Genomic DNA, 41536 nt, shown 5'->3' with positions numbered 1-41536 from the left:
CCGTGCTCAATTTCGCTTCCTTCATCCAGGTCGGCGAATCGGTGCAGCATCCTTCCGCTTATTACCTGAACAATGTCGGCAACACGCTGGTTTTGCTCGACGCGATGGTGCGCCACGACGTGAAGAAGCTGGTGTTCTCGTCCAGCGCAGCCATCTTCGGCAACCCCGAATACTCACCGATCGACGAAGCGCATCCCAAGGCGCCGATCAATCCCTACGGCCGCAGCAAATGGATCGTGGAGCAGATGCTGCAGGATTACGATGCGGCGTACGGACTGCACAGCGTCTGCCTGCGTTACTTCAATGCTGCCGGCGCGGATCCGGAAGCGTTGCTCGGCGAGCGGCACGAGCCGGAGACGCATCTGGTTCCGCTGGTGTTGCAGGCTGCGTCCGGCCGGCGTGAGCACATCACGGTATTCGGCACCGATTATCCGACCGAAGACGGAACCTGCGTCCGCGACTACATCCACGTGGAAGATCTCGCGCAGGCGCACTGGCAGGCACTGCGTTATCTCGATGCGCATCGTCGCAGCGCGGCATTCAATCTCGGCAACGGCAATGGTTATTCGATCCGTCAGGTGATCGATACCGTGCGCAGCGTGACGGGACGCGATTTCCGCGTCGAGTTCGGCCCGCGCCGCGCAGGCGATCCCTCGGTCCTGGTGGCCGACAGCCAGCTGGCGCGCGAGGAACTCGGCTGGACGCCGCAATACGGCGCGCTGGAAGACATCGTGCGGCACGCATGGGCGTGGGAGCGCAAGCACTGGCAGTGATGCCGGACTGTGCAGGGACAAAAACAACAACCATAAGGCGTGACGATTTTGCGCAAGATTCGAGTGCTCTTCCATGTAACGCACCTGCGGCGCGGGGGCGGTATCGAAACCTCGCTGATGAGCTGGCTGCGCATCCTGGACCGGACTCGCTTCTCGGTCGGTTTGTCGATTGCCTATCCGACCGAGGACATGGAAAGCGTTTTCCGGTCGCGGATTCCCGAAGACGTCGCGGTGCATGTCCTCGGACCGGAGCCCTGGCTGTCGCATTGCAGGAATCTGAAAATCAAGGGCGAGCTGCGCTGGCCCGGCCGCGTGTATGAAGAGGTGTTGCTGCCGCAGGTGCGCAAGTGCGTGTTCCGCGAGCGCATCGAACGCATCGCGCACCAGTACGATGTCGTGATCGACTACGATCTGTCGCTCGCGCGCTTCGCCCATGACTTCGGCAAGCCGCTCATCGGCATCAGCCATTTCAGCTTTTCCCAGCGGCTCTCCACCAATCGCCGCAAGTACCGCACGGCCGCGCGCTATTACCAGCGCTACGACGCCATCGTGACGATTTGCGATGCCATGCGCGACGAAGGCAGGAAGCTGTTCCCGATGCTGGCCGACCGTTTCACCACGCTCTATCCGGGCTTCGACATGGAAGAGATCGATCGGCGTGCGAACGAGCCTGCCGACTCGATTCCGGACCAGCCCTACATCGTCTCGGTCACGCGCCTGGAAGAGACGCAAAAGGATGTCGCGACCCTCATCAAGGCTTTCGCCTATCTGGTGAAGCAACAAGCGATCGAGGAAACGATGCTGATCGTCGGCGAAGGGCGGCATCGTGCCGAACTGGAAAGCCTCGCCGCCGAGCTGGGTGTCAGCGACAGGATCAAGTTCTTCGGCTTCACCACCAATCCGCTGCCTTACATCAGGAACGCCAGGCTGAAGGTGCTGAGTTCCAAATTCGAAGGACTGCCGACCGTTCTCATCGAGGGCCTGATCGTCGGCCAGATCCTGGTCAGCTCGGACTGCCCGACGGGCCCGCGAGAAATCCTGAACGACGGCAAGGCAGGACTGCTCGCGCCCGTCGGCGATGTGGAAGCACTGGCCAAGGCGATGCTGCTCGGATTGCAGGATGGCGAACTGCGAAATGCCTTGACCGCGCAGGCGGCGCAGCATGCGACTACCTTTGGCGTGAGCGCGTTCGGCAATCGGTTTGAGCAACTGGTGCAGCGGATGTTTGCGAAAGCGGCTTGAGGCGCACTAAGGGAGATTCAGGACATCCGTAGGGCACTGGATTAATTGCAGCTGACGACACATGTCTGCAACTGCGTGCCACAGCTAGTGCGACTTCCCTACCAAGATTGACGCGAGATGTAGAAAAGTAGAAGGGCTAGCGGTAGATCGCTGGCCCTTTTTCCGCTGAGCGCTTGAGAGTGTATGGGCTAGGGGAGGCTGCTTGTTGCCATCAACCGGCTACGTTGACGAATCATTTGCACTTCTGCAGCCGGCCAGGAGCAGACGTAAACCAAGCTGCTTTAACTTGCATCCATACTAATGCCGAAATGTAAGCGCGATGTTATTTGACTAGTCTCAACGGGCGTAGATTTGCGTTTAAATAGTCACCGCAATATCCGGCATACCATGTGAATCAGCCAACTTCTTCGAAAGAGGAACATCATGAGCCGATTCAGTACGCTTACTCGGATTACTATGGCATTGCTGTTTGCAGGCGCTGTACTGCCATGGTGCGAGGCGGTCGGTCAGCAAAAATCGCTAAAAGAGCAACTCGTCGGAGCCTGGACTTATGTCTCGGTCGACACGATCCGTCCGGACGGAAGTCGAGTACCGATATATGGGCCCAACCCGCAGGGTCTTGTAATCTTCGATGGCAATAATCACTATGCCTTGGTGAACGCGCGCTCCGACCTGCCCAGATTTGCCTCCAATAATCGAACGTCGGGAACCCCAGAGGAGAACAAGGGCATCGTGCAAGGATCGATTGCTCACTTCGGCCGGTACACTGTCAACGAAGCAGATAAAACCATAACGTTTCATATTGAAACAAGCACATTCCCAAACTGGAACGGCGTCGAGCAAAAACGGCCGTTCACCCTCGTCGGAGACCAACTGAGGTGGGCTACTCCTGGCGCGTCCAGTGGCGGTACGGCCGAAGTAGTCTTGAAGCGTGCCAAATAAGGGTCGTGTACAAAGCGACCACGCATGCGGCATGAATGCAAGCCTGCAACGGAAGAACGCACGCTACGCGCTGGTCGCCTTGCCTCGATGCGCAACCGCTATCGGGATGCAGTGAAGGAACGCTTTCGGGTCGACTGGCGCGGTTTGTCGGTAAAAGGTGAAGGACCGGAACCCGGGCGAAAGCTGCCTGTAGTGCCGTGATCGCGTCAGCCGGGTTCGGCCAGAAGCAGTCAGTGACGGCCAGCCCAAAGCGCTCGATACCGTACCACATGGCAATTCTCTGGCAAATTCATCAAGCTAAGAATGAAGTGCTAGCGCCGATTGTCGTCGACACGCCCAACCAGCAGGAGCAGGCCTATTTCCGTTACGAGCAGATTATGCAGTTTCTCGGCAAGTTCATCCCAGCTGGCGCCCAGTTCATTCTCTGTGCGATGAATCGGGACGAAATTGCGAGTTATAAAAGCCTGTTTGAAAACTCGGTAAAGCGGCAGTAAGTTGGCAATCTGAAGCGCGAAAGAGCGCGGGAAGGATTGCCATGTGGACAGAGCAGCAACGAGCCAGACAGGCCCGGCAAGGCCGTAAGACCAGGCGCTACCCGAGTGATTTGACAGATAAGGAATGGTAGGCCATCGAGCCCCTGCTACCGCGTTCTGCGCGGACCGGTCGGCGCCGGGTAACGGACTTGCGTGAAGTCCTCAATGCGATCCGCTGTCGGACGGCCACCACCATATTGGCCTCATTATCGACGAACAGGACGCGGCGTTCATCCCGCAGGCGCGTCAGCTTGCCGATCTCGAGCGACTTGCCGTCTCGCATTAGGCGCGCGCAAGTTGCCGCATCCACGGGCTTGCTGAACAGGTAACCTTGCATCTCGTCGCAGCCGTTTTCGACCAGCAGTGCCAGTTGCCCTTCGGTCTCGACGCCTTCCGCAATGATCCGCAAGCGAAGGCTGTGCGCCATCGCAATCACCGCACGCGATATCGAGAGGTCGTCGGGGTCCGATGTCAGTTCGCGGACAAAGGATTGATCGAGCTTGAGCTTGTCGACCGGGAAACGTTTCAAGTAATTTAAATTGGAGTAGCCGGTGCCGAAGTCGTCAATCGCCAACTGCACACCCATTTCCTTGAGCGCATGCAGGATGTCGCATGTGCTTTCCGGATCTTCCATCGACAAGCTCTCCGTCAGTTCAAACTCCAGGAACGCAGGGTCGAGCCCCGTTTCAGCGAGAATCCCTCGCACTGTCGCGGGGATATTCTGCGAGAACTGCCTTGGCGACAGGTTAACCGCCACCGGCAGCTTCGGCAGACCGCCATCCTGCCAGGCTCGGCTCTGTTGGCATGCGTTACGCAAGACCCATTCGCCGATCGGCAGTATCAAATCGGTTTCCTCCGCCAGTCCAATAAAACGCCCGGGCGAGATCAGGCCGAGTTCCGGGGGCTGCCAGCGCAGCAGTGCTTCAAGCCCGATGATTCTCCCTGTTCTCAGATCGACCTGAGGCTGGTAATGCAGAACGAACTCATTCCGGGCCAATGCACGGCGCAGGCCGCTTTCGAGCTTGAACCGCTCATGCGCCCCCTGATTCAGCTCCGGCCGGTAGAATTCGAAGCGCTCCTTCTTGCCCAGCATCGCGCGGCGCATAGCGACTTCCGCGCGCTGCATTAGGGAGAAGTAGTCATCACCATCGTTGGGGAAAATGGTGATCCCGATGCTTGCCTCAATGTGCAAATCCTGTTGCTCGAACTCGAACGGCTCGGCCATGCGTGCCAGGATCTGTCGCGCCGCTACAGACAAGTCTTCAGGGTTTGCCCGCACTGCTATCGCAGCAAAACTCTTGTCTCCGAGACGCGCCACGCTGTCACTGTCACCGTGGGCCGCCCAATCCTTGAGTCTCTCCGTGATTTGCAGAAGCACGGCGTGTTCCGCCCAAGGGCCCAGGCTTTCCAATATCAGCGGCAGGCGCAGAAAGTGGATCAGCAGGAAACCCATCAGCTTGTTGCTGCCGGCAATTCTTTCCTGCGTCAGCTTCACACGGTCCCTGAGCAGAATGCGATTCTGCAAGCCGATCGTGACATCGAAATTATTCAGGTATTGCACCTTCTCTTCCGCACGGCGCAGTTCAGTGACATCGATCCCAGTGCCGAGGAAATATTCGATTTCCTCGTTCGCCTTTCTCAGGATGCTTGTGGTCCAGATCAAATGGTGCGTGCTGCCATCGCGGGCCATCCACTCAGTCCGAAGCTGCGGCCGCAGCCTGGAAACGTCCCGTTCTTCGAACATTTCCCTGGCCCGGTCGAGATACCCCGGCGGCAGAAACAAATCCCAGTAATATCGGCCCATCACTTCCTCCGCCTTCCATCCCAGCGCCTGCTCGCAGGCGGGATTGAATAGGACAACTCGACCGCTCGCATCGACCAGCAGTACCAGCGCCCCAGCGGTTTTCACCACTGCGGACAACAGGTTGCGTTCCGCTTCCAGCGCATCGGTCCGTTCCTTGACCAGGGCCTCCATCTTGGCATAAAGGGTGGCTTGCTCCAGCGCGATCGCAATCTGGTTGCCTGCTGTTTCAAGAACCTGCAGGTCCTCATCGACGAAATCCATGTCGGGTATGCCGATCAAATTCATCACGCCCAGCGTGCGTTCTCCCACGGCCAGCGGAATACTGAGATGGTCGCGATGGGCGACCGTGTGCCGCCCCTGCAGCAGCACGCTGCAATTGCGAGTCATCTCCGGCTTGCGCAAGTCCCCGGCCAGAAGTTCTTGCGGCAAGTGCATTCCGGACAAGAAGCGGCGATTTCCGCCGGTACGAAGTTCCGCATGACGACGTCGCGGAATTTTCCGCCTGAATCGAGCAAGCGTATGCATCCCCCTAACACGTCGGGAAAGTCCGAAATGCGTTCGAGAGCCATTTCCGCAACGTCGGTCTCGGTAATGGAGGGATTAAGGCACTCCGCAATCTTGTACAAGCCCTGCAACGACTGGTAGGCATGCGCGATCTGGCTTTGCTGCAGCCGCAGGGTCTCGGTCATCCGTATCGCCTCCTCATACGTCGAAATGAGGAGGTCGAAAATCTGCTGCCGCTCGGCGGTAATGAAATGCGTCTGCCCGCCCAGGCTGATCTGCATGCCTGAAGGCTAGGTCACGTTTTCACACAGTCTCGGCCGGTTGCAACTGGCCGATATCCTGAACGCCCACCGTTGTGATCATTTTGTTAAACGCTCTAAGTCCCTAAAAGGAATATTCCAAATGAATTGAATAAAACATCGAAATCGATATAATCGATTTGAATATATTCGGTTACGATGTATTCGCGGACGATCGAATCGTCAGGTGCACCTAATGTGCATCGTTACTCAAGTCGATAATAAATAGGAGACCCAACCAATGACCCGTCGTCTTATTGCTGCAACCTGCGCAGTCACAGCCCTGATCAGCCTTCCCGCATTTTCCCAGTCCAACGTTTCGGTTTACGGCGTGTTGGATACGGCGCTCGACTTTTCCAACCAGGGTGACGGCACGTTGTCTCGCCTGCAATCCGGCGGCGCCTACGGCTCACGCCTCGGCTTCCGGGGCTCGGAGGACTTGGGCGGCGGGCTGAAAGCCATCTTCACCATGGAAGCCGGCATCGGCCATGACACCGGCACATTGCAGCAGGGCGGTCGTCTGTTCGGCCGCCAGTCGTTCGTGGGTATGGGAACTCCGTATGGCACGCTGACCATGGGGCGTCAGTATTCCCCTCAGTTCTATGTGTTTTCCGATTCCGACGCCTTTGGTCTCGGTCATGCGCCGGGCTTGATGATGATCACCCGCACCAACGCGACCGGTGGAACTGGCTTCATCCTCAACAGTATCGCCAACACCAGCCGCCTGGACAACACGATCATCTATGAGTCACCTACTATTAACGGCTTCAAGGGGCGCGCGCTGTACGGTACAAAAGAGGGCACGCTCGGTCACGCTAGCGGCGCAAGCGGGCATTACGCCAACGGGCCGCTCATCGCAGGGGTAGGCTACACGCAGCTGAAGGATGGCGACGGCGTCGGCAAATGGAAGGCGCTGACCGTGGGCGGCTCCTACCTGATCGGCAACACGAAAGTCTTTGCCGGCTACACCCGCGACACCGATGACAGCTCCAGAACTCCTGCTGGCGGCGGCGCGAGCCTGCGTTTTGACCTGACCAATATCGGTATCCAGTATACCGTGAGCGCCGCACTCCAGTTGCTAGCGCAAGTCACTAATGTCCAGGACAAGTCCAGTAATGAGGTGGGCGACCGCGATTCGATGGTGTTCGGCGTCGGTGCCAAGTACACGCTGAGCAAGCGTACTACCCTGTATACCTCGTTCGGCACCATTGATAACAACAACGGCTCCGCTTATTCACTGGGCGGCGGTCTCTACACCGGCGGCCCGGTATCCGGCGACGCGCGTGCAAAAACCCTGGCGGTCGGCATGGTGCATTTCTTCTGACCAGTCCTTATCGACATCGAGGCTTAAAAAAGAGGAAGATTCATGACTGGTATTGCTACGGCAAGGGTGATTGACGTCCATGCGCACATCGTGTTGCAGGAGACGTTGGATACGGCAGGCGCGTTCGGGCCGACTATCGGGCATTACGAAAGCGGCATGCCGTATTTCGAGGTCGGGAAGAATTATCGCCTCGACGGCGTTCGGTACGTCGGCAGTCCTTTCATGGATCTCGACGTGCGCATTGCGCGCATGAACGAGCGTGGCATCGATTTCCAGGTGTTGTCGCCGAACCCGCTTACTTATCTTCATTACATTCTGGCAGCCGATGCGATCCGATTCTGCCAGGTTCACAACGATGCGGTCGCGGCGCAGGTCAAGCGCCACCCGGACCGCGTGGCTGCATTTGCCGCCTTGCCGATGCAGGACCCGCTTGCCGCCAAGGAGGAGTTCGAGCGCGCGGTCACGGAGCTGGGTTTGCTGGGTGCCTGTTTCGGCACCGACATGCCGTACTCGCTGCATGATGCGAAGCTCGACCCGCTTTACGAGACGGCGGTGCGCCTAGATGTGCCGCTCTTTATCCATCCCGCGCCAGCGGGCATTGATGGCCCGCCCGGCGATCCGGCACTGAAACGGTTCGACCTGGATGTCGTGGCCGGGTTTGCCGCTCAGGAAACCCTGGCCGTCGCCACGCTGATCTTCGGCGAAGTTCTGGACCGGCATCCGAAACTCGACATCTGCATCAGCCATGGCGGCGGCAACATGGCCCTGTTGAAAGGGCGCATGGCAAAAGCGGCGCGCAAGCGGCCGTGGTCGCCCGCCCACTTGCGGGCCGACGGCGCCTTCGAGGAGCGTCTGGCCCGGCTCTGGTTCGACACGCATCTGGACCACCCGCTGGCGGAAATGATGCTGGCGGACCTGGTCGGCCGCGACCACCTGGTGTACGGCACCAACTTCGCCGGCTGGGACGCCCCGGACGGGGGCGATCATGGCGAGGCTGCCTCCTACCTTGCCGACAACGCTCGGCGTCTGTTGCGCGCGGATCGAAAAGTGCGCGCCTAAGCGACTACTGGAAAAACAGAGATGAGTAACCTGATTCTGATTGAGAATGGTTCGGTAATTGACGGCACGGGGCGTGCGCCGTTTGCCGCATCGGTCCTGGTCCACGGAGACGTGATCGTTGCCGTTGGCCCGCAAGCGAATGAGCGGGCCGCGCAGGCCGCAGATGTCACGCACGTCGATGCGACCGGCATGACCGTGATGCCCGGCCTGATCGATGCGCATTGCCACCTGTCCTTCGACGATGCCGAGTCGAACCCGGAAATATTCCACCAGCGGCGCAACGCGTTGTCGGCGCTGGTAGCCTCGTATAACGCCAAGAAATTGTTGCGCGCCGGCGTAACCGGCATCCTCGACCCGGATTCCGTCCATGAGAATACCGTCGACCTGCGTGACGCCATCGAAGCCGGTGTCGTGGACGGCCCGCGCATTGCCTGCGGCTGCTATGCGCTGATCACCGGCGTCGGCGGCACCGGCGGTCGGCTGATCGCTGATGAAGGCGTGACTGGTTACTACAAGGTGGTGCAGGGCAAGGACCAGATCGTGGCGGAAGTTCGTCGCCAGATCAAGGTCGGCGCTGACTGGATCAAGGTGCATGTCTCCGGCGTGGTGCCGCGCTATGCATACCGTGGCGAACAGTGCAGCTGGATGCAGGAAGAGCTGGACCTGATTTGCCAGGTTGCACACGACATGGGCGTGCCGGTCATGGGGCATTGCCGCGGGGCGGAGCCGATCTACCGAGCGGCAAAGGCGGGCATGGACTTGATCGTCCATGGGACCGACATGGACGAACGCGGCATGGAGCTGCTCCTCGACCGCAAGATCCCCGTCTGCCCGGCGTTCACCTTCCAGGCGAACATGGTGGATTTCGGTCACCGGCTCGGCACGGATCCCGGCCTGCTCAAGCTGTTCGAGCGGCAAATCATCAATTCGGCCGAATCGATGCGCAAGCTGCACGCAGCCGGCGTACCGCTCCTGACGGGAAGCGAGGCCGGCTTCTCGATAGTGCCATACGGGCTGTGGCATTACCGGGAGATGGAGGTGTTCACCCGTTACTATGGCATGACCAACCTGCAGGCAATACAATGCGCGACCCAGCATGGGGCCATTGCCCTGAAGATGGAAGGGAAAGTGGGCACCATCAGCGCCGGCATGAAAGCGGACATCCTCTGCATCGACGGCGATCCCTCCACGCAAATTGAAGTCCTCGGCGAGCCGGACCGCCTCAAGCACGTGTTCCTGGGCGGCCGAGCCATCGACCTGTCTCCGCTGCCGGAACGCAAACCCATCTCCGGATGGAAGTACCCAACCATCGGGCGTCGGCTGAGCAGGGAAGTGATGCAAGGTCGCGCGTCATGAACCGATTTTCCAGAGCAAGGTAGTCCAGCGGTAACCAGGGTTGCCGGAACATCGGCACGCCATGGATATCCTCAGTATCTAAATACTATTTCAACGGTAGGAGACAACATGAAAGCATCCAAACTGTTCGCATTTTCCGCAATTGCGCTCGCCTGTGCCATGCAGGGAGCCCATGCGCAAACGCCGCTCAAGACCATCAAGATCGGCATATTGACCGACATGAGCGGCCCGCTGGCCGATGCCTATGGCCCCGGTTCGGTGCGGGCCGCCGAAATGGCAATCGAGGAAGCCAAAAGCCAGTTCCCGGGCGTGAACATCGAGCTGGTTTCTGCCAACCATCAGAACAAGGTGGATGTGGCAACGACCATTGCCCGCAAGTGGTATGACGTCGAGAAGGTCGATGCCATTTTCGACCTGGTCAACACCTCCGTCGCGATCGCGGTGCAGGGCGTGGCGCGGGAACGCAAGAAGATCGACGTGCCGATCACCGGCGCAAGCTCGCTGACCGGCCAGCACTGCTCCCCATGGGCAATCCACTGGTCCACCGACACGCATATCCAGACCGGCGGCGTGACCAGCGGCGTGATGGCGACCGGCGGCGACAGCTGGTTCTTCATTACCGCCGACTATTCCGGCACCCGCGAAATGGCCGACCAGGCGAAGGCGATCGTCAAGAAGGGGGGCGGCAAGGTGACTGGCGAAGTACTGTTCCCGATGGGCAGCACCGACTTTGCTTCCGCTGTCGTGGCAGCGCAAGGCTCCAATGCGAAAGTGATCAACCTGGCTAGCGGCGGGCAGGATACCGTCAACGCGATCAAGCAATTGGCAGAATTCGGCCTGGTCGCGCAGGGCAAGCGCATCGTCGCGCCTTCGATCTTCCTGACCGACATCCATTCGCTCGGCCTCAAAGCCGCACAGGGCGTGGTCTTTGTCGATTCCACCTACTGGGACCTGACGCCGGAAACCCGCACCTGGTCGAAGCGCTTCGCGGAAACCATGAAGCGCCCGCCAACGCCGCAGCAAATGAACGTCTATGGCGCAGTCCAGCACTACCTGAAGGCGGTGAAGACGGCAGGCACGACCGACTCCGACGCGGTGATGAAGCAGGTGCGTGCGACGCCGATCAACTTCTTCAATACGAAGAATGGCGTGGTGCGCGAGAACGGCAGCGTGGTGCGCAAGCGCTACGTGTTCCAGGCCAAGTCGCCGGCCGAAAGCAAGTATGCGTGGGATTACCTGAAGGTCGCCAAGGAACTGAGCCTGGAAGAAGGTGCGCCGGTACCGGTTGCCGAGAGCGGCTGCAATTTCACAAGCAAGTAAAAGAGGAACTGGTATGGTGGGTGCGAAGCAGGACGAGTATGTCGTCCAGGTGCAGAACGTTACCAAAGAGTTCAGCGGTTTTACGGCAGTTAAGAATCTGAATCTGAATATTCGCCGGGGAACTATCCATGCGTTGATTGGCCCGAACGGGGCCGGCAAGTCGACGGTCTTCAATCTGATCACGAAGTTCCTGCCGCCGACGTCCGGCCGCATCCTCTATAACGGGCGCGACATCACCTCACTCGAGCCGGATCAGGTAGCCCGGCTCGGGATGGTGCGCTCGTTCCAGATTTCGGCAGTCTTCCCCAGCCTGACGGTGCGCGACAACGTGCGCATCGCGCTCCAGCAGCACACCGGGCGTTCCTACCATTTCTGGCGTCCGGAGTCCACGCTCGAGTCATTGCGCGTCCGCTCCATCGAACTTCTCGACATGGTAGGCCTGGCGAACCTTGCCGATCTCACCGCGGCAGAACTGTCGTACGGGCGCAAGCGCGCGCTGGAAATCGCCACGACGATCGCGCTCGAACCGGAAGTGCTGTTGCTGGACGAGCCGATGGCAGGGCTGGGCACGGAAGACATTGCGAGGATCGCGAACCTGATCAAGATGGTGGCGAAGGAACGTACGGTGCTGATGGTCGAACACAACCTTTCCGTGGTCCAGGATTTGTCCGATGTCATCACCGTGCTGGCGCGCGGCGAAGTGCTGGTCGAGGGTAATTATTCCACTGTCTCAAAGAACCCGGACGTGATCGCCGCATATATGGGAGCAAGAAATGCATGACGCTAACGTAACCGCGTCTCCGCTGCTCAAGGTGGACAGGTTGAATGCCTGGTATGGCGAAAGCCACGTGTTGCACGGAATGAATTTCGAAGTACGGCCCGGCGAAGTCGTGACGCTACTTGGCCGCAACGGCGCAGGCAAGAGCACGACCCTGCGCTCGATCATGGGTACGCTTTCCAAACGCACCGGCAAGGTGACGTTTGCCGGGCGCGACTTGGCCGGCCTGCGGCCGGACTTGATCGCCCGCGAGGGGATCGGCTATTGCCCGGAAGAACGGGGCATCTTCGCCAGCCTGAACGTCGAAGAAAACCTCGAGATGCCGCCGGTGGTGAAAAAAGGTGGCATGACGATCGAGGAGATTTACCAACTCTTTCCGAACCTGCTGGAGCGGCGCAAGAGTCCTGGCACCAAGCTGTCGGGCGGCGAGCAGCAGATGCTGGCGATCGCCCGCATCCTGCGCACCGGCGCCGCGCTGTTGTTGCTGGATGAGCCTACTGAAGGGCTCGCGCCGGTGATCGTGCAAAAGATTGAAGAGGCGGTCAAGATCCTCAAGCAGCGCGGCTTCACCATCCTGCTGGTCGAGCAGAACCTTCAGTTCGCCACAGCGCTGGCAGACCGGCACTATGTCGTCGAAGGTGGTCGCGTGATCGACTCGATGGACAACCGGGACGTGCAGCACAGCATGGACAAGATTCAATCGTATCTCGGCGTATAGGGACGGCACATGTTTGAAATATCACTTTTTGGCAGTACCTATAATTCCTACTCGATTTTCGGGCAATTGCTGGTCGGCCTGATCAACGGGTCGTTCTACGCAATGCTCAGCCTTGGCGTGGCGATCATTTTCGGCATGCTGCGCATTGCCAACTTCGTGCATGGCGCCCAGTACATGGTCGGCGCGTTCGTCGCATGGGCGCTGCTGAACCTGCCGGAACTATTTCCCGACCTCGGCTTGCCGGCGATCGGCTACTGGTGGGCGCTGCTGCTCGTGCCGCTTGTGCTCTGCCTGTTTGGCATGGTCACGGAAAAGCTGTTCATCAAGCCGGTCTACAAGATGGACCATGCGTACAGCTTCCTGCTGACGATCGGCCTGGCGATGGTCATCGAGGGGCTCACCCAGGTCCAGTTCGGCACCGCTGGCCTGCCCTACAGCATCCCGGAGCAACTGCAGGGTGTGCAGAATCTCGGCTTCATGATTCTTCCCAACTATCGCGGCTGGGTGGTGCTCGCGGCGATTCTGATTTGTTTTTGCACCTGGTTCGTGATCGAGCGCACCAAGCTCGGCGTCTACCTGCGGGCTGCGACCGAAAACCCGGTGCTGGTACAGGCGCTCGGGATCAACGTGCCCCGCATGCTGATGCTGACCTATGGCGGCGGCGTCGCGCTGGCCGGGCTGGCGGGCGTGATGGCGGCACCGATCTACCAGGTCAGCCCGCTGATGGGGCAGAACATGATCATCATCATCTTCGCGGTCGTGGTGATCGGCGGTATGGGGTCCATTTTCGGCGCCATCGTCAGCGGCTTTGGCCTCGGTGTCATCGAAGGCATGACCAAGATCTTTTACCCGGCGGGATCGACCACCGTCATTTTCGTAGTGATGGCAATCGTGCTCCTGGTGCGCCAGCAAGGACTGTTCGGCAAGGAAATGGGCACTGCCGCGCAGGCAACCGAATCGACCGATGTGCGGGTTACCCAGTGGGCGGCGAGCGAAATGCATTACCTCATCGGCTTGCTGGCGGTGGGGCTGGTCGCCCCGCTGTTCCTGTACCCGATGTTCGTAATGAAGATCCTGTGCTTCGCACTGTTCGCGGTAGCTTATAACCTGATTTTCGGCTACGGCGGGTTGCTGGCATTCGGCCATGCCGCGTTTTTCGGCGCGTCGGCGTACGTGTCGGCGCATCTGGCCACCGAACTCGGATGGAATCCGGAATTCGCCATTCTCGCCGGCACGGCCGCCGCGACGCTGCTCGGAGCGTTGATCGGCTGGCTCGCGATCCGGCGGCAGGGCCTCTATTTCGCGATGATCACGCTGGCCATGGCGCAGATCGTGTACTTCTATGCGATCCAGGCAGGGTGGACCAAGGGCGAGGATGGCATCCAGACCGGCCCGCGCGGACAGCTGTTCGGGCTTATCGACCTGAACCAGCCGATGGCGATGTATTACGTCACGCTGGCGATCTTCCTGTTCGGCTTTGCGGTAGCCCTGCGCACGATCCGCTCGCCTTTCGGGCAGACGCTGAAGGCGATCCGCGAGAACGAGCCGCGCGCCATATCACTCGGCTACAACGCCAAGCGCTTCAAGCTGCTCGCGTTCACGATCTCGGCCGCGCTGGCGGGTCTGGCCGGCAGCACCAAGGCGATCGTGTTCCAGCTCGCATCGCTCGCCGATATCCATTTCATGACCTCCGGCGAAGTGCTGCTGATGGCGCTGATCGGCGGCATCGGCACCGTGATGGGACCGATTGTCGGCGCGATCGTGATGGTCTCCATGCTGAATTACCTGGCTGGCTTCGGCGCCTGGGTGCAAGTCATCCAGGGCTGCATGTTCGTCGCTTGTGTGCTGTTTCTGCGCAAAGGCGTGGTCGGCACCCTGTGGCCCTACGTGTACCGACTGAAGTTGCCGTTCGTGCGAGGGGACGGTGCGATACCGCTGAATCCTTCGCTGGCAAATAACTCCAAGGAGAAATAAATATGGACCGTATTGAAGAGATTTCCCGTCGTTTGGACCGCGTCGAGTCGCGGTTCGAGATTTCCGAGCTGGTCAGCTCCTATGCGCTTGCATGCGACGAACACGACTTGCCGCGTTTAACCAGCCTGTTTACCGAGGATGCGGAGTTCGACTCTTCCAACGGGATGATGATTGCCAAAGGCCGGGGCGAAATCGTCGACATGTTCATCCGGATGCTGAAGGTGCGTGGTCCTGGTTACCACTGGACCCATGACCACTTCGTCCGATTTGACGGCGCCAATCCCGACCGCGCCACCGGCCTCGTGCTCTCGCATGCCGAAACCTGCCCGCAGAACGAGGTGAGTCTGGCGGCGATGCGCTACGAAGACGAGTACGCGCGCGAAAACGGCAAGTGGAAATTCCGCAAGCGCAAGATCAGCTTCCTGTATTACGTGCCGGCCAGGGATTTCCCAACAGCCTTGTCCTCGACCAACCGTTTCAAGGTGAATGGACAGGACAAGCCGGCCGACTATCCCGAATCACTCGCCTGCTGGCAGGAATTCAAGCGCCAGCACGTGGATGCGTAACACGTTTTCCCGAAAATAACTCGACCGGAGACATCGGATGAACCATACCGAAGAAATGAAATCACTGGTGCGCCGCGCATTGGTACACCTGAAGAACAAGACCACCGACCAGGCGGACGGCACGATGGTGCTGCCAGTGGACGCTTACCTGGATCCCGTGCGCTACAGAAAGGAAGTCGACTATATCTTCAAGCGCTTGCCGCAGGCGCTCGCGCTTTCCATCGAACTGCCGCAGCCGAAAAACTACCGCACCATGACGGTGATGGGCGTGCCGGTGTTGATGATCCGGGGCGAAGACAACAAGGTGCGCGCCTTCATCAATGCGTGCCGCCATCGCGGTTCGCCCGTATGCGAGAAAAAAAGCGGCACTGCGCAGCGCCTGGTTTGCCCGTACCACGCGTGGCAGTATGACATCCAGGGCAAGCTGATAGGCTTGTATGGCGAAGCCACGTTTGGCCCGGTCTCGCCTGAAACCCACTCGCTGACCCCGCTGCATTGCGAAGAACGCCAGGGCCTGATCTGGGTGGCGCTCACGCCCGGGGTGGCCTTCGATATCGACGAGTGGCTGGGCGACTTCGCCGGGCAGCTCGCGACCCTGCGCCTGGATAACTGGTACCTGTACGAGCAGCGTGAGATCGAGGGACCGGGATGGAAGGCCGCTTGGGATGGCTACTTGGAAGCGTATCACCACAACAGCCTGCATGCGAATACTGTCGGCAAGTACACCATCGGCAACCTGCTGGTGCACGATACCTACGGCCCCCACCAGCGCCTGACGTTTGCGCGGCGCTCTCTCGGCGAGCTGGAGGGCAAGCCGGAGGAGGAGTGGGACCTGGATTCCCATATCCGGCTGATCCATTCGGCCTTTCCGAACCTGACGATCTCCGGCGTGATGGGCGACCACTGCGTGATGAGCCAGGTCTATCCCGGCCCCACCCCGGACCGCACGATTACTCGCCAGACCGTGCTGGCAGCCCGTGAGCCGGTGACGCCTGAACAGAAGGAAGCGACCGAGCTATTCAGCCAGATGGTGTTGCAGGCGGTACGGGATGAGGACTACCGCATCGGCTTGCAGATCCAGGATGGCTTGGCGGCGGGCGGCAACACCGCCTTTACCCTAGGGCGCAATGAACCCGGACTGCAGCATTACCATTCCTGGGTCGCCAAATTCGCTGCCCAGGCGTAAACACCTGTTGGTCGTTCAAATACGAATAAAAGGGTAAAGCATGCGTGAATTCGATGTGGTTGTGTTGGGGACCGGTGCGACGGGCTTGCTCGCCGCGCTGACAGCGCACGAAGCCGGCGCGCGCGTCGGCTTGTTTGAAAAGAATGACTTGGTAGGCGGGACGACCGCCATGTCCGGCGGCGTGGCCTGGCTGCCGAACAATCCGCAGGCGGCTGCCGCAGGGATCCAGGATTCGCCGGAAGAAGCGCTGCGTTATCTGGAATCCCTGTCGCATGGGATGACCGACAGCACGCTGCTGGAGACGCTGGTCAAGACCGGGCCGGAAATGATTGACTGGATCGAAAAGCATACGGCGATGCGCTTTTGGCCTTGCAAGATTCCCGACTACCATCCGGAGCATCCGGGCGGCAAGCCGGAAGGCGGGCGTTCGCTTGAACCGAGCCTGTTTTCCTTCCTGGAGTTGGGCGAATGGGCTGACCGGGTCGCGACCGGGCAGTATTCGGATCCCGAGACTGGCGACGTCTACCTGTCGACCGGCGAGTCGCCCCGGGCGGGAGGCAGCGGTTTCATTCTGCCCGAGGTGATGGCGGAGCGGCGCACCAAGCGCATCAATGGGCGCGGCCGCGCCTTAGCCGGCCACCTGCTCAAGGCCTGTCTTGACCGTGGTATCGAGCCCGTGACCGGCTCCCGGGCGCGCGAGCTGGTGATGGATAACGGTCGTGTGACCGGTGTCATCTTCGAGAAGCAGGGGGAGAAGTTCGCCGTCCGCGCCAGCAAGGGCGTGGTGATCGCCACTGGCGGCTTTGAATTCGACAAGGACTTGGTCAAGGCTTTCCTGCGCGGGCCGATGCATCATCCGGCCTCGCTTCCCAGCAACACCGGCGATGGGCTGCGGATGGCGATGCGCGCCGGCGCCATGCTCGGCAATATGCGCGAGGCATGGTGGGTGCCGGTGCTGGCGGTCCCGGGTGAAACGCGTCACGGGGTGCAGCGCACCAGCCTGGTATTGCGGGAGCGCTCCCTTCCCGGCGCGATCCTGGTCAATCAGGATGGCGTTCGGTTCTGTAATGAAGCGGCCAACTACAATGCGCTGGGCGGCGCATTCCACCAGTTCGACCCGGTCAAGTTCGGGTTCAAGAACCTGCCCTGCTGGCTGGTGTTCGACCAGGCGTACCTGCGCAAGTACGGTTTCTGGGAAGTGCCGCCCGGCGGCGAACTGCCGGAATGGGTGGCGCGCGACCCGTCCCTGGCTGGCCTGGCCGGCAAGATCGGTATCGATGCCGACAATTTCAAACAAACCGTTGCTCGCTGGAATGCCAACGTCAGCCAGGGCCGCGACCCTGATTTCCAGCGCGGCGACAGCGCGTATGACGGCTGGAACGGCGACAATGCGCTGTATCCGGACCGAACATCGACGCTGGGCCCGGTGATCGAAGGTCCGTTCTATGCTGTGCAGCTGCACAGCAGTACGCTCGGGACCAAGGGTGGCCCGCAGACGGATGCCAGGGGTGCAGTCCTGGATGTGTTCGGCAAGGCGATTCCCGGCTTGTATGCGGCAGGGAATGCGATGGCGGGCGTGACCGGGATGGTCTACGGCGGCGCGGGCGGCACGCTCGGCCCCGCCATGACGTTCGGCTACCTGGCCGGGCGTGCTGCCGCCACGGCCCCTACAGTGGCATAAGCGTCCGCGTCAAGTCCTGCGTGTGCGCCGTATGGGCGCCATGCAGGGCCGCCCGGGCGATATCCATTCCCCTTTTTTATTGTCTCGCGAAATCTGAACCATGCTTGTCGAACAAAGAACCTATGCTTTCCAGGTCGGCGCCGTGCCCAAGTTTCTTGAGCTATACGAGCGCCACGGCATGGCATTGCAGAAAAAAATCCTGGGGAACCTGATCGGCTACTTCACCACCGAGATCGGCGGCCTGAACCAGGTTGTGCACCTGTGGGGCTACGAGAGCCTCGACGACCGTGACCGGCGCAGGGCAGAATTGTTGGCCAACAAGGAATGGCAAGCGTTTTTCATGATGGTGGTACCGCTTCTGGTCACTCAGGAAAACAAGATTTTAAAACCAACGACGTTCTCGCCGATTCAATAATGCAGGAAGTGGTTATTGATGCTTGACGTTTTTCAATTTGCAATAAAAGATGTTGAATCCCGCATTTATATTGAGAGTGGAAATTGCCTAAAAATACGATGCCTTTGCCGCTGACCGAAAGACTCACCTTTGTCATTCACCGGATCAGCGCGCGCCTGGCCTTGATCGGCGCCCACCATTTTGAGGAACTGGGATTAAATCCTTATTCCGCGCGGATCCTGGTGATGGTCCGGGAGCTTGGGGAAGTGCGAGCCGGCGCGTTGTCCGAACTGATGGTCCAGCCGCAATCGACTATCTCGACCCAGCTGCAGACGCTGCAAAAACGCAAGCTGATCCGCCGCCGCCGCTCGCCGCAGGATAACCGCGCCGTGATCGTGACGCTCACCGAAGAAGGCAAGAGAGTCGCCGACGACTGCGACGAGCTGAGCGCGCGCGTGCAGTCGGAACTGGTTAATGGCATGTCCGCGGACGAAGTGCAGGCAGGCTATTCATTCCTCAATAAATTCGACCATATCCTGAACGACCTGGAAACCCGGGAAATCTTCCCGTTCGGGAAGCCTTCAAGGAAGGCAGTCGCCTAGCGGCTGTCTCTCCTGTCATCAATCAAATCAATTTAATTGCTATGGATTTCGGTATTGCTGGAAAGTGGGCGCTCGTCTGTGGCGCCAGTAAAGGGCTCGGATTTGGCTGCGCACATGCCCTGGTGCGCGAGGGAGTCAACGTGGTGCTGGTGGCGCGCACGGCTGGCCCGCTGGAAGCGGCGGCCGAGCAGCTGCGCGCAGAGGCGGCAGTGGCCGGCAACCCCCAGGTGCTCTGCGTTGCCGCAGACATCACCACCGAGGAGGGGCGCGCGACGGTATTTGCATCGCCGCAGGGACCCGGCGTCGACTACGACATCTGCGTGACGAATGCGGCCGGGCCGCCGCCGGGAAATTTCCGCGACTGGGATCGCCAGGCATGGCTCAACGCGCTGGACGGCAATATGCTGACGCCGATCGCGCTGATCCGCGCGATGGCCGACGGCATGGCCAAACGGGGTTTTGGACGCATCGTGAATATCACTTCGGTCGCGGTCAAGGCGCCGATCGGCAACCTGGGCCTCAGCAACGGGGCGCGCAGCGGCCTGACCGGTTTCGTCGCCGGTGTCGCGCGCAGCGACCTGGCTGCGCGCAACGTCACGATCAACAACCTGTTGCCTGGGTATTTCAGCACCGAACGGCTGAGGGCGACCATTGAGCACGCCGGTAGCGGGACCGGCGAAACGCTGGATACGCTGCTGGAACGGCAATGCGCGACGATTCCCGCGCGCCGCCTCGGCGATCCGCAGGAATTCGGCGAGATCTGTGCCTTCCTGTGCAGCCGTCAGGCCAGCTACATCACCGGCCAGAACATCCTCGCCGACGGGGGCGCCTACCCGGGCACCTTTTAAGGGAGCGAACCATGAAATCCTATATCTGCGTCGTATGCGGCTACATCTATGACGAAGCGGCCGGCATGCCCGACCATGGCATTGCCCCGGGAACGGCTTGGGCGGATGTGCCGGAAAACTGGATGTGCCCGGATTGCGGGGTGTCAAAACTGGACTTCGAGATGGTGGAAATATGAATGACAGAACGATAGTCATTATCGGGAGCGGTTTGGCCGGCTACACGCTTGCCCGTGAAATCCGCAAGCTCGACCGCGACACCGCGATCACGATGGTCAGCCAAGACCATGGGGCAGTTTACTCCAAGCCAAAGCTGTCGACCGCGCTGGCCGATAAGAAGACTCCGGAGGCGCTGGTGATGAAGGCCGCCAGCCAGATGGCCGATGAACTTGGCATGCGCGTCCTGCCGAATTGGGCTGTGACGGGGATTGACCGGGAAAGCAAGTCAATACTGCTGGAGGGCGGCGAGCGCCTGGCGTATCGGGACTTGGTGCTTGCCCTCGGCGCAGATCCGATCAGGTTGCACATGGCGGGCAATGCGGTGTCTCAGGTGTTGTCAGTGAACGATCTGGATGACTACCGGCACTTCCGGCAGCGCCTGGAGCGATCTTCTTCCGTCGTCATCCTCGGCGCCGGACTGATCGGGTGTGAATTCGCCAATGACATGGCGGCGCAGGGCATCCAGGTAACGGTGATCGACCCGCAAGGGTGGCCGATGGCCCGCCTGTTGCCGGAACAACCGGGTTGTTTCCTGCAGGCGCGCCTCGAAGCGGCGGGCGTGCGCTTTTTCCTGGATAACTCAGTTGAATGCATCGACCAGGTCAGCGGCAAACCGTCGCAGCTGACCCTGAAGAATGGCGACGTGATGGCGGCCGATGTAGTGCTCAGTGCAGTCGGCCTGCGTCCGCGCACGCAACTCGCCGAGGACGCAGGGTTACGGGTGAACCGCGGCATCGTCGTCGATCGCTACCTGGCTACATCCGACCCGCACGTGTATGGCCTGGGCGACTGCATCCAGCTGGCGGATTTCTGCCTTCCCTACGTAATGCCGATCATGCGCCAGGCGAGAGCATTGGCGGCGACTCTGTGCGGAACGGCCACTCAGGTCGTTTATCCGGCGATGCCAATCGTCGTAAAGACGCCTGCCTGTCCGACGGTAGTCTGCCCCGCGCCGGCGAGCGAGAATGGCGAATGGGCCACAACGCTGTCGGAGCAGGGGTGCGAAAGCCTGTTGCAGGATGCGCAGGGCCGGACGATCGGATTCGCGTTGCTGGGACAGGAAACCTCGCGCTGGCAAAAGTTGGCCGCTACGCTGCCCGACTGGTTAGCCTAGAGCAGTTTGCGCATCGATGAACGGGGGGTAGCGTCAAACTCGAATTTTGTAGGGGAGCTAGAGCGAAGCGAAACCCACCGCGGTCTGCGCAATCACATCTGCCGCGGGTTTCGCTTCGCTCTAGCCACGCTACGGGCAATCAGCCCATTTACCAAATCGCAGACTGCTCTAGAGCGGATTTCCCCCAAATGTAAGGGACCCTTACATTTGGGGGGAAATCCGCTCTAAGCAGTCTCGGGAAAACCGGGAGCGCTTTGTGACGGGGGAATGCAATGGATAGTATCCAGGGAATGGGTGTGCTGGTGACCGGTGGCGGATCCGGCATTGGCGCCGGGATCGCGCGCTATTTTGCCGATCGCGGTGCGCTGGTCACGATTTGCGGTCGGCGCGAGGACACATTGCGGCAGACCGCGCAGGAGATCGGTGCGAGCTGCGCATGGGCGGCGGGTGACATCACCCGCGGCGCAGACCGCACCCGCATCCTGGAACGGGCTGTCAGCCACGCCGGGCGATTGGACCTGCTGGTCAACAATGCCGCAAACATGCTGCGTGCTCCGATCACGGAACTGGACGAGCAGGCGGTTCTGGAGGTGTTCAACACGAATGTGGTGGCAGCGATGATGCTGACGGGCCTTGCGGTACCGCACCTGGAGCAGACACAGGGCACGGTGATTTTCCTGGGCTCCGTGCATACCCGCCGCGCGTATCCGGGCGCCGCGGCCTATGCTGCAACCAAGGGGGCAGTGGAGGCGCTGACGCGGGTGCTGGCAGCGGAGCTGGGAGACAAACAGGTGCGCGTCAGCTGCGTGGTGCCGGGAGCCGTTTCCACGGAACTGAATATTCGCGCCGGCATCTGCACCGAAGACGAGCATGCACAGCGGATGAACGCCATTGCCTCCTCGCATGTGCTGGGGCGCATCGGCACTGAAGATGAGATTGCGCAAGCGATTGCATACCTTGCTTGTGCACGGTGGACGACTGGCGCTTCGCTGGTGGTGGACGGCGGCTTGTCGCTGGGACTCTCACGCGTTTGACCCGATGGAAAGCCGCTGCCTGTCATGCTCAGGGAAAACGGTACTTCGGATCCGGTGAAACGTAGGCAATGACCCGACGGTTCAGGAGATTCGTTGGCGCGACCTCGTTGAGGTCAAAATGATTAACGGTAGGGGGCGTCGTAAAGCCCCAGCCGAATTCCTTGCCGTCCACGACGAACCGGACCGCTTCCCCGCTCTCGACATTCACATAGTGCGTCGATGGTGTGATATGCACGGTACGCATTGCCGGATTGGCGGGGACCGCTTGGCCGTACAGGTCGGCCGCAGGCCGCGACGCGCATCCGGTGGCCGCAAAAACAGCCACCATCAGGACCATGATGGATGGAAATATTCCCTGCCGAGTCATTGCATCCTCCGTTAAGTTCAGATACCTATTCGTACGAAAGGGGAAACCGCTATCCCAACCGCAGGATACCGCTGGGTTCAATATAATTGATTCGGAGGAAAAGGAAAGGGAGCGTGCTCTCCTGCGGAAGCTCGCAAAAATCGGTGAAGTGCGTGCGTCATGGGGAGGCTGCTTGACAACATGCGCAAAGGCACGATGGGGAGGCGAAGCGCGATAGGGAAGGGAACTGTTCTTAGTGAAGCCGTGCTATCCCCTTTGTTTTGCCGCCATCGCATTGCCAGCCCGGCTGGCCGCCTTCCTGCCGAGGTGTTGCGAGATGAACTGTCCGGCATCGACCACCGCATCCAGGTCGATGTCGGTGTCGATATCCAACCCGTTCATCATGTACAACACGTCTCCGGTCGATACATTGCCGGTCGCGGGCGCTTCTTCCAGCACCTTCTGGTGGCGGCGCTGCACCGAACAGTCGCGCTCGAACAGGTGAGATTTCTTCCATCGCGACGATATGCGCAAGATAGCCCATCGCGGTGCCGCCGTATTCCTCTTCGACCGTAATGCCGAGCAAGCCGAGCGCGTCCATCTTTTGCCACAGGCCCATTGGGAACTGGTCGCTGCGGTCGATTTCCGCCGCGCGCGGCGCGATTTCCGTCTGTGCGAATTGCTGCGCGGTGTCGCGCAGCGCGGCGATGTCTTCACCATGGTCAAAGATCAGTCCGGGCAAATGGAGCATGTCTTCCTCATTCAGTTGGTCTTAAAGCCCACCGTCGCCAGGGAGCTGACGCGGTGGTGTGCGTTATTGAAAATCGGGGTTGCAGTGTTTCTGTATCTGAGAGCGAACCAGGTTTCCGGGCTAGGCCACATCCCTGGTCGTTACGGACCGGTATGCAGCTAGCAGCGCTTCGCGTTGTGTCAGCACCTGTGCCATATTCCGTTCCTTCACATGGCCAAATCCGCGAATCTGGTCCGGCAGGCTCGCCAGTTTCAGCGCCATATCGAAATTGTGCTCGGTCAGCGTCGTCGCCAGTTCCTCAACCAGCGCGAAGTACTGCGCGATCAACTGGCGTTCCGCTTTTCTTTCCTGCGTATATCCAAAGATATCCAGCGGTGTTCCCCGCAGCGGCCGCAGTTTCGACAGCAGCCGGAACATCGGCAGCATCCATGAGCCAAACGGCCGCTTGATCAAATGTCCATCCTCGTCGCGCCGCGACAGCAGTGGCGGCGCGAGATGGAATGTGAGGCGGTAATCCTTGCCAGGCTCGCCGTCGAATTGCGCCCGCAGTTTATCGAGGAACGCCGGCTCGCAGTACAGGCGCGCAACCTCGTATTCGTCCTTGTACGCCATCAGTTTGGCGAGGTTGGTGGCGACCGCCTTGGTCAATGGCAACTGCCTGGATTTGATGCTCAGGGATCGTTCTGCAGCCTTGATGGTTTCGACCGCGTTCCGGTAGCGGTTCGCATAGGCTTCGTCCTGATAGGCGGCGAGCAACGCACTCCGGTGCGACACCACCTTGTCCAGCGATTCCGGCATATGCAGGACCACCGGCACGGTGTTCGTTGCGCCGCCGGCCGGGTCCAGCGCATTTGCGCCATGCTCGGCCAGGTAGCGGCCATAGCCGAAGGCCAATTGGTTTTTCTCGACCGATACAGCGTTCAGTTCCATCGCTTGCAGGATCGATGCTTCGCCGATCGGGAGCCAGCCCTTCTGCCATGCGAATCCGAGCAGCAACGGGTTGGTGTAGATCGCATCGCCCAGCAACGCGACCGCCTTCGCGTTGGCATCAATGAATTCGCATTGGCTGCCAATATTGTCGCGCACGGCCTGTTCGGTCTGCGCGCCAGGGAACGCCCACATCGGGTTCTTCATGAATTCCGCAGTCGGGGTGTTCGCGCTGTTGATCACGGCCCGGGTCACATCGTACTGCACCCTCGACAAGACTTCGTCGGAGGCGGACACGATCGAATCGCAGCCAATCACCAGCGCGGCGGACCCGGTTGCCACCCGGGTTGCATAGACGACCCCGGGACGGTTGGCAAATTGCACGTGACTCAGCACCGCACCACCTTTTTGCGCGAGGCCGGTGATGTCCAGGACTGTCACCTGTTTGCCTTCGATATGCGCGGCCATGCCGAGCAGGGCGCCGATCGTGACCACGCCGGTGCCGCCGATGCCTGTCACGATGACCCGGTAGCCGTTATCCAGGTCGGGCAGCGATGGCTGCGGCAAGCCGGTAAAGTCGGGCAATGCCGACTTGCCGGCTGCCGACGCCGGGCGCTTGACTACGGCGCCCTCGGCGGTCACGAAGCTCGGGCAGAAACCTTTCACGCAGGAGAAATCCTTGTTGCAGGACGACTGGTTGATCTTGCGCTTGGTGCCAACCGGCGTCGAGAGCGGTTCCACCGACACGCAGTTCGACTGTACCGTGCAGTCGCCGCATCCTTCGCACACCGCGTCGTTGATGAAGGCGCGCCGTGCCGGGTCGGGATAGGTACCGCGCTTGCGGCGGCGTCTTTTCTCGGTGGCGCAGGTCTGGTCATAAACCAGGACCGTCGTGCCCGTCGTGCCGCGCAGTTGCAACTGGATGCGGTCGAGTTCATCACGATGGTGAATCGTCACGCCGGACGGCAAGCCGGTGACGGAGCGGTACTTCTGCGGCTCGTCGGTGACGATGACGAGCTTGGCGACACCTTCAGCAACAAGTTGCTGTGCGATTTGCGGCACGGTCAGCACGCCATCAACCGGTTGCCCGCCGGTCATCGCGACCGCATCGTTGAACAGGATCTTGTAGGTTACATTGGCGCGGGCCGCGACCGCTGCCCGAATGGCAAGTTGCCCCGAATGGAAAAAGGTGCCGTCCCCTAGGTTGACGAACAAGTGCTGGTCGTTCGAGAAGTGCATCTGCCCCAGCCATGACACGCCTTCGCCGCCCATCTGAGTGAAAGTTTCGGTGCGGCGATCCATCCACATCGCCATGTAATGGCAGCCAATCCCGGCTGCGGCGCGCGATCCATCGGGCACCCGGGTGGAGGTGTTATGCGGGCAGCCGGAACAGAACCACGGCTTGCGCTCGGTGACCGTGGCGGGCGTGCCGGTAGCGCGCTCGTGGGCTTCGATCACCGCGATGCGCGCAGCAATTTTCACCCGCACGTCATCCGGCAGATCGGCTTGCGCCAGTCGCAGCGCCAGCGCCTTGGCTATGATGGAAGGTGAAAGTTCGCCACGCGCTGGCAGCAGCCATTTTCCTTTCGGCATCGACCATTCGCCCCCCTGGTCGCCGCGTTCGTCAAACTTCCCGTAGACCTTGGGGCGCACGTCTTCGCGCCAGTTGTAAAGTTGTTCCTTGAGCGCATACTCCAGTATCTGGCGTTTTTCCTCAACCACCAGGATCTCGTCCAGGCCCATCGCGAATGCCCGCGCATCCTGCGCATCGAGCGGCCAAACGCAACCGACTTTCATTACCCGGATACCGACGCGGGCGCAGGTATTGTCGTCCAGGCCGAGGTCCTCGAGTGCCTGGCGCACATCGAGATATGCTTTGCCAGCGGCCATGATTCCGAAGCGCGCGGTCGGAGAATCGACCACAATCCGGTTGAGCTTGTTGGCGCGCACATAGGCGAGTGCAGCGTACCACTTATAGTCGACCAGCCGGGCCTCCTGCGCCAGCGGCGGATCGGGCCAACGAATTCCAAGGCCACCTTCGGGCATATCGAAATCATCCGGGGTGACCACGGTCAGCCGGTCGGTATCCACTTCGATCGAAGCGCTGGACTCGACGACGTCTGTCACGCATTTCATGCCGACCCACAGGCCGGAGTAGCGGCTCATTGCCCACGCATGCAAGCCGTAGTCGATATATTCCTGAATAGTGGATGGATACAATACCGGGATGCCGGCAGCGATCAGCGCATGCTCGGATTGATGCGCTACGGAAGATGACTTGGCTCCATGGTCGTCGCCGGCCAGTGCCAGCACGCCGCCTAAAGGCATGGTGCCGGCGGAATTGGCATGCTTGAGCACATCGCCAGACCGGTCGACGCCCGGCCCCTTGCCGTACCACATGCCGAATACGCCGTCGTGCTTGCCCGTGTTCCAGAGGTTCGTCTGTTGCGTGCCCCAAATGGCGGTGGCCGCGAGTTCCTCGTTGACTCCTGGCTGGAACACGATGTTGCGTGCGTCCAGATGTTTTTTGGCTTTCCAGAGCGCCAGGTCGAGTCCGCCCAACGGTGAGCCGCGGTAGCCGGAGATATAGCCTGCGGTATCGCGCCCGTGGCGGCGGTCCATCTCTTGCTGGAGAAGGGGCAAGCGAACCAGTGCTTGGGTACCGGTGAGGTAGATCCGGCCTTTGTCGAGCGCGTACTTGTCGTCGATTGATACGGGCGGCAGGGTTGCCTGCATTGTTGTTGTCGACGGCGTGTTCATCCGGTGTCTCCGTGAAACTATTGACAGGAAGTATATGGATGGTCGTGGATACCGTAAAATCACAAATTTGCAACTCAGGTATTAGAAAAACGCATGGCCCATAACATCACCCTCCGACAATTACGCTATTTTGTCGCAGCCGCCAATTCCGGCCGGTTTTCCGTGGCGGCGACGAACGAGCACGTTTCGCAGTCAGCGATTACGAATGGAGTGCTGGCGCTGGAAAGCGAATTAGGCGTGGAGCTGTTCAAGCGCCTGCCCCAGGGCGTGGCGCTAACTGCGGATGGAGAGGAGTTTCTTCGCCACGCACGACAGATCCTCGACTCTGTGCATGATGCAGTTCGGCTTCCAAGGCTGAGGGAAAAGGGACTGCGCGGTACGGTACGTGTGGCAGCCACCTACACCCTGCTGGGATACTTTCTGCCGGAACTGCTGGCCCGGTTTCGCGCCACTTATCCCGATGTGGAAATAGACTTGCGCGACATGGACCGCGCCACCATTGAAAAGGCAGTGTCGGCGGGTGATATCGACTTGGGCGTCGTCATCCTTTCCAATATCCAAAGGTTGCAGCGTTTTGGGCATGCGGTACTGGTCCGCTCGCGACGCCAGTTGTGGGTGGCGCCTACTCATCCGTTGGCGGAGCAGGCGTCGCCATCGTTGAGGGATATCGCGCAGTACCCCTACCTCTTGCTGACGGCGGATGAAGGCGAGAGGTCCGCCCTGCAATACTGGAAAGTGAAGCGTATCGCGCCTCAAATTGCGTTCAGAACGTCCTCAATTGAAGCGCTGCGGGGCTTGGTTGCACATAACTTCGGCGTGACAATCCTCTCCGATATGGTATTTCGTCCGTGGTCTCTGGAAGGCAAGCGCATCGAGGCTCGTCCTATCGTCGATACTGTTCCCCATATGGACGCGGGGATGATCTGGCATCCGAAAAAAACGTTGCCCAAGCCGGCCGAAGTGTTCCAGCAGTTCCTGCTCCATGCGTACGGCAGCTAGGGCGAAATCAGCCTGAAGTGCTGTCCTATTTTGGCACGCACCGGCATGGCAGTTTCCGTACACGGATGGATGAGGATACCTGTTCGCGGTGATGGACTGGGCCAGTCGGCGGGTGCTGTCATGGCGTCTGTCGAATACGCTGACGACGGATTTCTGTATCGAGGCGGTACAGGACGCCATCCACGCGAAATTCGCTCAGATCGAGATAGCGATCGCTCGCTCTCAGCAGATGATCCTGTGGGACAAACTCTTCAAGATTAATGATTTCGGTGCGTTCTCTTGGAACAAGTTTCCGCCCCATCATGATGGCCTCCATCAACGTGTGCCATCCCGTCACAATAGGCCGCCGCAAACGAAGTTCAAGATGACTTCTTCAACAGAATCTACCGAAAGCGGCCCGTCGCCAAGACATTGTGGCCTGCAACATTCGGCCAATTGCTGCCGGTCACTGTTATATCTGAATGCAGACATTTCCAGATCCCATATCCGCGGGGTGCCGTGAGTCACGGAAATAGATGTACCATTTTGCGCAACTGGGTAAAGTTGGTTTCGGACCCCGCGGTATAGTATTTGTGCGGAATGCAAACACACAGCTGGCCATCAGCCTCGGAGGTTTTTCGGTAGCGACAGAAATGACGCCGTCATTCATGGATATTTATCGCTGTCCGGATGTGCTGGTGCCATGTGCAAGCCAGGCACCATAACGCTTAGGGCGATCAAACGAAAGTGCATAACGGACGTCGACTGTCCTTTTAAATACAGTTAGGATTTACAAACCGCCATGGAGTCCTCCATCTTTGCTGTTAACGACGAGCCATACTGCCTCTGGGAGGTAGACCTTGCAGCGCGTACTCGGACATTCCTTGATGGCATAGATACGGATTACTTTGACTATGTCCTGCAAGCCCATACAAACACCGAGGACGAGAAGCGCGCGCTGGTGGCAATTAGGTTATCTCTGCACCATGCAACCGAGGCGATGTTTTCTCTCTTGGGAGCATTCGTTCAAGCTCCCGACTGTCCATATGCGTGGATAGCCAAGTGCTCAAATACAGAACTTCGGGAGTTCACCGCACGCGTCAGCAAAGAGGATGCATCTCTGATCACAAAGCTGAATATCCCCTCCATAAGCTGGACTACGATAGCGAGTGCTATATTCTCAACTTACCAGCCTGGCACTGATCGTCAGAAAGATACGATTAGATGCTTTGCGCGCCTTTGGGGCGCTCTCGCCGGAGAACTCCTGAACCAAGTCCATATTGATGAGTACAATGCGCTGAAGCACGGATTTCGTGCCCGTCCCGGCGGCTTCGCACTGGCCGTTGGAATCGAGCCGACATATGGCGTATCGCCACCAGACTCAGAAATGAAGACACTTGGTCAATCTGATTTCGGCGCAACATTCTTGAAGATCGAGCCGCTCGGCTCTGCCAAAGGTAGTAGGCATATCCGCTCACGGCAAACCTCGGTGAATTGGTCACTCGAACGAGTCGTCTTACTTCAGCAACTTGTATACATGTCGATCAACAATGTTGTGTCCGCGTTGAAGGTTGTGAATGACTATGCGCCAAGCACTTGCCGCTTCCTGCGCCCAGAGAACGATTCTGACTTTGATCAGCCTTGGACTTACAGCACTGGCGTGACAAGTATCAACGTCGATCACGTTCTCGACGAAAGTTTTCTTCCCGCGTTGACGACAGCTGACTTGCTTTCCAAACTCAGGAACAATGAAGGCTAATTCCACGTTAGACCGCAAAGCACGCATGGCTACGAGCCAAGATTTCATCGAGTATGTCGCCGGACAGATCGGTCTCGGCAGCCAGCTGACCTTCAAGAAGATGTTCGGCGAGTATGCGATCTACGTGGATGGCAAGGTGGTCGCTTTTGCATGCGACAACAGCCTATTCATTAAGCCGTCGTCGGCTGCCGTCTCTCTCGCTCCGGGCCTCCCGCAGTGGCCACCGTACCCGGGTGCCAAAGATTATCCTGTGGCGGACGAGCTGCTGGACGACACTGACGCGCTCCGTCGACTTATTACAGAGACCGCCGCGCTCATGCCAGCGACAAAGCCCACCAAAGCTCGGAAAGCAAAGGTGGATGGGCAGAGTGGCAAGCCCGCGGTCTAATACATCTTCCAAGCTGATGGCGCAACGTGGCGCGGCCAAACTCAGGCGTTGAACGGCAGCTTTCCGGAAATCGCTACGTCGCCTTTGGGTCGACAACAGGCTCTCACGATAATCTCCGACCGGCCGGTAAGCGGCTAATAGCCAACGTAAAAAAGCGCTTCATCGCATGGATGCACAACGGCGGGCACAGAGGCGCGTCAACGCACCATTCGCAAATTCTGAAGCGCGAAATAGACCGAATGCAATTACCCCGGCGGGACAACGCCAGCTCTGCGGCGGCAATATCGCTGGCCTGTTGATTCTCAGAGTGCGCCAGTCGCAAAGAGCATGACGCTCTACGACCTCTGCCGACGGCACTCATCAAGTCCGCTTTCCGCGCGCGTTTCCCGGCTCTCCACCCGGCGCAGAACCTTCTGCCGGTTGGGGCTTTCCTGATCGCGCTTGGCTTCGCGGTGCCACAGGTGCAGCACTTCGGTGCTCCAGAATCCCTTCTTCCGCTGGATGCCTGCGTTGTAAAGCCGCGCCACGAAATCGGCGTCTTCATGGCCCCAGCCGGTGAAGGTCTCGTCGAAACCGTTGACCTTCTCGACGTCGGTACGCCATGCGGCGAGATTGCAGCCCTTGATGCCGCGCCATTTGAAGCCCGGCACCTGCCGTTGCGAGATGTCGGGCAGGCGGAAGAACAGCGGCAGGATCTTGTTGGCCTGCCCCTGTGTGCGCTGCGCGAGCCAGAAAGCCGGTCCCTGGTCGAGTATCGGCAGTCCCTTCACGACGCGCGCGGTAAGCTGCTCGCCGAGCAGGATGCGGCTGCCGGTGATCATCATGCCGGCTTGCGCCAGCATGCGGTGCTGCGCGACGAAATCGGTTTGCGGAACGCAGTCGCCGTCGAGGAATATCAGGTAGCTGCCTTCGGCGCGCAGGATGCCCTTGTTGCGGATCGCGGACAACCGGAAGCCGTCGTCGGGATGCCAGACATGGTGAAGTGGCACCGGCGATTTGGACGCAAATTCTTCCACCACCGCGCGGGTCGGCGCGCCTGATCCGTCGTCGGCGACGATGATTTCGTAGTGGCGGTCGCTTTGCCGCAGCAGACCGTTCAGGACAACGCTCAGTGCATCCGGCCGGTTGTAGGTGCTGACGATGACGGAGATGAGAAAATCGCTCACCGGCCTTCCTTTGCGTCGCCGGATGGCAGCTTCTTCGCCGCCTGTTCAAGCTGCCAGATTTTCAGGTAGCGGTAGTAGCTGCCTTCCGCATTGGAGACGGCGAGTGCGAGGCCGTGTGAGCCGTCCAGCAGGCCGAGACGCAGGAAATAGGTGCGGATGAAGGCCCAGAATCCATGCAGCACTGCATCGAGGACCGTTGCGCGGCGGCCGTTTGCGTAGGCCTGGCGCGCCGAGAGCGTCGAGTAGCTGTCGACCTTTTGCAGCACTTGCGAGAAATCGAGGAAGCTGTAGTGCAGCATCAGTCCGTTGAGCCGTTTCACCGGACCGTCCGCGATCAGCCGTTCATGCACGATGTTGTCCGAGAAGCGTGCTTTGCCGCGTCGGAACAGGCGCGTCACATAATCGGGCGTCCAGCCGGCGTGTTCGATGAAGCGGCCGCAGTACCATGAGCGGCGCGAGATGTCGTAGGCATCGGCGGCCGGATTCTGGATCGTCTTGCGGATCTCGGCGGCGAGTTCTGGCGTGATGCGCTCATCGGCGTCGATGGAGAGCACCCATTCGCCCGTCGCGGCAGCGAGCGCGCGGCTCTTCTGGGGACCGAAGCCGGGCCAGTCGGGCGTCTGGATGACGATCGCGCCGGCCTTGCGGGCGATGTCCACGGTCTGATCGGTGCTTCCGGAATCGACGACGATGATTTCATTGGCGAAGTCGACGGAATCGAGGCACGCCTGGATGTTCGCTTCTTCGTTCTTGGTGATGAGGATGACCGAAAGCAGAGTCCGTTTCTCGGGCGGTGAGCTAGCCATGCCGGTTTTCTTCCTGTGCAGAATGACGCTGAATTATAGGTTAACTACCGTCTCGCGGTCCCGCTGTTCTGCATGGCCGTCGCGGGCCGAAGCGGATGCCGGAACCCTGTGCACGCTCATCACGGCGAAGCCGAGCGTCAGGAAGGCGAACAGGGAGGTGGTCATCTGGCGGTCGAAGATGTTGTCGGTGGTTGCAAAGAGCGCGAAGGCCGCGACCACGATCAGGCCGCCGGCCGGCGCGGCAGTGTCGCCGCCCGCCGCATGTTGCCGGGACAACTGGCGCAGAAAAAGCGTCAACGGAGCGCCCAGCAACCAGAGAAAATACGCGATGCCGATCACGCCGCCGGTTGCCAGCGCCTCCAGATATTCGTTGTGCGTTTGCGAGAAGATGGCGACGAACTCCGGCGCCTGGCCGAGCGCAACCATTTCGCGCAAATGCTGGCCGAACTGATTCATTCCCACACCCAGGACGGGGTGGGCAAGGAACATCGTCAGCGCCGCCTTCCACATGACGAGACGTCCGCCTATCGACGTGTTCAGGTCGCCGCCACGCATCGCGGTCAGTTCGGCAATGGTGGACAGATAACGCGCATGCAGTTCCGAGTAGAACAAGGCCGCAAACAAGACCGCGCCGGCGAGCAGCGTCGCCGCAGCAATGAGGCGGCGCTTGCGGTCCAGTTGCAGGGCTTTCACGGCGATAATGGCGCCGCCCGTCACCAATAAGGCAAGCCATGGTCCCCGGCTTGCGATGGCGAGGCAGCCTGCAAGCCCGGCAAGCGCGCTGGCGGCATGCCAAAAACGAAAGCGGCGCGGCAGGCAACTATCCAGCGCCGCGTAGAGCGCGAGCAGCGTGAAGACGGTTGTCACCATGCCAAACTTGATCGATCCGGACAAACCCAGTTCATTGATGCCGAACAATCCATACGGACGATCAATACCAAGACCAACGCGTTGATAAACTGCAAGCGCGCCGGCCGCCATCGCCGCGGCACTCAAGCCGCACCAGAAAATTCTTCTCGAAGGAATTACCGCGAAGCAGGCTGCAATGCCGAGGAAATACAGGAGGTGCACGCCATTGTCGGCCGAACTGATGACGCCATGATGCACCCAGATGCCGATCAGCGAGTACGGCGCATACAGGCCGAATGCCAGGGTGACGGATTTCATCTCGCCGTAGGTCTGGCGCGCTTCCTTGTTGCTTCGAAGTACATGGATGGCAATGGCCAGCAGCGCGAGATAAAGCACCACCTTGATGTCAAAGGGGAAGACAAAGGTGAGCGGAAAAGCGGCGAGGGACCAGACTGCGAGCAAACCGACAAAAGGATGAACGGACGTGCGCTTGGGCGGGATCGGGTAGACAGGCATGTTCTTGTATTCGAGGCAATATCGTGCAAGGCGCATTTGCAATGCAAGCAGGAACCCTGCCAATACCGAGCATATCGTCGGGCAGTATAGCAGCAGGCGGAATGGAGCTTCCGCGGTTTGGGCCGTTGAGCCCGGGCGATTGCATGAAGCCAATGCTCTGTCCACGGAAAACACGGAAATCACGGAAAGAGCTTGGGTTGCTGTTTTCCGTGATTTCCGTGTATTCCGTGGACAGTCGATTCTTTTGCCTGCGCGACGCCGGCCTTTGTGCGCGCACCCCGGCCATTGCGCGGGTGCGCGCCTTGCATGCTCGACAAGCTATTTCGCCCATCCTTATCCACTATAATTTGCCTTCAAGAAAAGTCGGCGGCGATGACAGGCTGGCCGGGTTTGGCGTTTAATGATATCCGCCTGATTTTTTCCGCTTCCTCGCGCCGGCACGAGAGGCCGTTCGACCGGTGTCCACATTTCTACTTAACAGGCAGCAGACACAACCATGATAATCCCACCGCATCTCAGGCGGGTCGTCCGCATGCTGACGCCTTACAAGGCGCGCCTCGGACTGGCTTTTGTCGGGATGATACTGACGGCAACCACCGAGCCGACCTTGTCCGCAATGATGAAGCTCCTGCTCGACAAGGGCTTCGTGTCCAAGCCGACTTTTTCGCTCTGGATGGTCCCGTTGTTCGTGATCGGCATCTTTGCCCTGCGCGGCGTGTCGACCTTCATGACGACCTACATGATGACCTGGGTGTCGACGCGCCTGCTGAGCGAGCTGCGCCAGCAGGCCTTCAACCGCATTCTCGACGTGCCGCTCGGATTCTACGTCACGACCTCGGTCGGCCGGGTGATCAACTCGCTGATGTTTGAAGTCGAGCAGATCATCGACATGCTCAAGAACGTGCTGACCTCGATGATCCGCGACTCGCTGACGGTGATCGGTCTGCTGTCCTATCTGTTCTGGCTGAACTGGCGGCTCACGCTCATCACGCTGGTGCTGATTCCCGTGATCGGCGTGGTGGTGCGCCTGACCGGCAAGCGCCTGCGCAAGCTGACGCAGAATTACCTGACCATCAATGCGCAGCTGACGCAGGTGATTGAAGAAACCACGCGCGCCAACCAGGTCATCAAGATCTTCGGCGGCCATCAGTATGAAAAGAAGCGATTCGAGGAGCGCGCCGACAGGCAGCGCAGCTACTCGATGCGCATGGCCAGCACCTTTGCCGCCACGGTGCCGATCACCCAGGTCATTACCGCCTTCGCGGTATCGATCGTGATCGTGATTGCCTTGCACCAATCCAGCCAGGGACAGGCGACCGTGGGCGACTTCGTGTCCTTCATCACCGCGATGCTGATGCTGCTCACACCGCTCAAGCATATTGCGGAAGTCAATGGTCCGCTGCAGCGCGGCCTGGCGGCGTCCGAAGTGGTGTTCGGCCTGATCGACGCGCCGGTGGAACGCACCAACGGCAAGCCGCTGCTGGGCAGGGCATCGGGGCAACTCGATTTCGTCGATGTCAGCTTCAGTTATCCGGGCCAGTCGCAGACGGCGTTGTCGCACATTAATCTGTCGGTGCGGCCGGGTGAAACGGTGGCCTTCGTCGGTATGTCGGGCGGCGGCAAATCGACGCTGGTGAATCTGGTGCCGAACTTCTATTCCGTGACCGGCGGCGAGATACGGCTGGACGGCGAACCGATCGAGCAGATCACCCTGGAGAGCCTGCGCGCGCAGATCGCCATGGTCAGCCAGAGCGTGGTGCTGTTCGACGATACCGTTGCCGCCAACATTGCCTACGGCGACGCGCATCCCGATCGCGCCCGCGTCGAAGCGGCGGCCAGGGCGGCGCATCTGAACGACGTCATCGCCGGCCTGCCGGACGGACTGGAAACCACCATCGGCGACAACGGCAGCCGCTTGTCCGGCGGGCAGCGGCAGCGCCTGGCGATCGCGCGTGCGATTTACAAGGATGCGCCTATACTGATTCTTGACGAGGCGACCTCGGCGCTCGATACCGAATCGGAACGCGCGGTGCAGGCGGCGCTGGATGAGCTGATGCGCGGCCGCACCACGCTGGTGATCGCGCATCGCCTGTCGACCATCGAACATGCCGACCGCATCGTGGTGCTGGTCGGCGGCCACATTGTCGAAACCGGCTCGCACGCGGAATTGCTGGAAAAGAATGAGGTTTACGCCAACCTGTACCACCTTCAATTTGCAAAGGAAACCGCATAATGTCCGATCCAAAACCGATCTCGCGTTTTTCCGTTCCCGATATCAGCGAGCTGCCGGAAGACATCCGCCAGATGATCCTGAACGTGCAGGAAAAGGCCGGCTTCGTGCCGAACGTGTTCCTCACGCTGGCGCATCGTCCCGCCGAGTTCCGCGCCTTCTTCGCCTATCACGACGCCCTGATGCTGAAGGAAACCGGCAGCCTGACCAAGGCCGACCGCGAAATGATCGTCACCGCCACCAGCGCCAAGAACGGCTGCCTGTACTGCGTAGTGGCGCACGGCGCGCTGTTGCGCATCTATGCGAAGCAGCCGCTGATCGCCGACCAGGTCGCGGTCAATCATCTGAAGGCGGACATCACGCCGCGCCAGAAGGCGATGCTCGATTTCGCGATCAAGGTCTGCCTGAATTCGCAGGAGATCAACGACGACGACTATGCGACGCTGCACCAGCATGGCTTCGATAACGAAGACATCTGGGACATCGCCGCAATCACGGCCTTCTTCGGCTTGTCGAACCGCATGGCCAATGCGATCTCGATGCGTCCGAACGACGAGTTCTTCCTGATGGGTCGCGTGCCGCGCAACAAATGACGGTTCCTGTGCATGGCGTGGCGCGCACGCTGATCATTTCTCCCAACTGGATCGGCGACGCAGTCATGGCGCAGCCCTTGCTGCGTCTGTTGCGCGAGCAGCATCCCGAGCGGCCGATCGATGTGCTCGCGCCGGCCTGGGTGGCGCCGGTGTGGCGCGCGATGCGCGAAGTCGACACCGTGCTGGAAGCGCCGTTCCGGCACGGCGCGCTGCAACTGGGCGAGCGGCGGCAATACGCCAGGATGCTGCGCGAGCGCGGTTATGCCGACGCCTACGTGCTCCCCAATACACTGAAGTTCGCCCTGATCCCCTGGCTGGCCGGCATTCCGCGTCGCGTCGGCTACAAGGGCGAAATGCGCTACGGCTTGCTGAACGTGATCCACCACGACAATCCCGAGGCGCCGCGGCCGATGGTGTCGTTCTATGCGGCCCTGGCGGAAGAGCCGCGCAAGGACGTGCCGCCGCCCTCGGCCTTGCCGCGCCCCGCGCTGAGTGTCGCGGAAGAACGCATGGCGCAGGTACTGTCACGCGTGGGATTGCGGATGGACAAGCGACTCGTCGTATTTGCGCCGGGCGCGGAATTCGGCTCGGCCAAGCGCTGGCCGACTGCGCATTTCGCCGAACTGGCAAGGACCATCCAGCAGACACACGGCGAGGCCCAGATCGCTCTGCTCGGTTCCGGCAAGGACAAGGATGTATGCGACGAGATCGCTGCATTGGCGCCGGGTGTGCGCAACCTCGCGGGCGTCACTGCGCTGGACGAGGCGGTGGCGGTGATCGCCAGGGCGGATGCGGTGGTCAGCAACGATTCCGGCCTGCTGCATATTGCATCCGCGCTGAACCGGCCGATCATCGCGATCTACGGGCCGACCGATCCGAATCACGCACCGCCGTTTTCCGATGTGTGCACATCGTTGTACCTGGCGCTCGAATGCGCACCTTGCCGCCAGCGCGAATGCCCGCTGGGACATCATCGCTGCATGCGGGAGATCTCCGCCGGAATGGTGTGGGAGCCGCTGCAGGCAATGATCAAGGGGCGGTGATCCTGCCCTGATGCACGATCCGGCGGCAAGGATTGCCGCCGATCGCATACGCCAAGTCGCCCGGCCGTTCAATCGACCACAGCACGAAATCCGCTGCCTTGCCCACAGCCAGACTGCCGAGCTCGTCTTGCAGTCCCAAGGCTTTCGCCGCATTGATCGTGGCGCCCGCCAAGGCCTCCTGCGGTGTCAGGCGGAACAGCGTGCAAGCCATGTTCATTGCCAGCAGGAGCGAGGTCATCGGCGATGTTCCCGGATTGCAGTCGGTGGAAATCGCGATCGGCACGCGTGCCGCACGCAAGGCCTGCAGCGGCGGCATCTTCGTCTCGCGCAAGAAATAAAACGCGCCCGGCAGCAGCACTGCAACCGTGCCGGCGGCGGCCATCGCATCGATGCCTTCCGGGGACAGGTATTCGAGATGGTCGGCGGACAGGCCGCGATAGCGCGCGGTGAGGGCGGCGCCGTTCTGGTCGGATAACTGTTCGGCATGCAGCTTTACCGGCAAACCAAGGGCGCGGGCTGCCTGAAATACCCGTTCTGTCTGCGCCGCCGAGAAACCGATTTTCTCGCAGAAGGCATCGACCGCATCGACCAGTCCCTCGGCCGCCAGCGCGGGAAGCATTTCCTTGCAAACGGCATCGATATAGCTGTCTGCGCGGCCGGCATATTCCGGCGGCAGGGCATGCGCGCCGAGGAAGGTGGTCCTGACGCGCACCGGAAGCGATTCGCCGATGCGGCGCGCAACGCGCAGCATCTTGCGTTCCGTTGCCATGTCGAGGCCGTAGCCGGACTTGATTTCCAGCGTGGTCACGCCTTCCGATAACAGATTCCTGACACGCGGCAGGCTTGCGTCGAACAGTTCCTGTTCCGACGCGGCACGCGTTGCGCGCACGGTCGACATGATGCCGCCGCCGCGTTGCGCGATTTCCTCGTAGCTCGCACCGTTCAGGCGTGCCTCGAATTCATCGCTGCGATTGCCGGCATAGACGATATGCGTATGGCAGTCGATCAGGCCGGGCGTTATCCATGCGCCTTCACCCTCATGCGCGACAGCCGCACGATAGCCGGCAGGCAGCGCATTGCGCGGGCCGAGCCAGGCAATGCGGCCGTCGCGCACGGCGATGGCGCCGTCGCGGATCTCCCCATAACTTCCCGGCGACGCCATCGTCGCCAGGTGGACGTTGACCCATAATGCGTCCCACAACAGGTTTCCGTCATTGCGCATGGCTTGCATCCTTGAAGGTGATACGGGCGATATACAGCAGCGCGGAGGATTCCGGCGAGAGGACAATTCTCGCGCTCTCCTTGCGGTCCAGCAGAAGCGACTCGCCTTCACGGCAATTGACGGCTTCGCCGGTCGCATTGGCGCATCGCAGATGCCCCTGCGCGACATGGATGAACACCAGGTCCGCGCGCTGCTTGAACTCAAGCTCTCCGTCAACGCGCAATATTTGCAATCCATGCGTGCAGCGGTGGCGGCGGGTCATGACATTGAAATCGGCAATCGGTCCGTCGGGCAGCGTTGCCTGAATCTGCTGTTCGCCTCGAAACACGAATGGTTCATCGCCTGCTGTCAGCGTGACCGCTTCGCCGCCGTCGACTTCCATCGACAGCGTGCCGTGCGACAGGATGAGCGAGCGGTCGACGCCGGGAAACAGGGAGAACGGGCCGTCGGTCGCCGCATGCGCGACGCTGATGCGCCAGTCGAAGTTGTCGATACTCGCGGACGGCGGTGAGATCGCAAGCTGCCTGGTACTGCCGCCGCCGTTCTTCCACGGCATCGGGATGTAATCGGTGGCAGTCAGTTTGTGCATGATGGGCTCAGGCTCCGGAACGTTCGGCGATGCGTGCGAGCAGGCGTGCCGCCACGCGTGCGGTGCGCTTGTCGATGTCGAGGCCGGGATTGAGTTCGGCCATGTCCGCCAGGCGCAGCTTGCCGCTGGCGGCCACCAGATTGATCACCGGCTCCACCACCTCGAGCGGAACGCCGCGCGTGGCCGGCGCGCTTACTCCGGGGGCGACAGCGGCGGGAAGGACATCGAGGCAGATCGTGAAATAAACGTGATCGACTTCGGCCATGAAATCCGACAGCGTCTTTTGCACCTTGCCGAGATTGGCGACATGCAGTTCCTCGTCGAGCATCCAGCGCACGCTGAGCGCGCGCGCGCGATCGAACAAGGCTTGCGTGTTGCCGAAGTCGCTGATGCCGAGCACGCAATAATGAAAAGGCCAGCCTTTGGCCTGGCAGTGTTCCGCAATCTGGCGAAAGGGCGTGCCGGACGTGGCACGGTCGGCCATGCGCAAGTCGAAATGGGCATCGAGGTTGATGATGCCTATGCGTGGCATGGCCTCCCTGGCGGCGAGATGACGCGCGAGGCCGCCGAAGGAGCCGAATGCCATCTCGTGCCCGCCGCCCATCACGATCGGCAATTTGCCGCGTGCGAGCAGATCAGCGACAGCGGCGGAAAGCTCCTGTTGCGCGCTTTCCAGTCCGTCGTCGTTGCCGTTTGCCACGCACACCACATCGCCCGCATCCGCAATCGATCTGCAACGGCGCACCGGCATATTGCCCAGCATGGCGCGCAAGGCTGCCGGCCCCTGGCGTGCGCCGGAGCGGCCATGGTTGCGTGCAACGCCGGCATCACAGGCGAAGCCGAGCAGGGTGATGCCGCCCTCATCCTTTGCGTCCTGCAGCGGACGCACGATCTGGTGCCAACGCTTGCCGGCTTCACCTTCGGCGTCGTCGATGCGACCCTGCCACAGTGTCATGTCTGCTTGTTGACGCATACATCCTCCTAATCGGCAAACAATTCCTGGCAGGCCGAACCCAGCTCGCCTTGCAGCACCAGCTGCTTCGCGGCCTCGATATCCGGCGCGAAGAAACGATCCTTGTCATAGAAGCTCACTTGCTGGCGCAGGCGCTGCTGCACTTGCGTCAGTTTCGGCGAGGTCGCGAGCGGCCGATGGAAATCAACGCCTTGCGCCGCTGCGAGCAACTCGATGCCGACGATGGTCGCCGTGTTGTGCGCCATCTCGTGCAGGCGGCGACCGGCGAAGGTGGCCATGCTGACATGGTCTTCCTGATTGGCGGATGTCGGCAGACTGTCGACGCTCGCGGGATGCGCGAGGGATTTGTTTTCCGAGGCGAGTGCTGCCGCCGTGACATGCGCAATCATGAAGCCGGAGTTGAGGCCCGACGCGGCGACGAGGAAGGGCGGCAGACCCGACAGCGTGGAATCGATCAGCAGCGCGATGCGGCGCTCGGACAGTGCGCCGATTTCGGCAATGGCCAAGGCGAGCGTGTCGGCGGCGAAGGCGACCGGCTCGGCGTGGAAATTGCCGCCGGAGATGACGTCGCCGCCATCCGCGAACACCAGCGGGTTGTCGGTCACCGCGTTGGCCTCGATCAGCAGGGTGCGCCCGGCATTGCCGATCAGGTCGAGACAGGCGCCCATCACTTGCGGCTGGCAACGCAGGCTGTACGGGTCTTGCACGCGCTCATCGTTGACCAGGTGCGATTTGCGGATCTCGCTGCCGGCCAGCAGTTCGCGGTAAATCTTTGCAATCGCAATCTGGCCGGACTGGCCGCGCACTTCATGCACGCGCGGATCGAAGGGCGCGTCGCTGCCCTTGGCGGCATCGACGGCGAGCGCGCCCGATACGGTTGCGGCTTCCAGCAGGCGTTCGGCGAGGAACAGGCCGTGCAGCGTGAGCGCGGTGGAAACCTGCGTGCCGTTGATGAGCGCGAGGCCTTCCTTGGAGGCGAGCGTGACCGGCGCGATGCCGGCTGCCTGCAAGGCTTCCTTCGCCGCTTGCAGCTTGCCGCCGACGCGGACATTGCCTTCGCCCATCAGGGCCAGCGTCATGTGCGACAGCGGCGCCAGGTCGCCGGATGCACCGACCGAGCCTTTGCCCGGAATGCAGGGCATGATGCCGGCATTGTAGATCGCGATCATGGTGTCGATGACCGAGGCGCGAATGCCGGAGTAGCCGCGGGCGAGGCTGCCGATTTTCATCGCGAGGATCAGGCGTACCACTTCGTCGGCGATCAATTCGCCGGTGCCGACGGAGTGCGAAAGGATGAGGTTGCGTTGCAGTTCTTCGAGCTTGTCGTTGGGGATGTGGGTCTTGGCGAGTTTGCCGAAGCCGGTGTTGATGCC

At 60.5% G+C, this 41536-nt stretch carries 38 protein-coding genes and 4 pseudogenes; 28 read left to right on the top strand and 14 right to left on the bottom strand.

The annotated features are described in order from the left end of the window. The 5 genes and pseudogenes from galE to VJ651_RS04150 form a co-directional block, all read left to right on the top strand. Positions 1 to 773, top strand: a 773-nt coding sequence (gene galE / locus VJ651_RS04170; RefSeq protein WP_324106221.1) for a UDP-glucose 4-epimerase GalE, incomplete at its 5' end; no start/stop codon positions are given. Between the two features lie 39 nt (positions 774 to 812). Beyond that, the gene (locus tag VJ651_RS04165; RefSeq protein WP_414691309.1) at positions 813 to 2015 is read left to right on the top strand and encodes a glycosyltransferase; all 1203 of its coding nucleotides are present in this window, start codon (positions 813 to 815) and stop codon (positions 2013 to 2015) included. Between the two features lie 456 nt (positions 2016 to 2471). Next, on the top strand, positions 2472 to 2957 hold the full coding sequence (locus VJ651_RS04160; protein WP_324106219.1) for a lipocalin-like domain-containing protein: 486 nt from the start codon (positions 2472 to 2474) through the stop codon (positions 2955 to 2957). Positions 2958 to 3226: 269 nt separating this feature from the next. Next, the gene (locus tag VJ651_RS04155) at positions 3227 to 3451 is read left to right on the top strand and encodes a hypothetical protein (protein WP_324106218.1); all 225 of its coding nucleotides are present in this window, start codon (positions 3227 to 3229) and stop codon (positions 3449 to 3451) included. A gap of 41 nt (positions 3452 to 3492) precedes the next feature. Beyond that, a pseudogene (locus VJ651_RS04150) lies at positions 3493 to 3666 on the top strand (transposase); the annotation flags it as partial. A 146-nt stretch (positions 3667 to 3812) separates the two neighbouring features. Here the strand turns inward: VJ651_RS04150 and VJ651_RS04145 are convergent. Further along, positions 3813 to 5681 (bottom strand): annotated as a pseudogene (locus VJ651_RS04145) (putative bifunctional diguanylate cyclase/phosphodiesterase); the annotation flags it as partial. Continuing rightward, positions 5678 to 6079 (bottom strand): hypothetical protein, encoded by a 402-nt coding sequence (locus tag VJ651_RS04140; protein ID WP_324106217.1) that lies wholly within the window; start codon positions 6077 to 6079, stop codon positions 5678 to 5680. The gene VJ651_RS04140 and the pseudogene VJ651_RS04145, both read right to left, overlap by 4 nt. Before the next feature lie 259 nt (positions 6080 to 6338). Between VJ651_RS04140 and VJ651_RS04135 the strand changes: the two genes are divergently transcribed. From VJ651_RS04135 to VJ651_RS04060, 16 genes are all read left to right on the top strand, one after another. Next, the gene (locus VJ651_RS04135) at positions 6339 to 7421 is read left to right on the top strand and encodes a porin (RefSeq protein WP_324106216.1); all 1083 of its coding nucleotides are present in this window, start codon (positions 6339 to 6341) and stop codon (positions 7419 to 7421) included. A gap of 42 nt (positions 7422 to 7463) precedes the next feature. Continuing rightward, positions 7464 to 8480, top strand: a complete 1017-nt coding sequence (locus VJ651_RS04130; protein WP_324106215.1) for an amidohydrolase family protein — start codon at positions 7464 to 7466, stop codon at positions 8478 to 8480. A gap of 21 nt (positions 8481 to 8501) precedes the next feature. Further along, a complete protein-coding gene (locus VJ651_RS04125) occupies positions 8502 to 9836 on the top strand; it encodes an amidohydrolase family protein (RefSeq protein WP_324106214.1) in 1335 nt (444 codons plus the stop codon). 108 nt (positions 9837 to 9944) lie between these two features. Beyond that, complete coding sequence (locus VJ651_RS04120) at positions 9945 to 11156, top strand: ABC transporter substrate-binding protein (RefSeq protein ID WP_324106213.1); 1212 nt, start codon at positions 9945 to 9947, stop codon at positions 11154 to 11156. 13 nt (positions 11157 to 11169) lie between these two features. Then, the gene (locus VJ651_RS04115; protein ID WP_324106212.1) at positions 11170 to 11937 is read left to right on the top strand and encodes an ABC transporter ATP-binding protein; all 768 of its coding nucleotides are present in this window, start codon (positions 11170 to 11172) and stop codon (positions 11935 to 11937) included. Next, positions 11930 to 12652 (top strand): ABC transporter ATP-binding protein, encoded by a 723-nt coding sequence (locus VJ651_RS04110; protein WP_324106211.1) that lies wholly within the window; start codon positions 11930 to 11932, stop codon positions 12650 to 12652. Before VJ651_RS04115 ends, VJ651_RS04110 begins: the two co-directional genes overlap by 8 nt. 9 nt (positions 12653 to 12661) lie before the next feature. Then, on the top strand, positions 12662 to 14626 hold the full coding sequence (locus VJ651_RS04105; RefSeq protein WP_324106210.1) for an ABC transporter permease: 1965 nt from the start codon (positions 12662 to 12664) through the stop codon (positions 14624 to 14626). A gap of 2 nt (positions 14627 to 14628) precedes the next feature. Further along, positions 14629 to 15192 (top strand): nuclear transport factor 2 family protein, encoded by a 564-nt coding sequence (locus tag VJ651_RS04100; RefSeq protein ID WP_324106209.1) that lies wholly within the window; start codon positions 14629 to 14631, stop codon positions 15190 to 15192. Positions 15193 to 15229: 37 nt separating this feature from the next. Continuing rightward, positions 15230 to 16378, top strand: coding sequence for an aromatic ring-hydroxylating dioxygenase subunit alpha (locus VJ651_RS04095; RefSeq protein WP_324106208.1), 1149 nt, complete (start codon positions 15230 to 15232; stop codon positions 16376 to 16378). Positions 16379 to 16418: 40 nt separating this feature from the next. Beyond that, on the top strand, positions 16419 to 18059 hold the full coding sequence (locus tag VJ651_RS04090) for an FAD-dependent oxidoreductase (protein ID WP_324106207.1): 1641 nt from the start codon (positions 16419 to 16421) through the stop codon (positions 18057 to 18059). 100 nt (positions 18060 to 18159) lie between these two features. After that, entirely contained in the window at positions 18160 to 18474 is a 315-nt protein-coding gene (locus VJ651_RS04085; RefSeq protein ID WP_324106206.1) for an NIPSNAP family protein, read from the top strand. Positions 18475 to 18578: 104 nt separating this feature from the next. Then, entirely contained in the window at positions 18579 to 19055 is a 477-nt protein-coding gene (locus VJ651_RS04080; protein WP_324106205.1) for a MarR family winged helix-turn-helix transcriptional regulator, read from the top strand. Positions 19056 to 19096: 41 nt separating this feature from the next. Next, positions 19097 to 19903 (top strand): SDR family oxidoreductase, encoded by an 807-nt coding sequence (locus tag VJ651_RS04075; RefSeq protein WP_324106204.1) that lies wholly within the window; start codon positions 19097 to 19099, stop codon positions 19901 to 19903. 23 nt (positions 19904 to 19926) lie between these two features. Then, positions 19927 to 20079, top strand: a complete 153-nt coding sequence (locus VJ651_RS04070) for a rubredoxin (RefSeq protein ID WP_324106222.1) — start codon at positions 19927 to 19929, stop codon at positions 20077 to 20079. Then, entirely contained in the window at positions 20076 to 21233 is a 1158-nt protein-coding gene (locus VJ651_RS04065) for an NAD(P)/FAD-dependent oxidoreductase (protein WP_324106203.1), read from the top strand. Before VJ651_RS04070 ends, VJ651_RS04065 begins: the two co-directional genes overlap by 4 nt. A gap of 272 nt (positions 21234 to 21505) precedes the next feature. Further along, on the top strand, positions 21506 to 22267 hold the full coding sequence (locus VJ651_RS04060) for an SDR family NAD(P)-dependent oxidoreductase (protein ID WP_324106202.1): 762 nt from the start codon (positions 21506 to 21508) through the stop codon (positions 22265 to 22267). Between the two features lie 28 nt (positions 22268 to 22295). Here VJ651_RS04060 and VJ651_RS04055 read toward each other — a convergent pair whose 3' ends face one another. The 4 genes and pseudogenes from VJ651_RS04055 to VJ651_RS04040 form a co-directional block, all read right to left on the bottom strand. Next, positions 22296 to 22634, bottom strand: coding sequence for a CzcE family metal-binding protein (locus tag VJ651_RS04055; RefSeq protein ID WP_324106201.1), 339 nt, complete (start codon positions 22632 to 22634; stop codon positions 22296 to 22298). A gap of 246 nt (positions 22635 to 22880) precedes the next feature. After that, positions 22881 to 23054, bottom strand: a pseudogene (locus tag VJ651_RS04050) (hydroxymethylglutaryl-CoA lyase); the annotation flags it as partial. Positions 23055 to 23103: 49 nt separating this feature from the next. Continuing rightward, a pseudogene (locus VJ651_RS04045) lies at positions 23104 to 23364 on the bottom strand (acyl-CoA dehydrogenase family protein); the annotation flags it as partial. A gap of 120 nt (positions 23365 to 23484) precedes the next feature. Further along, positions 23485 to 27051, bottom strand: coding sequence for an indolepyruvate ferredoxin oxidoreductase family protein (locus VJ651_RS04040; RefSeq protein ID WP_324106200.1), 3567 nt, complete (start codon positions 27049 to 27051; stop codon positions 23485 to 23487). Between the two features lie 93 nt (positions 27052 to 27144). On the opposite strand from VJ651_RS04040, the gene VJ651_RS04035 reads away from it, so the two are divergent. Further along, positions 27145 to 28050, top strand: a complete 906-nt coding sequence (locus VJ651_RS04035; protein ID WP_324106199.1) for a LysR substrate-binding domain-containing protein — start codon at positions 27145 to 27147, stop codon at positions 28048 to 28050. A 118-nt stretch (positions 28051 to 28168) separates the two neighbouring features. On the opposite strand, the gene VJ651_RS23595 is transcribed toward VJ651_RS04035, so the two are convergent. Beyond that, complete coding sequence (locus VJ651_RS23595) at positions 28169 to 28354, bottom strand: hypothetical protein (RefSeq protein WP_414691308.1); 186 nt, start codon at positions 28352 to 28354, stop codon at positions 28169 to 28171. Between the two features lie 477 nt (positions 28355 to 28831). Between VJ651_RS23595 and VJ651_RS04025 the strand changes: the two genes are divergently transcribed. Together VJ651_RS04025 and VJ651_RS04020 are read left to right on the top strand one after the other, a co-directional pair. After that, a complete protein-coding gene (locus tag VJ651_RS04025; RefSeq protein ID WP_324106198.1) occupies positions 28832 to 29788 on the top strand; it encodes a hypothetical protein in 957 nt (318 codons plus the stop codon). A 25-nt stretch (positions 29789 to 29813) separates the two neighbouring features. Further along, positions 29814 to 30176: a TfoX/Sxy family protein gene (locus VJ651_RS04020; protein ID WP_324106197.1), complete on the top strand. Its 363-nt coding sequence runs from the start codon at positions 29814 to 29816 to the stop codon at positions 30174 to 30176. 335 nt (positions 30177 to 30511) lie between these two features. Here the strand turns inward: VJ651_RS04020 and VJ651_RS04015 are convergent, their stop codons facing one another. Genes VJ651_RS04015 through VJ651_RS04005 form a run of 3 tightly spaced genes read right to left on the bottom strand, consistent with a single transcriptional unit; the run spans position 30512 to position 33549 of the window. Continuing rightward, positions 30512 to 31342: a glycosyltransferase family 2 protein gene (locus VJ651_RS04015; RefSeq protein ID WP_324106196.1), complete on the bottom strand. Its 831-nt coding sequence runs from the start codon at positions 31340 to 31342 to the stop codon at positions 30512 to 30514. Beyond that, complete coding sequence (locus VJ651_RS04010; RefSeq protein ID WP_324106195.1) at positions 31339 to 32148, bottom strand: glycosyltransferase family 2 protein; 810 nt, start codon at positions 32146 to 32148, stop codon at positions 31339 to 31341. The genes VJ651_RS04015 and VJ651_RS04010 overlap by 4 nt, the downstream gene beginning before the upstream one ends. Before the next feature lie 33 nt (positions 32149 to 32181). Continuing rightward, complete coding sequence (locus VJ651_RS04005) at positions 32182 to 33549, bottom strand: O-antigen ligase family protein (RefSeq protein WP_324106194.1); 1368 nt, start codon at positions 33547 to 33549, stop codon at positions 32182 to 32184. 107 nt (positions 33550 to 33656) lie between these two features. Between VJ651_RS04005 and VJ651_RS04000 the strand changes: the two genes are divergently transcribed. From VJ651_RS04000 to waaF, 4 genes are all read left to right on the top strand, one after another. After that, positions 33657 to 33914 (top strand): hypothetical protein, encoded by a 258-nt coding sequence (locus VJ651_RS04000; protein WP_324106193.1) that lies wholly within the window; start codon positions 33657 to 33659, stop codon positions 33912 to 33914. 95 nt (positions 33915 to 34009) lie between these two features. Further along, positions 34010 to 35746 (top strand): lipid A export permease/ATP-binding protein MsbA, encoded by a 1737-nt coding sequence (msbA, locus tag VJ651_RS03995; RefSeq protein WP_324106192.1) that lies wholly within the window; start codon positions 34010 to 34012, stop codon positions 35744 to 35746. After that, complete coding sequence (locus tag VJ651_RS03990) at positions 35746 to 36336, top strand: peroxidase-related enzyme (protein WP_136417599.1); 591 nt, start codon at positions 35746 to 35748, stop codon at positions 36334 to 36336. Before msbA ends, VJ651_RS03990 begins: the two co-directional genes overlap by 1 nt. Continuing rightward, on the top strand, positions 36333 to 37379 hold the full coding sequence (waaF, locus tag VJ651_RS03985; protein ID WP_324106191.1) for a lipopolysaccharide heptosyltransferase II: 1047 nt from the start codon (positions 36333 to 36335) through the stop codon (positions 37377 to 37379). The genes VJ651_RS03990 and waaF overlap by 4 nt, the downstream gene beginning before the upstream one ends. Here waaF and hutI read toward each other — a convergent pair. The 4 genes from hutI to hutH all read right to left on the bottom strand — a co-directional run. Beyond that, positions 37366 to 38601, bottom strand: coding sequence for an imidazolonepropionase (gene hutI, locus VJ651_RS03980; protein ID WP_324106190.1), 1236 nt, complete (start codon positions 38599 to 38601; stop codon positions 37366 to 37368). The two genes, waaF and hutI, sit on opposite strands and share 14 nt — an antisense overlap. Then, positions 38591 to 39190, bottom strand: coding sequence for a HutD family protein (locus tag VJ651_RS03975; RefSeq protein ID WP_324106189.1), 600 nt, complete (start codon positions 39188 to 39190; stop codon positions 38591 to 38593). Before VJ651_RS03975 ends, hutI begins: the two co-directional genes overlap by 11 nt. A 7-nt stretch (positions 39191 to 39197) precedes the next feature. Beyond that, positions 39198 to 40163 carry a formimidoylglutamase gene (hutG, locus tag VJ651_RS03970; protein ID WP_324106188.1) on the bottom strand — a complete coding sequence of 322 codons (966 nt, stop codon included), beginning with the start codon at positions 40161 to 40163 and terminating at the stop codon, positions 39198 to 39200. 8 nt (positions 40164 to 40171) lie between these two features. After that, positions 40172 to 41536: histidine ammonia-lyase (gene hutH / locus VJ651_RS03965; protein WP_324106187.1), on the bottom strand; the 1365-nt coding region annotated here is incomplete at its 5' end.

It is taken from the genome of Noviherbaspirillum sp. (genome assembly GCF_035254865.1).
Lineage (GTDB): Bacteria > Pseudomonadota > Gammaproteobacteria > Burkholderiales > Burkholderiaceae_D > Noviherbaspirillum.
Note: the sequence above shows the minus strand (reverse complement) of the source record. Positions and strands in the feature narration are given on the sequence as shown.

Coding starts and splice junctions, on each gene's coding strand:
- waaF (WP_324106191.1), top strand. CDS start 36,333: ATGACGGTTCCTGTGCATGGCGTGGCGCGCACGCTGATCATTTCTCCC.
- VJ651_RS04095 (WP_324106208.1), top strand. CDS start 15,230: ATGAACCATACCGAAGAAATGAAATCACTGGTGCGCCGCGCATTGGTA.
- VJ651_RS04125 (WP_324106214.1), top strand. CDS start 8,502: ATGAGTAACCTGATTCTGATTGAGAATGGTTCGGTAATTGACGGCACG.
- hutG (WP_324106188.1), bottom strand. CDS start 40,163: ATGCGTCAACAAGCAGACATGACACTGTGGCAGGGTCGCATCGACGAC.
- VJ651_RS04060 (WP_324106202.1), top strand. CDS start 21,506: ATGGATAGTATCCAGGGAATGGGTGTGCTGGTGACCGGTGGCGGATCC.
- VJ651_RS04055 (WP_324106201.1), bottom strand. CDS start 22,634: ATGACTCGGCAGGGAATATTTCCATCCATCATGGTCCTGATGGTGGCT.
- VJ651_RS04130 (WP_324106215.1), top strand. CDS start 7,464: ATGACTGGTATTGCTACGGCAAGGGTGATTGACGTCCATGCGCACATC.
- VJ651_RS04120 (WP_324106213.1), top strand. CDS start 9,945: ATGAAAGCATCCAAACTGTTCGCATTTTCCGCAATTGCGCTCGCCTGT.
- VJ651_RS04035 (WP_324106199.1), top strand. CDS start 27,145: ATGGCCCATAACATCACCCTCCGACAATTACGCTATTTTGTCGCAGCC.
- VJ651_RS04100 (WP_324106209.1), top strand. CDS start 14,629: ATGGACCGTATTGAAGAGATTTCCCGTCGTTTGGACCGCGTCGAGTCG.
- VJ651_RS04020 (WP_324106197.1), top strand. CDS start 29,814: ATGGCTACGAGCCAAGATTTCATCGAGTATGTCGCCGGACAGATCGGT.
- VJ651_RS04115 (WP_324106212.1), top strand. CDS start 11,170: ATGGTGGGTGCGAAGCAGGACGAGTATGTCGTCCAGGTGCAGAACGTT.
- VJ651_RS04155 (WP_324106218.1), top strand. CDS start 3,227: ATGGCAATTCTCTGGCAAATTCATCAAGCTAAGAATGAAGTGCTAGCG.
- msbA (WP_324106192.1), top strand. CDS start 34,010: ATGATAATCCCACCGCATCTCAGGCGGGTCGTCCGCATGCTGACGCCT.
- VJ651_RS04105 (WP_324106210.1), top strand. CDS start 12,662: ATGTTTGAAATATCACTTTTTGGCAGTACCTATAATTCCTACTCGATT.
- VJ651_RS04140 (WP_324106217.1), bottom strand. CDS start 6,079: ATGCAGATCAGCCTGGGCGGGCAGACGCATTTCATTACCGCCGAGCGG.
- VJ651_RS03975 (WP_324106189.1), bottom strand. CDS start 39,190: ATGCACAAACTGACTGCCACCGATTACATCCCGATGCCGTGGAAGAAC.
- VJ651_RS04110 (WP_324106211.1), top strand. CDS start 11,930: ATGCATGACGCTAACGTAACCGCGTCTCCGCTGCTCAAGGTGGACAGG.
- VJ651_RS04160 (WP_324106219.1), top strand. CDS start 2,472: ATGGCATTGCTGTTTGCAGGCGCTGTACTGCCATGGTGCGAGGCGGTC.
- VJ651_RS23595 (WP_414691308.1), bottom strand. CDS start 28,354: ATGATGGGGCGGAAACTTGTTCCAAGAGAACGCACCGAAATCATTAAT.
- VJ651_RS04065 (WP_324106203.1), top strand. CDS start 20,076: ATGAATGACAGAACGATAGTCATTATCGGGAGCGGTTTGGCCGGCTAC.
- hutI (WP_324106190.1), bottom strand. CDS start 38,601: ATGCGCAATGACGGAAACCTGTTGTGGGACGCATTATGGGTCAACGTC.
- VJ651_RS04000 (WP_324106193.1), top strand. CDS start 33,657: ATGAAGCCAATGCTCTGTCCACGGAAAACACGGAAATCACGGAAAGAG.
- VJ651_RS04040 (WP_324106200.1), bottom strand. CDS start 27,051: ATGAACACGCCGTCGACAACAACAATGCAGGCAACCCTGCCGCCCGTA.
- VJ651_RS04085 (WP_324106206.1), top strand. CDS start 18,160: ATGCTTGTCGAACAAAGAACCTATGCTTTCCAGGTCGGCGCCGTGCCC.
- VJ651_RS04005 (WP_324106194.1), bottom strand. CDS start 33,549: ATGCGCCTTGCACGATATTGCCTCGAATACAAGAACATGCCTGTCTAC.
- VJ651_RS04010 (WP_324106195.1), bottom strand. CDS start 32,148: ATGGCTAGCTCACCGCCCGAGAAACGGACTCTGCTTTCGGTCATCCTC.
- VJ651_RS04090 (WP_324106207.1), top strand. CDS start 16,419: ATGCGTGAATTCGATGTGGTTGTGTTGGGGACCGGTGCGACGGGCTTG.
- VJ651_RS04025 (WP_324106198.1), top strand. CDS start 28,832: ATGGAGTCCTCCATCTTTGCTGTTAACGACGAGCCATACTGCCTCTGG.
- VJ651_RS04135 (WP_324106216.1), top strand. CDS start 6,339: ATGACCCGTCGTCTTATTGCTGCAACCTGCGCAGTCACAGCCCTGATC.
- VJ651_RS03990 (WP_136417599.1), top strand. CDS start 35,746: ATGTCCGATCCAAAACCGATCTCGCGTTTTTCCGTTCCCGATATCAGC.
- VJ651_RS04075 (WP_324106204.1), top strand. CDS start 19,097: ATGGATTTCGGTATTGCTGGAAAGTGGGCGCTCGTCTGTGGCGCCAGT.